The 54,843-nt window shown below is 69.8% G+C and carries 53 protein-coding genes and 2 pseudogenes (2 of these 55 cut by a window edge); 20 read left to right on the top strand and 35 right to left on the bottom strand.

What is annotated here, in order from left to right; translation table 11 throughout:
- Positions 1–476: the 3' portion of a class I SAM-dependent methyltransferase gene (locus tag ABKA19_RS03730; protein WP_353687714.1), read on the top strand. It extends 382 nt beyond the left edge of the window; 476 of the gene's 858 nt are visible here — the last part of the coding sequence; its start codon lies off the left edge, out of view; its stop codon occupies positions 474–476.
- Positions 477–555: 79 nt separating this feature from the next.
- On the opposite strand, the gene ABKA19_RS03725 is transcribed toward ABKA19_RS03730, so the two are convergent.
- From ABKA19_RS03725 to ABKA19_RS03700, 6 genes are all read right to left on the bottom strand, one after another.
- Positions 556–1,833 (bottom strand): aminopeptidase, encoded by a 1,278-nt coding sequence (locus tag ABKA19_RS03725; protein ID WP_353687713.1) that lies wholly within the window; start codon positions 1,831–1,833, stop codon positions 556–558.
- Positions 1,834–2,049: 216 nt separating this feature from the next.
- Positions 2,050–2,691, bottom strand: coding sequence for a glutathione S-transferase family protein (locus ABKA19_RS03720; RefSeq protein WP_353687712.1), 642 nt, complete (start codon positions 2,689–2,691; stop codon positions 2,050–2,052).
- Positions 2,688–2,906 (bottom strand): DUF4287 domain-containing protein, encoded by a 219-nt coding sequence (locus tag ABKA19_RS03715; protein ID WP_353687711.1) that lies wholly within the window; start codon positions 2,904–2,906, stop codon positions 2,688–2,690. Before ABKA19_RS03715 ends, ABKA19_RS03720 begins: the two co-directional genes overlap by 4 nt.
- A 136-nt stretch (positions 2,907–3,042) precedes the next feature.
- Positions 3,043–3,456 carry a CBS domain-containing protein gene (locus tag ABKA19_RS03710; RefSeq protein ID WP_353687710.1) on the bottom strand — a complete coding sequence of 138 codons (414 nt, stop codon included), beginning with the start codon at positions 3,454–3,456 and terminating at the stop codon, positions 3,043–3,045.
- A gap of 54 nt (positions 3,457–3,510) precedes the next feature.
- Positions 3,511–3,744: a putative cation transport regulator ChaB gene (chaB, locus tag ABKA19_RS03705; protein WP_353687709.1), complete on the bottom strand. Its 234-nt coding sequence runs from the start codon at positions 3,742–3,744 to the stop codon at positions 3,511–3,513.
- 215 nt (positions 3,745–3,959) lie between these two features.
- On the bottom strand, positions 3,960–4,244 hold the full coding sequence (locus tag ABKA19_RS03700) for a hypothetical protein (RefSeq protein WP_353687708.1): 285 nt from the start codon (positions 4,242–4,244) through the stop codon (positions 3,960–3,962).
- Positions 4,245–4,368: 124 nt separating this feature from the next.
- Here ABKA19_RS03700 and ABKA19_RS03695 point away from each other — a divergent pair, with 124 nt between their 5' ends.
- The gene (locus ABKA19_RS03695; protein ID WP_353687707.1) at positions 4,369–5,535 is read left to right on the top strand and encodes a threonine aldolase family protein; all 1,167 of its coding nucleotides are present in this window, start codon (positions 4,369–4,371) and stop codon (positions 5,533–5,535) included.
- A gap of 72 nt (positions 5,536–5,607) precedes the next feature.
- Here the strand turns inward: ABKA19_RS03695 and ABKA19_RS03690 are convergent, their stop codons facing one another.
- The 3 genes from ABKA19_RS03690 to ABKA19_RS03680 are packed head-to-tail and all read right to left on the bottom strand — an operon-like array spanning position 5,608 to position 8,336.
- Positions 5,608–5,826 carry a hypothetical protein gene (locus tag ABKA19_RS03690; protein WP_353687706.1) on the bottom strand — a complete coding sequence of 73 codons (219 nt, stop codon included), beginning with the start codon at positions 5,824–5,826 and terminating at the stop codon, positions 5,608–5,610.
- Positions 5,827–5,874: 48 nt separating this feature from the next.
- On the bottom strand, positions 5,875–6,093 hold the full coding sequence (locus tag ABKA19_RS03685; protein ID WP_353687705.1) for a hypothetical protein: 219 nt from the start codon (positions 6,091–6,093) through the stop codon (positions 5,875–5,877).
- On the bottom strand, positions 6,090–8,336 hold the full coding sequence (locus ABKA19_RS03680) for a tetratricopeptide repeat protein (RefSeq protein WP_353687704.1): 2,247 nt from the start codon (positions 8,334–8,336) through the stop codon (positions 6,090–6,092). Before ABKA19_RS03680 ends, ABKA19_RS03685 begins: the two co-directional genes overlap by 4 nt.
- 153 nt (positions 8,337–8,489) lie before the next feature.
- On the opposite strand from ABKA19_RS03680, the gene ABKA19_RS03675 reads away from it, so the two are divergent.
- Both ABKA19_RS03675 and ABKA19_RS03670 read left to right on the top strand, forming a co-directional pair.
- On the top strand, positions 8,490–9,134 hold the full coding sequence (locus ABKA19_RS03675; protein WP_353687703.1) for a DUF1232 domain-containing protein: 645 nt from the start codon (positions 8,490–8,492) through the stop codon (positions 9,132–9,134).
- A gap of 663 nt (positions 9,135–9,797) precedes the next feature.
- A complete protein-coding gene (locus ABKA19_RS03670) occupies positions 9,798–10,208 on the top strand; it encodes an ExbD/TolR family protein (RefSeq protein WP_353687702.1) in 411 nt (136 codons plus the stop codon).
- A gap of 115 nt (positions 10,209–10,323) precedes the next feature.
- Here ABKA19_RS03670 and ABKA19_RS03665 read toward each other — a convergent pair whose 3' ends face one another.
- Positions 10,324–11,256 (bottom strand): hypothetical protein, encoded by a 933-nt coding sequence (locus tag ABKA19_RS03665; protein WP_353687701.1) that lies wholly within the window; start codon positions 11,254–11,256, stop codon positions 10,324–10,326.
- Entirely contained in the window at positions 11,256–11,564 is a 309-nt protein-coding gene (locus ABKA19_RS03660; RefSeq protein WP_353687700.1) for a PadR family transcriptional regulator, read from the bottom strand. The genes ABKA19_RS03665 and ABKA19_RS03660 overlap by 1 nt, the downstream gene beginning before the upstream one ends.
- 231 nt (positions 11,565–11,795) lie before the next feature.
- On the opposite strand from ABKA19_RS03660, the gene ABKA19_RS03655 reads away from it, so the two are divergent.
- Positions 11,796–12,017 carry a hypothetical protein gene (locus ABKA19_RS03655; protein WP_353687699.1) on the top strand — a complete coding sequence of 74 codons (222 nt, stop codon included), beginning with the start codon at positions 11,796–11,798 and terminating at the stop codon, positions 12,015–12,017.
- A 257-nt stretch (positions 12,018–12,274) separates the two neighbouring features.
- Entirely contained in the window at positions 12,275–13,021 is a 747-nt protein-coding gene (locus tag ABKA19_RS03650) for a GAP family protein (RefSeq protein ID WP_353687698.1), read from the top strand.
- 28 nt (positions 13,022–13,049) lie between these two features.
- Here the strand turns inward: ABKA19_RS03650 and ABKA19_RS03645 are convergent, their stop codons facing one another.
- Together ABKA19_RS03645 and ABKA19_RS03640 are read right to left on the bottom strand one after the other, a co-directional pair.
- Entirely contained in the window at positions 13,050–13,535 is a 486-nt protein-coding gene (locus ABKA19_RS03645) for a pyridoxamine 5'-phosphate oxidase family protein (RefSeq protein ID WP_162378230.1), read from the bottom strand.
- Positions 13,536–13,798: 263 nt separating this feature from the next.
- Complete coding sequence (locus ABKA19_RS03640; protein WP_353687697.1) at positions 13,799–14,248, bottom strand: universal stress protein; 450 nt, start codon at positions 14,246–14,248, stop codon at positions 13,799–13,801.
- 198 nt (positions 14,249–14,446) lie between these two features.
- On the opposite strand from ABKA19_RS03640, the gene ABKA19_RS03635 reads away from it, so the two are divergent.
- Entirely contained in the window at positions 14,447–15,118 is a 672-nt protein-coding gene (locus ABKA19_RS03635; protein WP_353687696.1) for a Fe2+-dependent dioxygenase, read from the top strand.
- Between the two features lie 209 nt (positions 15,119–15,327).
- Entirely contained in the window at positions 15,328–16,134 is an 807-nt protein-coding gene (locus ABKA19_RS03630) for an alpha/beta fold hydrolase (RefSeq protein ID WP_353687695.1), read from the top strand.
- Positions 16,135–16,237: 103 nt separating this feature from the next.
- Here the strand turns inward: ABKA19_RS03630 and map are convergent, their stop codons facing one another.
- Positions 16,238–17,119, bottom strand: coding sequence for a type I methionyl aminopeptidase (gene map / locus ABKA19_RS03625; protein WP_502945697.1), 882 nt, complete (start codon positions 17,117–17,119; stop codon positions 16,238–16,240).
- A gap of 468 nt (positions 17,120–17,587) precedes the next feature.
- Here map and ABKA19_RS03620 point away from each other — a divergent pair, with 468 nt between their 5' ends.
- Positions 17,588–17,872 (top strand): hypothetical protein, encoded by a 285-nt coding sequence (locus tag ABKA19_RS03620; RefSeq protein ID WP_353687694.1) that lies wholly within the window; start codon positions 17,588–17,590, stop codon positions 17,870–17,872.
- A gap of 113 nt (positions 17,873–17,985) precedes the next feature.
- On the opposite strand, the gene ABKA19_RS03615 is transcribed toward ABKA19_RS03620, so the two are convergent.
- The 5 genes from ABKA19_RS03615 to ABKA19_RS03595 all read right to left on the bottom strand — a co-directional run bounded on the left by ABKA19_RS03615 (position 17,986) and on the right by ABKA19_RS03595 (position 24,691).
- The gene (locus ABKA19_RS03615) at positions 17,986–18,945 is read right to left on the bottom strand and encodes a hypothetical protein (protein ID WP_353687693.1); all 960 of its coding nucleotides are present in this window, start codon (positions 18,943–18,945) and stop codon (positions 17,986–17,988) included.
- A 264-nt stretch (positions 18,946–19,209) separates the two neighbouring features.
- Entirely contained in the window at positions 19,210–21,951 is a 2,742-nt protein-coding gene (locus tag ABKA19_RS03610) for a putative bifunctional diguanylate cyclase/phosphodiesterase (RefSeq protein WP_353687692.1), read from the bottom strand.
- 9 nt (positions 21,952–21,960) lie between these two features.
- A complete protein-coding gene (locus ABKA19_RS03605; RefSeq protein WP_353687691.1) occupies positions 21,961–22,407 on the bottom strand; it encodes a type IV pilin protein in 447 nt (148 codons plus the stop codon).
- 402 nt (positions 22,408–22,809) lie between these two features.
- A complete protein-coding gene (ahr, locus tag ABKA19_RS03600; protein WP_353687690.1) occupies positions 22,810–23,826 on the bottom strand; it encodes an NADPH-dependent aldehyde reductase Ahr in 1,017 nt (338 codons plus the stop codon).
- 109 nt (positions 23,827–23,935) lie between these two features.
- A complete protein-coding gene (locus ABKA19_RS03595) occupies positions 23,936–24,691 on the bottom strand; it encodes an SDR family NAD(P)-dependent oxidoreductase (protein ID WP_353687689.1) in 756 nt (251 codons plus the stop codon).
- A 229-nt stretch (positions 24,692–24,920) separates the two neighbouring features.
- Between ABKA19_RS03595 and ABKA19_RS03590 the strand changes: the two genes are divergently transcribed.
- From ABKA19_RS03590 to ABKA19_RS03580, 3 genes are all read left to right on the top strand, one after another.
- A complete protein-coding gene (locus tag ABKA19_RS03590; protein ID WP_353687688.1) occupies positions 24,921–25,484 on the top strand; it encodes a hypothetical protein in 564 nt (187 codons plus the stop codon).
- Between the two features lie 128 nt (positions 25,485–25,612).
- Positions 25,613–26,284, top strand: coding sequence for a hypothetical protein (locus tag ABKA19_RS03585; RefSeq protein WP_353687687.1), 672 nt, complete (start codon positions 25,613–25,615; stop codon positions 26,282–26,284).
- A gap of 213 nt (positions 26,285–26,497) precedes the next feature.
- Positions 26,498–26,671: a DUF1328 family protein gene (locus ABKA19_RS03580; protein ID WP_162378219.1), complete on the top strand. Its 174-nt coding sequence runs from the start codon at positions 26,498–26,500 to the stop codon at positions 26,669–26,671.
- 64 nt (positions 26,672–26,735) lie between these two features.
- Here ABKA19_RS03580 and ABKA19_RS03575 read toward each other — a convergent pair whose 3' ends face one another.
- From ABKA19_RS03575 to ABKA19_RS03545, 7 genes are all read right to left on the bottom strand, one after another.
- Positions 26,736–27,986, bottom strand: coding sequence for a S41 family peptidase (locus ABKA19_RS03575; protein WP_353687686.1), 1,251 nt, complete (start codon positions 27,984–27,986; stop codon positions 26,736–26,738).
- Positions 27,987–28,218: 232 nt separating this feature from the next.
- A complete protein-coding gene (gene arr / locus ABKA19_RS03570) occupies positions 28,219–28,620 on the bottom strand; it encodes an NAD(+)--rifampin ADP-ribosyltransferase (protein WP_353687685.1) in 402 nt (133 codons plus the stop codon).
- A gap of 210 nt (positions 28,621–28,830) precedes the next feature.
- Positions 28,831–29,946, bottom strand: coding sequence for an alpha/beta fold hydrolase (locus tag ABKA19_RS03565; RefSeq protein ID WP_353687684.1), 1,116 nt, complete (start codon positions 29,944–29,946; stop codon positions 28,831–28,833).
- A gap of 276 nt (positions 29,947–30,222) precedes the next feature.
- On the bottom strand, positions 30,223–31,122 hold the full coding sequence (locus ABKA19_RS03560; protein ID WP_353687683.1) for an alpha/beta hydrolase family protein: 900 nt from the start codon (positions 31,120–31,122) through the stop codon (positions 30,223–30,225).
- 168 nt (positions 31,123–31,290) lie between these two features.
- Entirely contained in the window at positions 31,291–32,052 is a 762-nt protein-coding gene (locus ABKA19_RS03555) for an EAL domain-containing protein (RefSeq protein ID WP_353687682.1), read from the bottom strand.
- Positions 32,053–32,223: 171 nt separating this feature from the next.
- Complete coding sequence (locus ABKA19_RS03550; protein WP_353687681.1) at positions 32,224–32,586, bottom strand: excalibur calcium-binding domain-containing protein; 363 nt, start codon at positions 32,584–32,586, stop codon at positions 32,224–32,226.
- A gap of 448 nt (positions 32,587–33,034) precedes the next feature.
- Positions 33,035–34,039, bottom strand: a complete 1,005-nt coding sequence (locus ABKA19_RS03545) for an alpha/beta hydrolase (RefSeq protein WP_353687680.1) — start codon at positions 34,037–34,039, stop codon at positions 33,035–33,037.
- Positions 34,040–34,491: 452 nt separating this feature from the next.
- Between ABKA19_RS03545 and ABKA19_RS03540 the strand changes: the two genes are divergently transcribed.
- The 5 genes and pseudogenes from ABKA19_RS03540 to ABKA19_RS03520 all read left to right on the top strand — a co-directional run bounded on the left by ABKA19_RS03540 (position 34,492) and on the right by ABKA19_RS03520 (position 37,579).
- On the top strand, positions 34,492–35,193 hold the full coding sequence (locus tag ABKA19_RS03540) for a transposase (RefSeq protein WP_353687679.1): 702 nt from the start codon (positions 34,492–34,494) through the stop codon (positions 35,191–35,193).
- Between the two features lie 80 nt (positions 35,194–35,273).
- Positions 35,274–35,633, top strand: a complete 360-nt coding sequence (locus tag ABKA19_RS03535; RefSeq protein ID WP_353687678.1) for a hypothetical protein — start codon at positions 35,274–35,276, stop codon at positions 35,631–35,633.
- Between the two features lie 209 nt (positions 35,634–35,842).
- Positions 35,843–36,061: pseudogene (locus ABKA19_RS03530) on the top strand (transposase); the annotation flags it as partial.
- A gap of 61 nt (positions 36,062–36,122) precedes the next feature.
- A pseudogene (locus ABKA19_RS03525) lies at positions 36,123–37,010 on the top strand (IS3 family transposase); the annotation flags it as partial.
- Between the two features lie 116 nt (positions 37,011–37,126).
- Complete coding sequence (locus ABKA19_RS03520; protein ID WP_353687677.1) at positions 37,127–37,579, top strand: HIRAN domain-containing protein; 453 nt, start codon at positions 37,127–37,129, stop codon at positions 37,577–37,579.
- Positions 37,580–37,781: 202 nt separating this feature from the next.
- On the opposite strand, the gene ABKA19_RS03515 is transcribed toward ABKA19_RS03520, so the two are convergent.
- The 3 genes from ABKA19_RS03515 to aceE all read right to left on the bottom strand — a co-directional run bounded on the left by ABKA19_RS03515 (position 37,782) and on the right by aceE (position 42,185).
- On the bottom strand, positions 37,782–38,285 hold the full coding sequence (locus ABKA19_RS03515; RefSeq protein ID WP_353687676.1) for a cysteine--tRNA ligase: 504 nt from the start codon (positions 38,283–38,285) through the stop codon (positions 37,782–37,784).
- The gene (locus ABKA19_RS03510) at positions 38,282–39,343 is read right to left on the bottom strand and encodes an AAA family ATPase (protein ID WP_353687675.1); all 1,062 of its coding nucleotides are present in this window, start codon (positions 39,341–39,343) and stop codon (positions 38,282–38,284) included. Before ABKA19_RS03510 ends, ABKA19_RS03515 begins: the two co-directional genes overlap by 4 nt.
- Before the next feature lie 148 nt (positions 39,344–39,491).
- The gene (aceE, locus tag ABKA19_RS03505; RefSeq protein WP_353687674.1) at positions 39,492–42,185 is read right to left on the bottom strand and encodes a pyruvate dehydrogenase (acetyl-transferring), homodimeric type; all 2,694 of its coding nucleotides are present in this window, start codon (positions 42,183–42,185) and stop codon (positions 39,492–39,494) included.
- 248 nt (positions 42,186–42,433) lie between these two features.
- On the opposite strand from aceE, the gene ABKA19_RS03500 reads away from it, so the two are divergent.
- The 3 genes from ABKA19_RS03500 to ABKA19_RS03490 all read left to right on the top strand — a co-directional run bounded on the left by ABKA19_RS03500 (position 42,434) and on the right by ABKA19_RS03490 (position 47,300).
- Positions 42,434–44,425, top strand: coding sequence for a SpoIIE family protein phosphatase (locus ABKA19_RS03500; RefSeq protein ID WP_353687673.1), 1,992 nt, complete (start codon positions 42,434–42,436; stop codon positions 44,423–44,425).
- Between the two features lie 74 nt (positions 44,426–44,499).
- On the top strand, positions 44,500–46,914 hold the full coding sequence (locus ABKA19_RS03495) for a SpoIIE family protein phosphatase (protein ID WP_353687672.1): 2,415 nt from the start codon (positions 44,500–44,502) through the stop codon (positions 46,912–46,914).
- Positions 46,911–47,300 (top strand): STAS domain-containing protein, encoded by a 390-nt coding sequence (locus ABKA19_RS03490; protein ID WP_353687671.1) that lies wholly within the window; start codon positions 46,911–46,913, stop codon positions 47,298–47,300. Before ABKA19_RS03495 ends, ABKA19_RS03490 begins: the two co-directional genes overlap by 4 nt.
- 246 nt (positions 47,301–47,546) lie before the next feature.
- On the opposite strand, the gene ABKA19_RS03485 is transcribed toward ABKA19_RS03490, so the two are convergent.
- The 6 genes from ABKA19_RS03485 to ABKA19_RS03460 all read right to left on the bottom strand — a co-directional run.
- Complete coding sequence (locus ABKA19_RS03485) at positions 47,547–47,780, bottom strand: hypothetical protein (protein ID WP_353687670.1); 234 nt, start codon at positions 47,778–47,780, stop codon at positions 47,547–47,549.
- Positions 47,781–48,093: 313 nt separating this feature from the next.
- On the bottom strand, positions 48,094–49,227 hold the full coding sequence (locus tag ABKA19_RS03480) for an OprO/OprP family phosphate-selective porin (RefSeq protein ID WP_353687669.1): 1,134 nt from the start codon (positions 49,225–49,227) through the stop codon (positions 48,094–48,096).
- Between the two features lie 375 nt (positions 49,228–49,602).
- Positions 49,603–50,862, bottom strand: a complete 1,260-nt coding sequence (locus ABKA19_RS03475; RefSeq protein ID WP_353687668.1) for an HlyD family secretion protein — start codon at positions 50,860–50,862, stop codon at positions 49,603–49,605.
- A complete protein-coding gene (locus ABKA19_RS03470; protein ID WP_353687667.1) occupies positions 50,859–53,009 on the bottom strand; it encodes a peptidase domain-containing ABC transporter in 2,151 nt (716 codons plus the stop codon). Before ABKA19_RS03470 ends, ABKA19_RS03475 begins: the two co-directional genes overlap by 4 nt.
- A 41-nt stretch (positions 53,010–53,050) precedes the next feature.
- A complete protein-coding gene (locus ABKA19_RS03465; RefSeq protein WP_353687666.1) occupies positions 53,051–53,665 on the bottom strand; it encodes a CPBP family glutamic-type intramembrane protease in 615 nt (204 codons plus the stop codon).
- Between the two features lie 391 nt (positions 53,666–54,056).
- Positions 54,057–54,843, bottom strand: partial view of an NADP-dependent malic enzyme gene (locus tag ABKA19_RS03460; protein WP_353687665.1) — the end only. It continues 1,508 nt past the right edge of the window; the window shows 787 of its 2,295 coding nt (coding positions 1,509–2,295); its start codon lies beyond the right edge, outside the window — the gene reads right to left on this strand; it ends in the stop codon at positions 54,057–54,059.

Genomic DNA, 54,843 nt, shown 5'->3' with positions numbered 1-54,843 from the left:
TGGAGCCGCGCGGCAAGGTCGTGCTCGATACCTGCGGCGGCCTGGGGTACTTTGCCGCCTGCTGCCTGGAAGCGGGCGCGACGCGGATCGTCTCGTTCGAGAAGAATCCCAGCGTCCTGTGGCTGCGCACGCTCAACCCGTGGTCGCCGGATCCGGAGGCGGCATCGTCGGGCGGACGCCTGGAATTGCGGCACGGCGACGTCGCCCGGGAGATCGCCGCGCTCGGTGACGGCACGGTCGATGCGCTGCTGCACGACCCGCCGCGCTTCGGCATCGCCGGCGAGCTGTACTCGCAGGCCTTCTACGACCAGCTGGCGCGGGTCCTGCGGCGTGGCGGCACGCTGTTCCACTACACCGGCAGCCCCAACCGCCTGACCAGCGGACGCGACGTGCCGCGCGAGGTCGCCCGGCGGCTGGAGAAAGCGGGGTTCCGGGTGCAGCTTGCGCTGGACGGCGTGCTGGGCGTGCGCCGCTGAGCGGCGGGCACCGCGGATCGCCGGGGCCATCCGCGCCTGCGCCCCCGCCGCGTCGCGACGGGGGCGGACGGCCAGCCCGCTACAGTTTCAGCTCGCCGTTCTCGACGATCGGCTTGTCGTCCAGGGTCACCGTACTGCCGGGCAGGAACACGGTCTGGCCCATGCCGGAGTGGTTGTCGCCACCGGCCCAGGCATTGGCGCCGGTGCCCACGGTCACCGCGCCGGCCGGCACCCAGCTGCCGGCACTGCCCTGCCCCAGCTTCACCGCCGGGTTGATGCCGAGGTTGAGGAACGAGAACTCGGCCTTGCGCGGATCGTCGGAGGCGTCGTACATCGCCTTCAGGTCCGCATAGCCCGGGCCGCTGCCTTCCATCGCGGTGACCTTGCCGTCGGCGATGGTGAGGGCGAGCCTGTCGATCTTCTTGCCGCGGAAGCTGCCGCCGGTGTCGACCAGGGTGCCCTGCGCGCTGCCGGGCACCGGCGTGGTGTACACGTCGCCGGCGGGCAGGTAGACCGACACGGCCGCCCCGCCCTCCCTGACGTCCTCCTCGGAGATGATGCCGTCGCTCACGCCGACCTTGCGCCCCTGGATGCGGAAGGTCAGGTCGGTGCCGTTGGGATTGGTCACGTGGACCACGTTGCCGGCGGCGAGCGCGGCGCGGATCTCGGCACCGCGCTTCTGCAGCTCGGTGTAGTCCATGCTCACGCCCTCCCAGAACATGCGCGCCAGCGCGTCCTGGTCCATGCCGAAGCGCTCGGCGCGCCAGGCCGTGGGATAGAGGTTGTTGCCCAGCTCGACCAGGCGCACGCCGCGCTTGAACATCGCCTCGGCCACCGCTTCGTTCGCCTTGGCGCGCGCGGCCACGCGCTTGGGGTCGGCGCCTTCGAACAGGTTCTCGCTGGTGCCGTTGCCGAGGCTGATGACGACGTCGACCGCGTCGACCAGCTTGGCGACGAGCGCGTCCTGGCGCGCGTCGTACTTCTCGGGGACATCGAAGAACAGCCGCTTGCTCAGCCGGTCGCTGCCGTACTCGATCATCGGGAAGCCGCCGACCCGGGCCACTTCCACCGCCAGGTCCTCCATCAGCTCGGCATCCTGCAGGCGACCGGTGATCAGCACCGCCTCGCCCTCCTTCACGCCCGCGCTCTGCGTGACGATGCGCTTGGCCAATGCCTCCAGGTCGACCGGCGGCGCGGGGGCCGCCGTGCTGGCCGCCGCACCGGCTGCTTCCGGCGTGGCGGCAGCGGCCGACTGCTCCGGTGCGGGCGTCGCCGCCTCCTGCTCCGCGGGGCGCTGGCACGCGGCCAGCGAACAGAACGTCGCCACCACCAGGGCGGCATGCAATGCGCGCTTCATCATGGCTTCTCCGTCACTGCCGCATTGGCAGGTGCCGATCCTACGGTCGCGTGGAACGCCCGGACCGACCGTTCATCGGCGCCCGTTGCGCAACGGAAGACCCGGAAATTCCGGCCAATCCGGCCTGCGTGCGCGGCGTGGCGGCATCCCATCGAGGCGTGCGCATGCGCGCACGCCGGCATTCGTGGTCGCCGGCCACAGCATGGCGCCGCGGTTTCAGCGCGGCACGTCGGGCAACTCCGGCGCCTCGAGACCGCGGAACGGATCGCGCCACGCTTCCAGCGCCTCGATGCCTTCGTACCAGCGCGCGATCGACGGCCAGTCGCCCAGCGGCAAACCCGCCAGCGCGTGATGCGGCAGGAAGCTGGCCATGCGGAAATCCGCGTACGAGAGGATGTCGCCGCACAGCCACGGCCGCATCGCCAGTTGGGCGTCGAGGATTTCCGCACTTTCGGCGAAACGCTGCAGGCCTTCGTCGACCCTGGTGGCGTCCACCGGCCCCAGCCGGTAGCGCTGCTTGGTCACGCGTTCGAACTGGACCATTTCGCAGGCGCGCACGAAGTTCTCCTTGCCCCAGCTCAGCCACTGGATCATCGACGGCTCAGCGGCGCCGGTACGCCAGAAGTCCGACTTCGCCGCCTGCGACAACCGGCAGGCGATCGCGTCGGCCTCCCACAGGCTGCCGCCCCCAGGCAGCACCAGGATCGGCAGGCGCAGGCACGGATTGAGCGGCCGGTAGCGCTCGGCCTGGCCCGGGGCGAGCGGCGCGGCGAACTCGAACTGCACCGGTGCCGAGACCTGGCGGGCGACGGCGACGGCCAGGCGCGGATTCGGGTTGCGGCTGTAGAGCAGCTTCATGCGACGCGATCGCGGGCGCGGTGGTAGGCCACCAGCGCGTTGGCATGGCCGTGGCCCAGGCCGTGCTCGCCCTTGAGCAGCGCGACCTGTTCGACGTGCTTCAGCCCGGCGGCCTTGTCCAGCACGGCGAACCAGTGCGACACCGGATGGCCGTAGGTCTTCTCGATGGAGGGGAAGTACGAGGCGGGGCCCTTCGGTCTGGCGCTGGCATCCATGTGCGGCGTTCCATTCGTGGATTCTTGACCACGACGTACCGCAGGCGCCCGTTTCGACACGCGTCGCTCCGCACTCCGCGCACCGGAGGAACCCCGGTCGGCCGGCCAACCGGGGTCCACTTGCGAAGCCGGGAGGTCAGTGCGGCCGGGCGACGCCGCGCAGCAGTTCCTGGGAGGCGGCCGGATCGCGGCTGTGGGCGAAGTTGGCCAGCGAAACGATGCCGACCAGGCGCTTGTCGCGATCGACCACCGGCAGCCGGCGCATCTCCAGCGCCGCCATGTTCGCGGCGACGTCGTCGATGTCGTCGTCCTCGAAACAGTACTTCACGTCCGGCGACATCACCTGGCGCACGGCCACCTCCGGCCCGTGGCCGCCGGCGACGGCGCGCAGGACGATGTCGCGGTCGGTCAGGAACCCGACCAGGCGATCGCCCTCGCCGACCGGCAGGCTGCCGACATCGTGCGAGGCCATCAGGCCGGCGGCCTCCCGCAGGGTGGTGTCGGGGGCGACCACGCAGACATCGGTACTCATCACTTCACTGATACGCATCGGACTTCTCCTGGTGTGCGGGGGTGGATGGCGCAGGTGGGCATACCGTCGAGGTCAGTGGCGCTTGGCGTGCCAGTCGCCGTCGGCGCCCTTCTCGTACTTCTCCTTCACGGCCGCCCAGGCCACGCGGTGGGATACCTCCTCGCGCGACGCGTCGCCGCGCCGGTCGTCAGGGTCCTTGTACTGGTCCCAGGCGCTGTTGAAGGCCTCCTTGTAGATTTCCTGGGCGTGCTCGGGCACGTGGTCGCGGACCGACCCCGGCAGTTCGGACACAGTGCGGTAAGGCATGGCGGCGCCTCTTCGATCGAGTGGAATGCCAGCCTGTCCGAGAACGGATTAAGCCGCCGGCAACGCGGTGCATGGCCGAGGTTAAGGCGGTGCCGTCGAGGGGCGGCACGGGCATGCGGGCCGGATTGCCGCGCGGCCAACCGGCGTGATCGCTGGCAGCGGCGGGCACGCCGGCGCCTGGACCAGGCGGCCCGCGCCGCAGTCGTCCGGCGCGGCTACTCCTCTTCGGAAGTTGCCTCGAGTCGGGCCTCGCGCTGGTAACGCCGCTCCAGGAACCACCACATCGCCGCGCCCCACAACACGCCGCCGATCGGGAAGATCACCATCGACGCCGGAAGCAGGAGCCGAAGGTTCGCACCCGTAGCGGCCCACATCACCAGCGAATAGACGAGCGCCGCCGATAGCCCCCAGCCCAGCACCCCGCGCAGCAGGATGTAGCGGAGTGCCCCGCCACGGCGGATCTTCGCCCAGCGGGCCAGCGGATCGGCTTCTGCAGTCATCGTCCACGTCCTGTGTCCGGTTCCCCGCCGGCATCTTGCCATCCGGGCGCCCCTCCTGCACGGCGGTTTGACAGCCAGGCGGCCCCGCCGCCAGCATCGACCGCTCATCTGCACGGGGGCTGGCGTGGATCGACGGAATTTCCTGGCCGCGGGCGGACTGGCGATGGCCGCGCCGATGTGGCCGGCCAACGGTGCTGCGGCGAGGCCGCCCGGATCGACCGACCCGCTGCACGATCCGCTCCTGCGCATCGACCTGGTATCCGACGGGCTGGGCCTGGATCCGGGCGAGTACGCCGCGCAGCTGCGGCAGGTCGTCGCTGCCGGGGCGGTCGATGCCGACAACTACTCGCGCGGCGGCGTCATCGGCCGGCTCGAGGCCCTGTTCGCCGAGCTGCTCGGCAAGCCGGCGGCGATGTACGTGCCCACCGGCACGCTCGCCAACCACCTGGCCGTGCGCCGCCTCGCCGGCGATGACCGGCGCGTGCTCGTCCAGGCCGAAAGCCACCTCTACAACGACAGCGGCGATGGCGCGCAGGCGCTCAGCGGACTGAACCTGGTGCCGCTGGCGCCGGGACAGGCCACGCTGCGGCTGGCCGACGTGCAGCCCTGGGTGGAGCGTTCGCGCGGCGGCCGCGTGCGCAACGAGGTGGGCGTGATCGCGATCGAAACCCCGGTCCGCCGCCGCGACCATGCCATGGCCGATTTCGGCGAACTCGAGCGGATCAGCGCCTACGCCCGCGAGCAGGGCATCCGCCTGCACCTGGACGGCGCCCGCCTGTTCACCCTGCCGCTGCACTCGGGACGACCGGTGACGGCGTACGCGGCGCTGTTCGACAGCGTCTACGTCTCGCTGTGGAAGAACTTCAACGGCGCCGGCGGCGCGATCCTCGCCGGCAGCGAGGCGTTCATCGATGGCCTGTTCCACCAGCGGCGGATGTTCGGTGGCGCCCTGCCCTCGGCCTGGCCCCAGGTGGCGCTGGTGGAGACGTACGCGACGCGCTTCGAGGACGACTACGCACGCGCCTGGCGCGCGGCGGACGAACTGGTCGCCCACCTCGAGGCCAGCGGCAGGTTCCGCGCGCGCCGGCTGCCCGATGGCAGCAGCCGCTTCTTCCTCTCGGTCACCGGCGTCGCTCCGGAGCTGGTGGCCGAACGCGCGGGCGGACGCGGCATCGTGCTGGGGTGGCCGCATCCGGATACCGGCGAGTTCCCGGTGCAGGTGAACCCGACGCTGCTGCGGCTGCCGCCGGCGGAACTGGCGCGGCGCCTGCTCGACTCGCTCGGCGGCTGACGGCCCGCCGCCGGCGCCGCACCGCTCCGCCGGCATTCCGCGCTGCCGGCGAAGCGGTCGGCGGGCCGGCGATCAGCCCTTCCGGTGCGCCACGGACACCTCGATGTCCAGCCCCAGCTGCATCGACTTCCAGTCGCCGTGGTCGCCCACGTTGACCACCACCCGCGCCACCTTCTTCGGCGGCGGCTTGGGCACGCTGGTGCCGCTCAGTACAGGCTTGACGTCGACATCGATGAAGACGCCGTCGCCCAGCTCGATCGACACGCGCTTCTTCTGCACCCGCGTTGCCATGATGGCTCTCCAGCTACTGTTGCCAGGGCGATCTCGCGCACGCGCCGGTCAGCTGCGATAGTTGAGATCGAACGTGAACTCGACTTCGAACGAGTTCCTCTCGTCGGTCAGATCGCCGATGTCCAGTTTCAGCACTCCGATCCGCCTGGGAACGGGGCGCGGCTTGGGCACCGACACGCCGGTGGCCTTGGGCTGGATCGACACGTCGATGACGACGCCCTCTCCAATCTGGAAGTGGTGTTTCTGCACCGAAGGTTCGCCTGTCATGTTCGTGCTCCTCGTTGTGGCGCCGGGGACGGATCGGACGCCGGCGGGGCGGGCGCGGGCCCCGACGGTGGTGCGACCAGGCCCGTCCGCCGGAACACGGCCTGGGTATCGATGCGCGAGGCAGGAATTCCCGCCTCGCGCGCGGCCTGCAAGGCCAACCGGGCCTCATCGAGGCGGCCGAGCACGGCCAGCGCCTGCGCGTTGTACAGGGCGACCTCGCCGGGTTCGTGGCCCAGGGCCAGCGCCTGTCGCGCCAGCCGCAGGGCGCCGTCGCCATCGCCCAGCTGCGCGCGGTACCAGCCCAGCGCGGCCAGCGCCTTGGCGTCGTCGGGCTTGGCGTCGATGAAGCGCTGCGCCTGGCGGGCGGCCCGCTCGTAGGCCGGTCGCGCCTGCGCCGCCGTGCGCGGGTCGGCATCCAGCGCGTCGCCGAGGAAGCCGGCGTAGAAGAAGTCACCCGGATTGAGTTCGGCGGCCCGGCGGTACATGTCCGCGGCGCCGGCGTAGTCGCCCTTCTGGTAGCGCAGGGTGCCGAGGTTGCTGAGCGAGCTTTCGTTCGGCTCGATCGCCAGCGAGCGTTGCATCGCCTGCTCGGCCGCGTCGTTGTCGCCGACCGACAGCAGCAGCGCGCCGTAGATCGTCCAGTAGTCGACGTTGTCCGGGCGCAGCGCGACGGCGGTGCGGTAGGAATCGATCGCTTCCCGGTATTGCCCGAGCCGGAACTGCTGGTAGCCGAGTTCGGCATGCACCTGCGCGTTGCCCGGGCTGGCCTGCAGGGCCTGGCGGAAGTCGGCCATCGCCTGGTCCTCGCGGCCGTGGTCGATGTGCACCTGGGCGCGGCCGACCAGCGCCTGCCAGCGCATCGCCGGGTCGTCGACGATGGCGTCGTAGTACTGCAGCGCCTGCGACTCGTCGCCCTGCACCCGGTACAGGTCGCCCAGCGCCAGCTTCACCTCGCCCAGCCCGCCATCCATGTTGAGCGCGCGCAGGCAGGCCAGGCGCGCATCGTCGAAGGCATCGGTGTTGCGGTGCGACTCGAAGCTCCACAGCCCCATCCGGCACAACGCGGCCTGCGCGCGCGCGAATCCGGCGTCGACGGCCAAGGCCTTGCGGAACTGGGCTTCCGCCTGCTCGCGGGCGTCGCCGCCGCGCGCAGCCGCCAACCGGTCGATGCCGAGCAGGTACGCATCGAACGCGGCCGCGCTTTGGGTGGGCGTCAGCCGCTTGCGCAGGCTCTCGCGCTCCTCGGGCAGGATCTCCAGCAAGGCGTCGACCACCGCGTTGGCGATCTCGGTCTGGGTGTCGAAGATCGCGTCGGCGTCGCCGTCGAAGTTGCGCGACCACAGGGTGTAGCCGGAACGGGTATCCGACAGCCGGGCGCTGATCCGCAGCCGCTGGCCGTCGCGACGGACGCTGGCGTCCAGCAGCGTGGCCACGCCCAGCAACCGGCCCAGCGCCTGGGCGTCCTGGCCACGGTCGATCGCCTCGGCCGGGCGCCACGCGGCGACCTTCAGGCCATGCACGCCGGCCAGCGCACCGAGCATTTCGACCGACAGCCCTTCGGCGAAGTAGCGGTCGTCGCGTGCATCGCTCAGCGTGGTGAAGGGCATGACGGCGATCGACGCCTCCGCCGGCGCCGCCACCGGGCCGGCATCGCGCCCGCGCCACCACCAGGCGCCGATCGACAGGACCAGCGCGGCCAGCAGCCAGAGCGCCCAGGAGCCGCGCGAGATGGGGGGCGCCAGGGCTTCGCCCGGGCCACCTTCCACTTCCCGGCGCGCATCGCCCGACGGCTCGACGGGCGTCGCCGGTGCCGGCGCGGACGGCACCGCCGCGGCCGCTTCCGGTGGCGGCGCGGCGGCCGGCGGCATCGCCACGGCCGCTTCCGGTGGCGCTTGCAGCGTGCCGATGAAGCTGTAGCCCAGCGCATGCCGGGTCTGGATGTAGCGCGGCTTCTGCGAATCGTCGTCCAGCGCCGCGCGCAGCTGGGCGATGGCGCGGGTCAGCACGCCCGGGGTGACGTGGCGATGCCCCCACACCTGGTCGAGCAGCTCGTCACGCCCCAACAGTTCGCCCGGCCGGCGCAGCAGCGCCAGCAGCACCGCGAACGCCTTGGGCTCCAGCGCCTGCGGTTCGCCGTCGCGCACCAGGGTATGGGCGGCCGCGTCGACCACGATGCGATCGAACCGGAAGCGTGTATTCAGGCCGTCGTCGCCGGGGGCGGGCGGTCCGGTCCCGGGCTTCATCGCCACTTCCTCATGATTGCCTCATGAATTCAGCGAACACGCATGGAACGATCGCAACGGCCTCATGACCCGCGTTGGCGTCCCCGGGATGCTGGCCCGGCGCCGGCAATGCCGCGCCCACCCACCTTCTGGAGACGCACCATGAACGCTGTGATGACAATCCGTTCCCTGGCCCAGCCGCTGCCTGCCGTCCTGGACACCCCCCTGGCCTTCAACCTGCTGCATCGCCGCCGGAACATCGGCGAGTACCGACCGACCTCGTTCGACCTGTCGCGCTTCAACCGGCTGCTGGCGCGGCTGGGCCGGACCCAGGGCCCGATGGACGTCGACCAGCTGGCGACGGCCGCCCGGCAGCTGTCCGCCACCGAGGATGGCGAGGCGCCCGGATGTATCGCCCAACGCATTGCGTGGATCGAATCGGTCGCCGCCATGGCCGCCGACCGCGCCTGGGCGGCCGCCAACGAGGTCGTCGAATGCGCGCGCCTGGTGGTCGATTACGCCAATGACAGCCAGGACCTGATCCCGGACTGGCTGCCGCGGATCGGCCGCCTGGACGATGCGATCGTGCTCGAGGCCGCCTGGCCGACCCTGGGCCGCGAGGCCGCCGGCTACCGCGACTTCGTCCGCCTGCGTGCGCTGGAGGCGGGGCTGCGCGGTTGCGAGCCGGAAGAACTGCCGTTCGACCGCGGCGCCTGGCAGGCCGCGCGCGTGCACGAGGCGGCCCTGTCGGCGCACCGCCGGCGGGTCCGCGAAAGCACCTACGTGCCCGCACCCTCGGCGATGTTCCGCGTGCATTGAAGGCACGCCGGCCGCCTCGGAGCCAGACGCGGATGCCGCCCGACCGGGCGGCATCCGCGTTTGCGGGGTCGCGCCGGACGCGGCGTTGGCGATCCGCCCGGCGGAAGCCGGCACCGGTGATTCGCGCCGGACGCGGGCATCCGCATCTGCACGCCGGAGGGCCGCCAGCGACACCCGCCGCGGGGTCGCCAGCAAGCTGTGCTCCTACCGAAGCCCGCCCGATCAGCGACACCCGAAGCGAGGCGCCAGCAAGCTGTGCCCACAAGCAGGCGATCAGCCCTGCACTTCGATATTGGCGTAGCGATCGTGCGAGTCCTTCACCTCCGGACGGCGGCGGGGGGCCGGCACGGGCTTCGGCGGCTTGCGCGATGTGACGGATGGCGGCTGCCTGGCGGTGTTGCGCGGCCCGGCCACGCCACTGGCGGTGCGTCTCCCCTTCGCACCCGTGGCCGGCTTCTTTCCCGGCCTGGATCCCACGCTGGTCATGGCGCCCGCTCCCGGTGTCCCTTCCATGGCAACGCGGCACGGCGTCGGAGCCGGCCAGACTTGCCGGTTCCGATGGGGAAACCATCGCTGAACGACGCGCCGTTGCGCGCGTTCGCCGGTCTGCGCGAGGCGTAGTGTCGATCCCGGGGCAACCGGCCCCGCGGCAGGGAGCGACGCATGGCGTTCAGTACCGCAGGAAGATCCGGACCGTTGGCCGACATCAACATCACCCCGCTGGTCGACGTGATGCTGGTGCTGCTGATCATCTTCATCGTGACCGCGCCGATCCTTGCCCGGCCGATCGACATCGCCTTGCCGCAGCGCGTCGACCGTCCGGTCGACCGGGTCGAGCCGCCACCGCCGATCGAACTGCGCCTCGACGCCGCCAGCGAACTCAGCTGGGACGGCGTGCCGATCGCGGCCGCGGTGCTGCCGGCACGCCTGCAGGCCGAAGCCGACGCGCATGCCGGCCAGGTGCCGGAGCTGCGCATCGCCAGCGATCCGGCCGCCGACTACCAGGCCCTGGTCACGGTGCTCGCGGCGGCCGACGCCGCCGGCATGCAGCGCATCCGGTTCGTGCAGCGGTAACCGCGAGCGGGGCTCCGCCCATCGCAAGGACGGAGCCCCGCCAAGGTGGTGGAACTGCGCGCCGGCCGGCGCTCGCAGTGCGCGGAATGCGCGTACCCCGCCTCCACCGCTGGCCTCAGGCCAGCGCGCCGCGGTGGCGGGCCGGCGGCGGGCGCAGGTACGACCACTCGCGCCAGGCGTAGTACAGCCCGACCAGCAGCATCATGCCGCCGAGGCCCAGGAAGATCGGCGCCGCCACCGCATTGGCGTGCGCCAAGGCGAACACCTGGAAGCGCGTGCCATCGAGCGTGGCCATCGGCGAGGCGTGGATGACGAACAGCAGGCCCAGGGCCAGGTTCACCGCGACTCCGCAGCGGCGAAGCCACGCCGGTTGCCGGCCCAGCACCAGTGCGATCGCATGGCCCAGGGCCAGGCCCACCAGCAACGCCATCGTCAGCAGGCGAATGCCGCTGTTGGCGAACACCGGATCCAGCGCCAGCCCCTCCACCGACAGCGTCGACGGCAGCAGCATCCGCGCGAACGGCTGCGGCGCGGCGTACATCCATACCGGGAACAGCAGCGTGGCGACCAGCGACAACGCGGACAGGCCGCGCGGCATCCACTCCGGCCCGTGGCTGGGCTTCCAGCGGAACACGCCGGGCCGGCGGCGGCGGATCCAGCCGGCCAGCGCGAACCACAGCAGCAGCAGGCCCAGCCACTGCAGGAACAACCCGTCCAGGTCGACGTGCTGCTGCGGGTTCAGCGCCGCATGCATCACCAGCACCACCGCGCCGCCGATCGCCCAGATCAGGAAATGGTGGTTGTCGGCGCCTTCCACCAGCGCCGGCCGCGCGTGGTAGCGCTGCGCGTACTCGGCCGGCCGGCCGAAGGCCTGCAGCATCGCCATCGCCATCGCCCGGTCGGGCGGGCGGCCGGACTCCTGGGCACGCCCGGCCAGCTCCTCGGCCAGCAGCGAGCGCAGCTCGGAGGCGACATCGTCGCGACGCGCGCGCGGCAGGCAATCGGCCACGTCGCGGACATAGGACTCCAGGATCTCGTTGGCATCCATCACTTCGTCTCCTCGCGCAGGAACCCGTCCATCACCCTGACCTGGTCGCGCCAGGCCGCGGACAAGGCAGCGAACGCGCGCTTTCCTTCGCGGCTCAGGCGGTAGTAGCGCCGCGGCGGCGCGTAGTCCTCGTCCCACTCGCTGGCCAACAGGCCCTGGGCCTCCAGCCGTCGCAGCAGCGGGTACAGCGTCCCTTCCTCGACCGGCATGCCGCCTTCGGCCAGCGCCTGCTTCAGCGAATAGCCGTACTGCGGCACCTGCAGCCGCGACAGCACCGCCAGCACCAGCACGCCGCGGCGCAGTTCCACCAGTCCGCTGCTGTCCCGCTCCACCATCGCCGGCACCCGTTACTGTTTCTCGCACAGTAGACCCGGCCATCTACTGTGTCAAGCACAGTAGATGGCTCGAAGCGATGGCCGCGGGCACCGTCCGCCATGCCCGGCGTGCGGCGAGACCCTTCACATCGACCTGATCAAAGGGTCACGGCCGTCTTACCCCCGCCACGGCACGCTTGGCACGACCCCACGAGGAGACCGGCCATGCACCTGATCCTGAAGACAGCCGCCGCCGCCGCGATCGGCGTCGCCGCCTGGCGAGCCTGGCAGCGGCGTCGCGCCCATGGCCCCCACAGCGGCATCCGCGACGAAGCCGACATCACGCCTCCGCGCGGCGACCCCCGAGTTCCGGCGGTCGAGCCCGGGCCGGAGACGGCACCACGCGCGGCGGCCCATTTCAGCCGCGGGTTCGGCGAAGAGGTCTGACCCCGCCCACGACTGGACGCGTTCGCATCGTTGCCGCCGCGGCTTGCAGCGGCGCGAACGGCCGCCGCCTTTGTCGGCTGCGGCGTCCGGGGGCGTCGCGCGCGCGGCGGCGCGCGTGGCCTGCATCCGGTATCCGGTGCACGCACGGATGGTGCCCCGCACATCCGGCCGCTCCACCCTTCCCCGAGCTATGCAGTCGGCCACATGGCAAGACGGTCGCGCTACCCTGTAGTCCGACGCCGGATTGCGTAATCCGCATGGACCTGGACCTGCTGCCGGCCCTGCTGGGCCTCGCCCTGCTCGACAGCCTCAATCCCTCCGCACTGGTCGTGGCGCTGTGGCTGCTGTCGCGTGCGCATGCCGCGCCGCGCCTGCTGGCCTACGTCGGCGGGATCCTGGTGGCCTATCTCGGGCTGGGCGTGGCGATGATGCTCGGCCTCGACGCGATGCGCGAGCCGCTGGCGGTGGTGTTCGCCCATCCTTTCGCATTGGCGGCCCAGGCCCTTCTGGGCGCGGGCCTGCTGGCCTATGCCCTGTTCGCTCCGTCCAAGGGCCAGGCACCGCCGCCGCCGCCGGTGCCTGGCCACGGACAGCTGGCCGCCTACGTCCTGCTCGGCATGTCGGTGACCGCCGTGGAGCTGGTGACGGCGCTGCCCTACTTCGCCGCCATCGCCCTGCTGGTGGCAGCCGACCTGCCAGCGACCCAGTGGCTGCCCTTGTTGCTGCTGTACAACGCCATCTTCGTGGCGCCGCCGCTGCTCCTGCTGGCCCTGCATGCCGTGCTCGGCCACCGCACGGACGCGCGCTTCGCGCGGTGGCGCGAGCGGCTGCAACGTGGCGCGCGTGAAACCGCGCTGTGGCTGTTCGGCATCGTCGGCGTCGCCCTGCTCGGCGATGCAGTCAGCCGCTGGATCGAGATGCGGCGGGAACACGCCGCAGTCGCCATGCAGCCACTGCCCGCTTGGCCCAAGGGCAAACCGCCCAATGACCGTCCGGCGGGTTGACGCGCGGCGCGACCGCCTCCTCGCACCCTCAGCCCAGGTCCACCTTGGCGACCTTGTCCTGGTAATCCTTCTTCGGGTCGATGCCCATCAGCATCTTCACCCCGGCGAGCAGGTTGTTCTCGTTGAGCCACACCTCGCCCTGGTCCGGATCCAGGCGCAGCAGGGCGAGCTTCGGGTCGTCCTTGCCTTCGTACCAGGCAGCGACGAACGGATTCCAGAGGCGCTCGACCACGGCGCGGTCGGTATCCACGACCAGCTGGCCGCCGATGCTGGCGAACAGCGAATGACCCTTGGCGGCGAAGGCCGCGACCGCGCGCCGCGGCGCGTCGAGCTGGCGCACCAGCCCGTTGTCGGTCGAGGTGAAGAACCAGATCGGCCCGCGCTCCTCGTGCTCCAGCTGCGCGGTCATCGGCCGGGTATGGCCATCCTCCAGCCCGTCCACGCCCAGCATCAGGGTCATGTCGGACTTCAGGGCTTTCCAGAATTTCTTTTCGAGATCGGCGGGTGAGGTCATGGCGCGCAGCTCCATCGGGAGCTGCCACCGTAGCGCCGCAGGTGGTCGCGCCTGCGTGAAGCGGACGCGCATCGACGCCGCGTCCGGCGCCAACGATGCCGGTCGTTCAGGCTAGCGCCACCGGACGATGGCCTCCGATCACGCCGATGCGCTGCGCAGGCGACGCGGCTTTCCGTGGGCCCTCTGTGCGCACCGCAGCACGCCGCGCTTGTTGCCCGGCAGGGGGCTCCCCTGCCGGAGGATCCGCTTTCGCGCCTGCCGGCTCACTGCGCCGGGCGGCGGTAGACCAGCACCGGGATTTCCGAATGGGTCAGCACCTTGGCGGTCACGCTGCCCAGCACCAAGGCCTTGAACCCGCGGCGCCCGTGCGAGGCCATCGCGACCAGGTCGCACCCGTGCGTGCGCGCTGCGGCGATGATCGCCTCGTGCGGATCCTCGCCCATGGCCACCTCCGTCCGGTGGGCCACGCCGGCGGCCGCTGCCCGGGCCGCAGCGTCCTGCAGGCGCCGGTCGGCGGCCGCGCGGGCGTGGGCTTCGTAGCTGCTGGCCGATTCCACGACCTGCTCGGGCGTGTAGGCGATGGCGTGGAACGGCTCGACCACGGTGAACAGGGTGACCCGGGCGCCTAGCGCCCTGGCGAGCGAGAGCGCCTGGTCCAGCGCATGGTCGGACAGCGGCGAACCGTCCATCGGAACCAGAAGATGCGTGTACATGGCATGGCCTCCTTCGGGGTACCGTCGCCAGTCTCCCTCCCGGTCCGTGCCGCTTCATTGATTCTGGTCAAGCCGGATGGGATACCCCGTGCGGGCATGGAATGCGCGCGAGCGGGCTCGCGGATTGATCCCGGACCGCCAATCCCTACACTGGTGCCTGGGCTGCCCGCTGGGCAGCTGCGCACGGGGGCGCGACGCATGATTCTCACACTCCAGGAACTGATTACGTCCGACGAGCTGGCGCTGATCAGGCAGAAGATCGCCACGGTGGCGTTCACCGACGGCAGGGCCACGGCCGGCGAGCTGCTGCACAAGGCCAAGAACAACCAGCAGATCCCCGGCAACCATCCGGTGATGAAGGACATCGCCCACGTCGTGATGCAGGCGCTCGGGCGCTGCGATCCGTTCATGAGCCTGGCCCAGCCGCGGCGGCTGGCGACGATGCTGGTGAGCCGCTACGAGCCGGGCATGGCCTACGGCTTGCACGTGGATGCGCCGATCATGGGCGAGCCCAACCACGTGCGCAGCGACGTCTCGTTCACCCTGTTCCTCAGCGACCCCGACAGCTACGACGGCGGCGAGCTGGCGTTCGACAGCGGCAGCGGCGAGACCGCGTTCAAGCTGCCGGCGCGTTCGGCGATCTGCTATCCCACCGGCCAGCTGCACCGCGTGCGCCCGGTCGAGCGCGGTGAACGCCTGGCCGTGGTCGGCTGGGTGCAGAGCCTGGTGCGCGAGCCGGCCATCCGCGAACTGCTGCACGACCTGTCCGAGGCGCGCGAACTGCTGGCAGGGCAGGAAGGTGCGGCGCGCGCGCTCGAGCTGATCAACAAGTCCTACAACAACCTGTTGCGGCGCAACGCCGAACCTTGAACGACGCCCCGACGACGGTCGGCGCGGGTATCGGAGGTCGCGTCCACCGGATCGCGCCAGGACCCGCGCGACACCGGGCACCCAACGACGGCACGCCGTGGCTGCCATACCGGAACGGTTATCCCCCGCGGCGCGATCGCCATCGGTCGCGGCGCGGGGCGATGGCACCCTGTGCGGCGTCCGACTTCCCGGCCAGGTGGAACCCGCCCATGACCTTCCGACCCTTCCGTCCGATCGCCCTGCTCGCCGGCCTGCTGTGGCTGCTGGCGACCGTCGCCCACGCCGCGCCGCCGGCGCAGAAGCAGACCTTCGTCCTCGTCCACGGCGCCACCGCCGGCGGCTGGGAGTGGAAGCGCACCGGGCAGTTCCTTGCCGACGACGGCCACACCGTGTATCGCGCCACCCTCACCGGGCTGGGCGAGCGCATGCACCTCAACGGTCCGGACATCGACCTGCAGACGCACATCGACGACGTGGTCAACCTGATCCTGTTCGAGGACCTGCACGAGGTGGTGCTCACCGGCCACAGCTACGGCGGCATGGTCGTCACCGGGGTGATGGACCGGATACCCGAGCGCATCCGCCACGTGGTGTTCCTCGATGCGGCCGTGCCACAGGATGGGCAGTCGCTGTGGGACCTGTTCGGCAGCCGCGGGCCGCTACCGGCCGACCGCTTCAAGGACGGTTTCATGCAGGTGCCCTGGGTCAAGCCCGGTGATGCGCCGCCCCACAGCGTCAAGCAGTCGATCCGGTGCTTCGAGCAGCCGGTGTCGTACCGCAACCCGGCGGCGCTCGCGCTGCCGGTGACCTACGTCGCCTTCGTGCCCAAGGACCAGAAGATCGAGGAGCGCGCGAAGACCGACCGCAGCTGGCAGAACGCACAGGCGCGCGGCTGGACGATGCGCACCTTCCCCGGCGGCCACGTCGCCCAGCAGGAAGACCCGCGCGGCGTGGCGACCCTGATCGAGGCAGCGGTCGAAGACCGCAACCGGGCGCCGCGCGACGCCATGCCCTGAGCGGGAGGAGTCGCGCTGGAAGTTTGCGGCAGCCGGGGCGCACGCGGCATCGCTCCGCCGCGAGACGGTGCCTGTGGGACGCGTCCGCCGTGTTGCCGCTGGTTCAATGTACCGTCAGCACGATCGGTTCGTCGCGGGTGATGACCATCGTGTGTTCGTACTGCGCCGAGCGGTTGCCGCGCGCGCCGACCAGGGTCCAGCCGTCGCCGGCTTCCTCGACCAGGCGGCTGCGGGTGGAGATGAAAGGCTCGATGGTGATCACCTGGCCTTCGTGCAGCACGCGGGTGTCTTCGGGATCGTAGTAGCCGGAGATCTGCTCCGGTTCCTCGTGCAGGGCGCGGCCGACGCCGTGGCTGGCCAGGTTCTCGATCACGCGGAACCCGAAGCGGCGCGCGGTCGCTTCGATCGTCGCGCCGATGCGGTTGAGCGGCTGGCCGGCACGGGCCACCTTCATCGCTTCGGCCAGCGCGGTACGCGCGGCGTGGCACAGGCGGGTGTCGCGGGCCGATGCCGCCGGTAGCACGCGGGTGCCGCCGGTATCGGCGAAGTAGCCGCCGAGTTCGGCGGACACGTCGACGTTGAGCACGTCGCCGGCGCGCAGCATGCGCGTGCCGGGTACGCCGTGCGCGGCCTCCTCGTTGACGCTGATGCAGGTGGCGCCGGGAAAGCCGTACACCAGCCGCGGCGCCGGTTGTGCGCCGGCCGCAGCCAGCAGCCGCTCGCCGACCGCGTCCAGTTCGGCGGTGGTCATGCCCGGCTGCGCCGCGGCGAGCATCGCCTCGCGCACGCGGGCGACGATGCCGCCGATGCGGCGCAGGGCTTCGAGGTCGGCGGGGGATTCGATGGTCAGGGTGGACTTTAGCGCGTTCGCCGCCGCGAGGGTCGGGCTTCCACAGGCGCAGCAGCGCGCCGGCCATGCCCAGCGCGGCCAACCCGGCCCACTGCAGCAGCGGCGCGAACACGAACACCAGCCCGCCCTGTGCATCCAGGTGCACGAACGCCGCGTCGACATAGGCGACCAACCCCGGAATCGCCAGGATGAGTGCGCCGCCGGCGAACACCCGTGCCGCCACCCGCGAACCGCGCAGCAGCCGTAGCCCGAGTGCGAGCCCGGGATACGGCGAGACCGCCCAGAGCAGCATCAGCGCCAGTACGCCGTAGCCCGACGCGTCCTGGTAGGCGTAGTTGTCGCCCCATGGCCGGGCCATGTGGATGCCGATCGCCACGGTGGCGACGGTGCACAGGAGCAGGAACAGGTAGAGGGTGGTTTCGAGGCGCGTCGGGGCCATTGGGCCGGCGGACCGGTACCGAGTCGGACGCCCTTCGTACCACAGGCGTGTCGCATAGCGGATTGGCACGCGGCCGGCGATCGTGGTGGCGGTCGCGCGTCCGTCCACGCCGCGACGACGCCGCCGGGCGCAGGCTGCGCACTCAGTCCCGCCCGGAGACCCGCATGTCCGTCCTGCTCGCCACCGCCACCACCGCCTCGACCGCCGCCACCGCGGGCATGAGCCTGTTCATGATCATCGGCGCGATCTTCGGCCTGATCCTGACCGTGCTGTGGATCCTGGTGCCGTTCGCCCTGTTCGGGATCAAGCCGCTGCTGCGCGAGCTCATCGCCGAGCAGCGCCGGGCCAACGAACTGTCCGCCCGCATCGCCGCCACCCCGGCGCAGGTGGTGGTCGCCGATCCGCGCGACGTGCGCACCGACCCGCGCACCGAGCCCTATATCCGCTGACGCCGCCGTAGCGCCGGGGCACCCTGGCTCGCACGCCCGGGTGCCCGGCAGGCGCAACCGTCGTGCCCATGCCGCGGCGTGGAGCCCGAGCCCCGTCCGACTCGACGCTCCCGCTACGCCGACAGCACCCAGCGATAGCCCACGCGGTAGGTCGCCCCTTCGCCGGTGATGTCGCCGGTGCGCATCTTCGGCCCGATCGGGCCGCCGAACGGGTCGCCATTCTCGAACGTGAGCCGGATGCCGTAGTGGCGCAGCGCATCCGGCCCGAAGAACGAATCGATCAGGCCGCTGATCGCCTCGGCCACCGCATAGGCCGCGCCCGCGGCCAGGCCGCCGCTGAAGTAGGCCGCCGCCACCACCGCGATGACGCTCATGGTGGTGGTGAGGGCGTTGGCCACCTCGCGGTCGTCGCTGTCGGACTCGACCAGCATGAAGATCGCATAGAGGTGGCCCGGATAGTTCTCGATGAGCTTGAGGTTGTAGCGGCCGATCGGCTTGGCGCCGAAATCGGCATAGGTGCCCGAATCGAAGTCGCCGGCATCGAACGCATCGATCGGATTGCTGTTGCCGGTCGCGCCGATCAGCATGCCGCCGAACACGATCTCGTCCGCGCCACCGCCGCCGGTCTCCTGCACGCAGTGGATCGCGCGCAGTTCCAGGATCGCCTTGGTGTAGCGCGGAGGCGCCGGTACCGGGGGTGGGTCGCTGTCGCGATCGACCACCTTGATCACCGGGCGGTCGATGCCGTCGCGCTCCACCGGCCGGAGCAGCGGACGCGCCTTGCGGAACCCCTGCACGTCCATGTTCTTGAGCAGCGCCGGCATCCGCGTGCCGTCGCCGATCGCCACGATCCGCGGCCGGATCCGCCGAAGCGCCTTCGGCGGCAGCGCGGCGATCGCGCGGGCGATCCGCATGTCCCCGCTGTCGGGCGCGGCCTCCATCGGATAGCGCGCCGGGTCGATCGCGTGCAACGCGCCTTTCACCGCCGCGGCCACCACGTCCCGGGCGACGGCCTTAGCGGCCTGACGCTGCGCGGGCGACAACCCGGCGGCGAAGTCGACAGGCGCAGCCACCTGTCCCATATCGGTCGCGCGATCGATGCGAGTCACTTTCCTGGCCAGGGTGTCCATGGGGCGTCCTTTGTTCGGCGGGCAGTTCCCCTGCCAACGGCGGACACGCGCGCCTGCGGCCAGCAGCCGGCGGCCGCCCTTGCCGAACCACGCCTCGCCACGGCGTCGCGTCCGCACGGCGCGGACAGCCCTGCGCAAGGGCGGCCCCTCGCGGCGCGAGGAGCCCAGTGCCCGGCTTCGGCCCACCAGCCGCCGGCCGCTCGCCCGCTAACGCGTGTTCGCGACCCGCGCGTCCTGCGTGGCCAGGCGCTGGAGCACTTCCGCGCATGCGCCCGGGTCGAGCGGCGGGTAGTACACGTAGCCCTGGACGATATGGCAGCCCAGTCCGCGCAGGAGCTGCACGCGCGCGGCCGACTCCACGCCTTCGGCGACGATGTTCTTGTCCAGCGCACTGGCCAGGGCGATGATCGAGCGCACCACGGCAAGCGAGGCCCCGTCGTCGGCCAGGTCGGCCATGAACGCACGGTCGATCTTCAACGTGTCGACCGGCAGCCGCGTCAGGTACGCGAGCGAGGAGTAGCCGGTGCCGAAGTCGTCGATGGCCACCGTGGCGCCCGCTTCGCGGAGGGCCTGGAGTTGCTGCAGGGCGGCGCCGCTGCCGCTCACCAGCAGCGATTCGGTGACCTCGATCTCCAGGTCGCGCCATTGAATCCCGCTGGCGGCCACCGCGCGTCCCACCGTGTCGGCCAGGTGTCCCGAGCGCAGCTGGTAGCTGGAGACGTTGATCGCCATGAGCCCGGGATCGAGGCCACGGGATTTCCAGGCCGCCATCTGATGGCAGGCCTTGCGCAGCACCAGCTCGCCCAGCTCCTCGATCAGGCCGCACTCCTCGGCCACGCCGATGAAGGTATCGGGAGCGATGCGGCCGCGGACCGGATGGGTCCACCGCGCCAGCGCCTCGGTCCCGACGATCCGGCCGCTGCGGCTGTCCACCCGCGGCTGGTAGTGCACCTCGAGCAGGCCGGCGCGGATTGCCGTGCGCAGGTCGTTCTCGAGCTGCACGCGGTTGAGCGCCGCCGCGTTCATCTCCTCGTCGAAGAACGCCATGCGCCCGCCGCCGGCCTTCTTGGCGCGGTACATGGCCACGTCCGAGTTGTGGATCAGTTCGTGCGCCTGCGAACCATGCTCGGGATACAGGGCCACGCCGGCACTGAACCCGACCACCAGCTCGGTGCCGTTGGACACCAGCGGCGTGGCGAACGAGGCCGCCAGCCCCGAAGTGATGCGCGCGGCGTCGGCCGGCGACTGCACGTTGCGCAGGATCACGAAGAACTCGTCGCCGCCGAAGCGCGCCAGGAAGCTGTCGGGTCCGATCCCCTGCCGGATCAGCTCGCCGGCGCGCACCAGGACCGTATCGCCCTGCGCGTGGCCGAGGCCATCGTTGATCGACTTGAAGCGGTCGAGGTCGATGAACACCGTCGCGAACGTCTCGCCGCTCGCCTTCGCGCCCTCGATGGCCAGGTCCAGCGCCTCCAGCGCGGCCAGCCGGTTGGCCAGGCCGGTCAGCGGATCGTGCCGTGCCTGGAACAGGAGCAGGTTCTCGTGCTCTTCCACCGCCAGCGCGACGGCGACGCGTTCGGCCAGGTCGCGCACCTCGAGCAGCACTTCCTCGCCCGGCGTGCCGCCGTCCCCGCAGGCCAGCGCGATCCAGGCGCGCGACTGCTCGCGATGGCCGACCGCCAGCACCAGCACCTCCTGCACCCCGCGCGCGGCGAAGCCTTCGCCGACCTCCCGCATCGGCGTCCACTGCCCCGGTTCCAGCGCATAGGCGGCCTCGTGCAGCGTGTCCGGCAGGGCGCTGCCCGCTTCCACCTGGCGCTGGCCGCGCATGCGCAGGAAGTGCCGCTTCGGCTGCTGCGGATCCACGCCGGCCAGGCTCACGCCGATGCCGTCCACGCGGCTGATCTCGTGGATGCGCGCGATGACCACGTCCACCACCGCCGCCGCGGGTACGCGCTCGAGGATCAGCCGGTCGATTTCCGACAGGATGCGCAGGGTGTCCATCTGCCGGCGGATGCGGCCTTCCATGTCGTCGAAGGTCCGCGCCAGGGTCTCGAACTCGTCGTCCATGCGGGTGTCGGCCTGCGTCGTGGCACCCTGCCCGACCGCGCGGATCCGGCCCACCAGCCGCTCCAGCGGCACCAGGATCCTGCGGATCTCCATGGAGCTGAGCATCAGCACCAGCAGCAGCAGGCCCAGTGCCAGCGGCGCCAGGAACCCGAGGTAGCTGGCCAGCACCGGCGCGCGCTCGGCGACGGCCGTCACCCGCCAGGATCCGGCGCCGAAGGCCGGCTCCAGGAACAGCTCCCATTCGTCGCGGATGGCCGTCGTCGACTGCGCCGCCTCCGGCAGGTCACCGTGGCATCGCAGCACGCGATCGCCGGCCAGCACGCAGAGCTGGCCATCGAACACCTGGTCGTCGCTTTCACCCCACAGGAAGCCGGGACGGACGACGCCCGCCAGCAGGCCGTCGCCGCGTTCGCCGCGATTGGGGACCAGGATCACCACCTGGGCTTCCTCTCCGTCCTGGCGCGCGGGCAGCACCACGAGCGCGGTGGACAGCGCCTGGTCGCCCGCATGCCGCGCCAGCCGTCCGCCCAACCCGGCATCGCCAGCCGTCCCGCCGAGCGGCAACGGCACCGTTTCAACCTTGGAGAAGAACGGCTTGAGCAAGGCCTCGTCGGCCACGGTGGTGCGGTCGTTGGCGCCCACCTGCCGCAGCAGCGCGTGTGCCGACTCCAGGCGCTCGAACAGGTTCAATGCGTAGTGCTTGATCTCGGTGCGCAGCGCGGCCTGGCTGGTCTCGAGCGCATCGGCCGACGCCGTGCGCCAGGCCAGCCAGGACACCGCCGCCGCAGGCACCACCACGGCCACGCAGAAGGTCAGGAAGATCCGGCGTCCCAGGCGGCTGCGCAGGAAAGTACCTTCGATCCAGGGAGGCAGCTGCATGCCGGCGGGTCAGAAATCTTCGGCCGGGCCGATGTAGGCGCCGTCGCGGGCACGGATCACGTCGTCGAGGCTGTCCTTCTGGCTGACCTGCGCCTTGAACACGCCGTCCTTGCCGGCGCTGAAGAGGTCGTAGTCGCTGTTGAGCGGATTGAGCCGCTTGTCCTTGCGCGCCGAGCCCTTGCTGCCCTTCACCCCGGCCAGCTTGGTGTAGTGGTACGGGCGCTGCCAGGGGTCGAGCAGCGCGCCCTTCCCGATCTGCGCCAGCGAGTCGGGCAACTGCCCGCCGTTGTCGGTGCGGTAGCGCAGGATCAGCATTTCCATCAGCGCGATGTCGGCCTGCGCGGCCGCGCTCTTGGAGCGATCGACCTGCTTGGTGAACTGCCCGATCGCCAGCACCGACAGCACCGCGGCCACGCCGACGGCGAACATCAGCTCCAGCAGGGTAAAACCCCACACCCGGCGCGCGCTGCTGGACCGGGCCCAAGGGAAATGGGTTCGGGATTTCGGTACTGGCATATCGGTCCCGCATTCGAGCGGGCCCGGGCAGTCCTGCGCCTGGCGATCCCGTAGTTCGTCGGAAGGCGCATCCCTGGCCCCCATAGCACGGCGTGAAGCCGCTGGGCGCAGCACACCCCCGCAGCTCTACGTGCAACCGTGACAAGGCTCCGTGATGTGCCGACCCTTGCCGTATGAAGATCGGCCCGGACGGCCAGAGCTTGATCGCCGGGCTGGCTGCCGGCTTAACGGGTCAGGTTCAGTGCCCGCCCGGCAGGGCGCGTGGCAGCCACCGCTGCCACGCCTCCGGTGCAGGTCACGCCACGAAGGCCACCCCGCCCGCAGACCGGGCCGCTCGCCGCCTCAACCGAAATCGGCGTCGAGCACGATCCGGTAGCGCGCCTTGCCCGCGCGCAGGTGGTCCAGCGCGTCGTTGACCCGGCGCATCGGGAAGTGCTCGCTCTTCGGCGCCACGCCGTGGCGGGCGGCGAAGCCGAGCATGCTGTCCAGCGCGCCGCGCGAACCGGTCGGCGAGCCCGACAGCGACTTCTGGCCCATGATCAGCGAGAACGCCGGCACCGCGATCGGTTCCAGCACCGCGCCGACCACGTGCAGCTTGCCCTTGGGCGCCAGCGCGGCGAGCAGGCCGTTCCAGTCCAGCGGCACGTTGACCGTGTCGATGATCAGGTCGAAGTGGCCGGCCAGCGCCTGCAGCGCGGCCGCATCGCCGGTGGTGACCACGTGGTGGGCGCCGAACGCGCGCGCCTCCTCTTCCTTCGAGGCGCTGGTGGTGAACGCGGTGACCTCGCAGCCCCAGGCGCGGCAGAACTTCAGCGCCATGTGGCCCAGCCCGCCGATGCCGACCACCGCCACGCGCGCGGTCGGCGGGATGCCCAGCTCGCGCAAAGGCGAGAACACGGTGATGCCGCCGCACAGCAGCGGCCCGCACTCGGCCGGATCCAGCCCGTCGGGCAGCGGCATCACCCAGACCCAGTGCGCGCGCACCTTGTCGGCGAATCCGCCATGGCGTCCGCCGATCGTCGGTTGCACCTCGCGGCACAGCTGCTGGTTGCCGGCCAGGCAGGCGTCGCAGTGCAGGCAGCTGGACGCGTTCCAGCCCAGGCCCACGCGCTGGCCCAGCACCACGCCTTTGGCGTGCGTGCCCAGCGCGGTGACCCGCCCGACCACCTCGTGGCCGGGCACGAACGGGTATGCGGTGAAACCCCATTCGTTGTCGAGCATCGACAGGTCCGAGTGGCAGATGCCGCAGTGCTCCACCGTGATCTCGACCTCCTCGGCGCCCAGCGGGCCGGGGTCGTATTCGAAGGGTTCCAGGGCGGCACCGGGGGCCGGAGCGGCCCATGCGCGGTAGGGGGTCATGGGAGTTCCTTGGTGGATAGGTGGATGGGATTCGACGATACGCCGACCGGGCGAGGCGTGCCCCGCCACACGCTCGATGGAGAAGTGAACCTGGCTCCGTTTACCGGCTTCACACCACCGTGTAACCGCCATCGATCAGGTAGTAGCCGCCGGTGATGAACGAGGCCTCCGGCGAGAGCAGGAACACCACCAGCGCGGCGACCTCCTCGGCCCGGCCCAGCCTTCCCAGAGGGTGCCTGGCGACCAGCGCCGCCTTCTGCTCCGGCGACAATCCGTCGAGCAGCGGCGTGTCGATGTAGCCCGGCCCGACGCAGTTGATGCGCAGGCCCTGTGGCCCGTACTCGGCCGCCGCGTTGCGGGTCACCCCGACCACGCCGTGCTTGGCCGCGGTGTAGGCGCCATTGCCGATCGCCGCGACCATGCCGTGGATCGAGGCCATGTTGACGATCGCGCATTCGCCCGGGCCGGCCTCCAGCATCTTCGGGATCTGGTAGCGCATGCCGTACAGCACGCCGTTGAGGTTGATGTCGATCACCCGCTGCCAGTCGGCGATGTCCAGCTCGCCCGCCGGTGCCTGCGCCCCGCCGATGCCGGCGTTGTTGACCGCGTAATGCAGCGCGCCGTACTCGGCGACCGCGCGCTCGACCACCGCGGCGTTGTCCTCCGGCCGCGCCGTGTCCTGGCGCACGGCGATGGCGGTGCCGTTGGCGGCGACGATCTGGCCGGCGACCCGGTCCACCGCGTCCTGGTGGATGTCGGTCGCCACCACCTTGGCCCCACGCGCCGCCAGCGCCTTGGCGATCGCCTCGCCCAGCCCGGAACCGGCGCCGGTGACCAGCGCGACCTTGCCTTCGAATCCTGCCATGGGCCTTCTCCTGGTGGGGCGCCGGGCGGCGCCGATGCGGTGGATGCGCGGCGGTCGTGCGCGACGGCTGCCCGCTCCGGAGGCACCGAGCGTAGGGGCCGTGCGATTACGGTTCCGTGTACGCGCCGTCCAGCCCGGGCGGGTGGACGCCGCGCCGCGATACGCCGGCGCCGGGCGTCGTATGCTTGCACCGACGCCGCGCACCCCGCGCGGCGACAGGGGGACAACGATGCGCAAGACGACATGGGCGGCCGTGGCCGCGCTGGCGATGGCCTGTGCCGGACCGGTGCTCGCGGTGGAAGGCACCTTCGTGCTGGAGGATGGCAGCTACTCGATCACCGTCGAGGAGGCGGACGGCAACCTGGTAGTGGTGGAGCCGAACAAGCGCTCGGTGTACACGCCCGATGGCAGCGGCCGCTACACCTTCCACAACGACAACACCGGCTCGGACTTCTACCTGAGCGTGCTGGACGACAACACGCTGGAAGCCGGCCGCATCCCGCAGAGCGGCTCGCCCTCGATCCTGAGGAAGGTGGACGTGGCCGGCGCGATGGCCGCCCTGGAAAGCAACGACGAGTACGGCGCCATCGCCGAACGCTACGCCGGCCTGGCCGAATCCGACCCGGCCAACGCCCAGGCCTGGAGCTTCTGCGCCGCGGTCGCGTTCAAGCGCGCCATGTCCAGCGATGCCGAGTTCGGCGCCTATGCCTCGCAGACCGCGCAGGTGATGCAGCAGATCCTGGTCGGTACGGCCAATCCCTGCCCCGACGCGATCCCGGCGCAGTACTGGTAAGGGGAGCGGGACGCAGGTCCCGGGGATGGCGGGCGTACGACGGGGACCCGGTCCACTGCGTGCGCCCCCATCCCGGAAGTGAACCTGGCTCCGTTCTCCCCGCTCCGTTTTCTGGTTACGGATGACCCATGGACCCCGGCTTCGCCAACCCGGCCACGCCCTCCTGCAGCGATGCAGGCTGGCGTGCGCCACGCCCCCGGGCTCCAGCGCGCGGCCGGACGACCGTCCTGGCCCTGCTCGCGCTGCTCCTGCTCGCCGGCTGCCGCAGCACGCCGCCGCTGCAGCTCGACCCGAGGCCGAGCGCAGGCCACTACAGCGGCTCGTCGCTGCGGGTGCTGCACGAGGCGATGCCGGCCGGCGTCGTAGCGCCGGACACCGACACGCTCGAGCTGCTGGGCGCGTTCGAACAGGCGCATGGCATCGAGCCCGACGCGATCGTGCGCAACGCCTTCCTCGCCCACTTCAGCGACATCGACCACCAGCTGCGCGGCCGCCACCGCTGGACGCTGTACCGCTACACCCACGGACTGGCCTCGCCCGATGTGTATTCCGAGGCGCTCAAGCCCGTGCTCGGCGTCACCGTGACCCTCACGACGCCCGACGGCACGGTGCTGTGGCACGGCGTGGAATCGGTGGGTCATGCCAGCCCGGACACGCCCGCGTTCACCCCCGGGCAGCTGCGCGACGATCCCGACCGGCTGCGCGCGGGATGGGTGGCGGCGGCGGACGTGGTGATGGCGCGGCTGGCGCAGAAGTACCGCGCGGGGATCCGCGATCGGCGCGAGGGCTACGCGTACTAGCTGGCGGGCCGGGGTACGCACGCGGAATGCCGCCATGGCACTCCCGGTTGCGCGTCCGCAGAATCGCCGGACATCCAAAGTCCCCGGCATGGCCTCGCCCGCGCACCGCTTCACGGGCGAAAGACGCCCGACTGCCTAGCGTCTCCTGCAGCATCGCATCGATGCCTTGCCAACCCGCGTGCCGCCCGGCGGCACTACCGCCAGGAGAACACCATGATCAAGTGGGCCATCATCTTCGCCGTCATCGGCCTGGTCGCCGGCGTGCTCGGCTTCGGCGGCATTGCCGGCGGCGCCATGGGCATCGCCAAGTTCCTGTTCATCGCCGCCCTGGTCATCGCCGCCGTGCTGTTCCTGCTCGGCGTGACCGTCTTCAAGAAGGTGACCTAGCGCCTTGGGCACCGGCGGGCGGGAAAGTGCGCTCGACCGCCGTTCTGGTTGACGCCCGTCCGGATCATTCGCGCACGTGGCGGGCGACGTTGCCGTCGGCCCAGCGCAGTTCGAGTGCGGCGACCTCGCCTGCCGGCGTGCGCTCGAACCGCACGCGGCGGGTCGGGTCGCCCTCGACGAAGTACAGGTCCGTCGCCAGCGGCTGCAGGCGCAGCGGGGGGCGGCGGCCCTGGCGCAACTGCAGGCCATCGCCGACCGCTTCGATCGCCACGACGCCGTACTGGCCGACCAGCGCGTCGCGGACGACTTGCGCCTGCGCCGGCGGTTCGGTGGTCAACGCTTCCAGCGACCAGCGCGCGGCGGTGTCGCCGCCTGCCTCGACCAGCCGCCCCAGCGCGAGCTGCTGCGCGCGCCGCAGCGCATCGGCGGACGCCACCGCCACGTCCGGCTGCACGCCTGCGCCTTCCCAGTTGCCCTTGGTGATCGGGCTGACCGGCGAGCCGGTGGACACGAACACGCTGAAGCCGTCGTCGAGCGGGAACGGCCGCCCCGGGTTGGCCGCGCCGCCGCTGGCCTCGCCCACCACGGTCGCGCGCCTGGCGTTCTTCAGCGTGTAGGCGAAGGCCTCCGCCGCCGAACCGGTGCGGCCGCTGGTCAGCACGTACAGCGGCAGCGTCGTGCGCGGTGCCGGGTGGGCGGTGGGCGGGGCTTCGGAGAGGGTGCCGCGGCGCGAGTGGAAGGTGTTGTAGATGTCGGCACCGGGCGCGACGAAGGCGCTGGCCAGGTAGCCGACCATCGCCGGCGAACCGCCGCCGTTGTCGCGCAGGTCGATGACCAGCGCATCGGCATGGCCGAGCACCTGCAGCGCCGCGTCGATCGCCTGCCGCGCCGGATCGCGCGGATCGTCGAAGTCGATGTCGGCGAAGTAGCGCAGGTCCAGGTAGCCGACGTTGCCCGGCAGCACCTCGGCGCGGCGGATGCCGAAGTTGGTGCGTGCCGGATCCGGGCCCGGGCCCGGCCCGGGGCGCTGCGCCGGCGGCGCATCGGACCAGCGCACGTTGAAGTGGCGGTCCTCGGCCTTGAGCCGGGTGGTCAGCGCGGTCGCCAGGTCCTGCGGGTTGGCGTAGCGGTCATAGCGCCCGCCGGCGGCATCGGCGCGCAGCGCCGCGGCGATGGCGGCGGCGCGCTGCGGATCGAAGTAGTCCTGCTCGATGGTGTCGGCCACCTGCGCGACCGTTTCGCGCGGCGTGGCGGCGTTGGCATGGGCGGACAGGAACAGCAGGCAGGCGGCGAACAGCGGGCGGATGCGGGACACGGCAACTCCAGGGGCCACGAGGGCGCAGGCACGGGTCGGGCGACGATGCGGCCCGGATACCGGGGGTCACAAGTGACCAAAGTCCCGGGAGTTCCGTCGCACGTTGCGCGCCGGAGGGCACGGGTTCCATCCTGTCCCGTCGCTGCTTCCTGCCGGCGCTCAGCCGCCCGCCCCAACGTGCACTTGGCCCATTGCGGCGAAGTGCACTATGACGCCGGTTTTCCGGTTTCCGTCAGTCCTCGATGGCTTCCACGCCCTGCCGGTCCAGTTCCGCCAGGCGCTCGCGCATGGCCGCCAGCTGCTCGGGCGTGTGGCCGATCCAGCCGTTCACTTCGGCGACCACGCGCAGCGGATCGCGCGTGCGGTACGAGCGGGTGGGATTGCCGGGGAAGCGCTGGTTGGTGAGGTTGGGGTCGTCCTCGAACGGGCCGGTCGGCTCGACAATGTAGATGTGACCGCGGCCTTCGCCGGCCGCCAGCTCCGCGCCCCACGTCGCCGCCTCGAGCATTGCGGTCAGGTAGACGTACCGCGCGTTGCGGCGCTTGCCGAAGTTGGAAGCGTAGCCGGCGACGATCAGGTCGCCGGGCGCCAGCGTCGCCTTGGTGCCGTGGTAGTAGATCGCGGTATCGCGCATGGGGTGGTGTTCCGTGGCCTGCCGGATCGACAGGCCGGCGATACTGGAGCCCGCCCTGGGCCTTGCCGCAAGCCCCCGCGCGTTATATAAATTCGTGGTGGGGAGGCGCAGCGCCTCCCCTTTCTTGTGCGCGGATTGCGCTTTCGCGTTCAGCGATCCGGGGTCAGGGTCGACTGTGACCGGCGATGGAAGCGCACGCTGACCCCCGTTTCAGTCCTCGTCGTCGTCCTCGGCCAGCGGCCGCACGTGCTGCAGCAGGCTGACCAGGGTCTTGCCGGGCTCTTCCCACGGGACCATGTGCGACGCGTGTTCGAACCACACGGCCTGCTTGGACGGTGCCTGCACCTGCGCCAGCCAGCGCGCGGTGGGTTCGGACGGGGTGGTGTAGTCGTGCCGGCCCATGAACATCACCACCGGGATCGGGAAGCGGCGCACGTCCTTGAAGCTGACCTGCAGGAACTCGTCCAGCACCCGGCCGAGGGTGAACACGTTGGCCGCGTCGATCGCGCAGCGCTCGGCATCGCCGTACTCGGGCGACAGCTTCGGCCCGCTGAAGTAGTAGTAGGACTGGTCGCGGTAGGCGCTGAGCCCGCCGTAATGCTGCGCCCACTTGCGCGCGGCGACGATCCGCTCGCGGGTGAGCGGCTGGTCGCCCGGGTACGGCGCGATCGCGGCCAGCTCGCGCTCGGCCTCGGCGTTGCCATGCGCCCGGGCCTGGGCCACGGCGTAGTCGTAGCTGACCTGCTCGTTCTCGCGCACGTCGATCACCTGGCCGATGCCGACGTAGGCATGGAACAGGTCCGGGCGCTTGAGCGCGGCGCGCATGCCCACGATCGTGCCCCAGCTGTGGCCCATCAGCACCAGCTTGCGCTTGTGGTAGCGCTGGCGCACCGCCTCGGCGATGGCGATCGCGTCGTCGACATAGCGCTCGACCTGCAGCGTGTCGGCGACCGCCGCCTGCGGGTTGAGCAGGAAGGTCTTGCCGGCGGCGCGCTGGTCGTAGGTGACGACGGTGAAGTATTCCTCCAGCGGCCGCGAGAACTGCCACAGCGTCGGCGTCAGCGGCGCGGCCGGCCCGCCATGCACGAACAGGATCACCGGATTGGCGCGGTCCTGCCCGCGGGCAGTGACCCACTGGCGGATGCCGCCTGCGTCCTGCGCCCAGGCTTCCTGCACGCCATTGGGCGCGACGATGCGACCGAGGTCGGCCACGATCCTGCGCGCCTCGCCAAAGCGTTCGGTCGTATCCGGGCAGCTGTCGGCCGCCCGCAGCGGCGTGATTGCCAACATCGCCAGCAACGCGATCCAGCCCTGCATCCTGCGCATGCATGCACTCCGTTTGTTTGAGTTCCGGCGCAGTCTAGGAGACGAGAAACCCTGGCCCATGTGCCGCAAGTCGTGTCCGCGGAAGCGGACACTTTGCGGACGATGCGGACAGTCGGAGACGGGTCAGGCGGTGAGCGTGGCGATGTTGATGCCGCGGTGGACCGTGGGCTCGTGATGGAGCAATCGTGATGGGGACAGGCGTACTTCCTGCACCCTCATCCGGAAGTGAACCTGACCCCGTTTCCCCCTTTTCCCCCGCCCCGTTTCCCCACCGGCCTACCGTTCGGCTACGCGCCCGACAATCCACTCGACGATCGCATCGAACCGCTCTTTATCGAGCGCATGCCCACCGTCGACGCGAAGTTCGGTGATGAAGTCGCCGCCAACCCTGGCCACGACCTGGTCGGCATCCCGCGAGTACTTGTCCATCGCACCCGACACCACCAGGGTCGGCCGCGGCCCGAGGGCGGCAAGCACATCGTGATGGTCCATCAGGCGGGCGAGCCCGGGCACGGCCTCGAAGAGGAGGATCCCGGTGCCTTCCCGACGGCGCGTCTCGAAGCTGCACACCGCGCCACTGACGCATGCGAACCGGCAGCGTGCATCGACGGCCGCGTGGTAGAGGGCCGTGGTGCCCCCGTACGAGTGCCCGGCCACGCCCACGCGGCGCTCGTCCATCCCCGTGGCCTGGAGCAGGACGCTCAGGGCGCGTTGCGCATCATCCAGGCACTTCCGCATGAGCAGGTCGCCATCCAGCAAGCGATAGCTCATGGCGTTGTAGTGCTGGAGCCAGTCGTAATGATCCGGCTCCACCCCACGAACCGCTGCGCGCCGGTCCTCGAAACTGATGGAGTCCGGGGCCAGGACCGCGAGCCCCCTGCGAGCGAGCGCCGGCCCGAATGCCTGGAAGCTGTCGCCCACCTCACCGGCCACCTCGCTCTTGCCGAAGTGGAACTCCCCGTTGTGCTGGTGGAAGACCACGACGCCGCCGAGCGTGTCGCGGTCCTTCGGCGTGAACAGGAACGCCGGGATGACGTCACCTTCCAGGCCGCGGTACTCGATCGCTGTTCGCTCGAATCCGTCGGCCTGCTCGACGTCGCCTCGCTGGAAGTCCACCGGGAACGGGTCCGCAAGGCCCAGGCGGGATCGCAGCAGGGTGGCGAGGTCGGTTGTCATTGCCGCGATGGTAGCGGGCAATGCCGGTAGGAGGGGCGGAACGGGGTCGGCGGAACGGGGGCAGGTTCACTTCCTGCCTCGGGGCGAACGAGGTCAGGTTCACTTCTTGCAGCGCTGGGCTCCGGTGAACGCGGCGATGTCCACGCCGCGGGGAAACCGCGCGGTCGATCAGAGCCAGGCGATGTCGCCGCCCGCCGATGCGCGCTCGAATTGCGGCCGGGCAAACCAGTAGCCCTGCATCAGGCGGATGCCCAGGTCGGCCAGGCACTGCGCTTCGTCACGGGTCTCGATGCCTTCGGCGATCACCTCGATGCCCAGCTGCCGGCAGATGGACACCACGCCCGACACGATGGTCCGTCGCGGCACGTCCTGGTCGATGCCGCGGACCAGGGCCATGTCCAGCTTGACGATGTCCGGCTGGAAGTCGGCCAGCAGGTTCAGCCCGGCAAAGCCGGCGCCGAAGTCGTCGATGGCGGTCTTGAAGCCGATCCGCTTGTACTCGCCCAGGATCTCGGCCAGCCACTTGCCGTCGTTGACCTGCTCGCCTTCCACGGTCTCGAAGATGATCCGCCCCACCGGAAACCCATGCTGCCGCGCCGCCTGCAGCGTGGAACGGATGCACACCTCGGGCCGGTAGATCGCATTGGGCAGGAAGTTGATCGACAGGTGCGACTGCAGGTCCAGCGCGCCGGCAATGCGGATCGCCTTCTCGCGGCAGGCCTGGTCGAACGCGTAGCGGTTGTCGGCGGTGACCTGCGACAGCACCGACGCGGCCGGCTCGCCGGTCGTGCCACGCACCAGGGCCTCGTGCGCGAACACGCTGCGGGCGTGCACGTCGACGATCGGCTGGAAGGCGTAGCTGAAATCGAACGCCAGCGGCCGTGCGTCGCGGCAGAGGGCGCATCCGGGACCCGTGGCGGCTCGATTCATGCGTTCTTGTTCCGTCTTCGGGTCAGGGCGACGAGTTGCAGCGGGCTCTGCGGACAGGGCCGCACGCGCGCCCGGCCGCATCCCGCGCAGGAGATCGCACGCTGAAGAGAGCGGCCGCGCGCCATGGAAACTTGAGCGGCCCGTTGCCTTCCGGCACGCCGGGCGGCGACCTCAGCGCCCGCGATACGGCTCGCAGCCGACGCCGTCGTTGTCCCGATCCAGGTGCGGGCCATAGCCCGGCTCGCCGCGCCGCACCGGTGCCGCGCCGGCGGCGCGTGCCTCGTCGCAATTGCGATAGGCGCGTCCGCGCGGCGGCGTAGCCGGGGTGTCCTCGTCGGGCGTGTACTGGTGCCGCGGCGCGGGGCTGGCCGGGACAGGCGCGCGATGGCAGTGGTAGCCGCCGTTCTTGCGGTCGTGATGGCAGCCCTCGCTGTTCAGGCCGCCCGGATGGGCCACGCTTTCAGGGATGCCTGCGAAGGCCCCGCCCAGCAGGGCCGAAAGCATCGTCACGCGTGCAATGTTGGACGACCCCATTCCCGCCTCCGCTCCGACGACCGGATTCTGATCGGCCGACCGCGCCGAAAGTGAACCTGGCCCCAGCCGCCCAGAGACAGAGCTTTTCTCTTCACACGCCAAAAAAAGCTCTGGCGATGGAGTTCCGGGCTCGGTGGTCCGAGCCTGGGGCTCCGCTGACGCAGTCCGGAACCCGGCGATCCGAGCCCGGAGCTCGGGTGATGGAGTCCGGAACTCGGCGTGTCGAGTCCGCAACTCGGTCGATGGAGCCCGGAACTCCACACGTCGAGTCCGGAACTCGGGTGATGTGGCCTACAACTCGGTGCGCCGAGCTCGGGACCCGGGTGATGGAGCTCCGAACTCGATGCCTCTGGAAGCCCCCCTCCGATCGCGGAAGTGAACCTGACCCCGTTTCCACCCCGTTTCCCGGCAATCGCGCGCAGGCCGGGCCGGGGCGCACGCCGCCACGTTACCTCGGCGGTGCGAGCATGCCGGCCACCGCAGCCACGACCGCTTCCGGTGCGTCCAGCTGGACGTCGTGCGAGCTGTCCGCCACCTCCACGCGCCGGCCGTTGCGGGAAGCCGCGACCAGGCGCGCGTGGGTCTGCTCGCGTGCGGCCTGCAGGGCCTTGCCAACCTCGGTCGGTACGCCCGGCATGCCGGCGACTGGCGCGGAGAGGACCACGAGCGGCAGGTCGCCGTAGGACTCGGCCTCCGGCACCGGCGCGGCAAAGATCACGGCGTTGGCATCGAGCTCCGAACGCAACGTGCGCCAGTAGCTGGGCTTGAGCTTGTACGCGCGGGTGGCGGCGGCGACCGCTGCGCTCTGCCACGGCGGCGCAGCGCGCAGGCACGACGCCAGCGGGCCCTCGCCCCGGTCCAGGGTGCCGGCTTCGGCCGCCTTGAGGCAGGCATCGAGGAACGCATTGCGCTGCACGCGACCGGCCTCGTCCTGCGCCTTCCAGGCTTGCGGCAGCAGTGCGTCGGCGCCCTGCTCCGGCGGATCGACCAGCACCAGCGCGCGCACATCCTGCGGGTGCTGTCGCGCGTAGCCGCGCACGATATTGCTGCCCAGCGAATGCCCGACCAGCACCAGCGGCGTCTTCAGCTTCGCGGCCGCGACCAGCGCGGCGAGGTCGGCGACGTCGGCATCAAGGTCGCGCGGCAACGGGCCTTCATCGCTGAAACCGTATCCGGCACGGTCGTAGGCGCATACACGCGCCTGCGACGACAGCAGCGACTGCACGCGGAACCAAGTGGCCGAATCGGCGTTTCCTCCGGCTTCCAGCAGCACGGTCTGCGGGCCATCGCCCACGCAGCGCAGGTTCAACGCGCGGCCGGGAGCGACGGTGATGCGCTCGCCGGCGACGGCGTAGCTGTCGGGGGTCTGCTGCGGCACGTCCGCTGCCGCCTGCGCCGCAGGCGCATGCAGCGAGACGGCGGCGAGAAACGCGAGGCTTGCGATAGACTTCATCCTGCTCTCCATGCGTGAAGGGGACGTGCGCCGATATGCCTGGCGCCACGCGAGCGACGAGCGTAGCGCAGGGCCCGAGCGGAAGGGCGATGCTGCTACGGTGCGGAAGCGCGGCCAGTTCATCCGCCGTTCCGGCGCGTCAGGTCACGGAGTCAGGTTCACTTCCTGACAGCGCGAGGTTGCATACCCGGCAACCTGGACCGCACTGCGTGGAACACCTGCGAGCTCGCAATGTTCCGTACACCACATAAAGGACGAGTTATCCACAGAAATCGGGTCCTGAACCTCACACGCCGAGCAAAGAGCTCGGACACGGAACGGCGGCGGAGCGGCGGAACGGGGTCGGCGGAACGGGGTCAGGTTCACTTCCCACCTTGCGTGGCGCCCGGTTCTGACGAGGGCGCCGGAAGGTGCGGGCCGACAGGTGGCAGGAGCGGCCGCATCCTGCGTGCATGGCCCGCCTGCCGCGCATCGACCTCCCCGGCATTCCCCAGCACGTCGTGCAGCGCGGCAACAACCGGCTGCCGTGCTTCCTGGATGACGGCGACCGCCTGCGCTACCTGCACCTGCTCGCCGATGCGCTGCTCGCTACCCGGTGCGAACTGCACGCCTACGTGCTGATGGACAACCATGTCCATCTGCTGGTCACGCCGTCGGAACGCGGGGCCGTCGGCAGGATGATGCAGCGGCTTGGACGGAATTACGTCGCGCTGTTCAACGGCCGCCATGGACGCACAGGCACGCTCTGGGAAGGACGCTACAAGGCCTGCCTGGTCGACAGCGAGCATTACGTACTGCGCTGCTACCGCTACATCGAGCTCAACCCGGTGCGTGCCCGGCTCACCGACAACCCGGCGACCTGGCGCTGGTCCAGCTGTGCCGCCAACACCGGCCAACGCCGGGGTTCCGGCCTGACGCCCCATGCCAGCTGGCTGGCGCTGGGCAGTACTGAGGCCGAGCGTGCATCGGCCTACCGGACCCTGCTGGACGAGACACTGGACGACGACACGCTCGCCGAAATCCGTACCTACCTGCAGCAACAACGCGCCTTCGGCCACGATGCCTTCCGCGCCATGGTCGAGGCCAAGACCCGACGCTTCGCCGGAACCCGCCCGGCCCACCGGCCATTGCGCCCAGCCTCATCCACGAAGTGACCCTGACCCCGTTTTGTGGCGGCCGATCCTGCCGTGTTCCTCCGTTAGCGATGGGACACCACACACACCAGGATCCAAACATGACCTGTTCCGCGCTTCGTCCTGCCGTCCTCGCGATGCTCTGCATCGTCGCCCCCAATGCCCTTGCCGATGAGCGGCCGGCCGCCAAGGCCCAGGAAGCCGCTACCGCGGAGGTGCCGGCCCGGGCCCCCGCGCCGGCGTCGCGCGACCTGGCCACGCCGCCGCCGCGTCCCACGCACGCGGTGGGACGGCTCGTGTGCACCGACAGGTCATTCAAGATATCCACCGGCACGGGCGGCGGCTCCTGCCTTTCCAGCGCCAGCGAAGGCGAATGCAAGGACGGGGGCAACTCGGCGAACGTCAGTTGCAAGGACGGGTGCGGCAAGACGACAGGAAAGGGCACGTGCACCGAAGAGTAGGCCCGCGGAACGGCATGACGTTGCAACGCCCCCTTGCTGGAGCGGGACGACGACGTTGTCGCGCACCAAAAGAACGGGGTAAAGAACCAGGTCAGGTTGGGTTCTCAGCAGATTCGTTCAACGCCGCCCTTGCCGGACCGAAGTGAACCTGGAGTGCCCCGGCTAATTCGGACACCCGATAAAGGGGACAATGGTCCCGGAGGTGTTCGATGGTCAAGCGTCAGCAGTTCACAGCCGAGTTCAAGCGGGAAGCGGTGCGGCAGATGCAGGTAGGCGACAAGCCCATTGCGCAGCTGTCGCGGGAGCTGGGTGTGCCGCGCAACCGCCTGTACAAGTGGAGCCAGGCGGTGCAGGCCCACGGCGAGCAGGAGGCATTTCCTGGGTCTGGCCGACGCTCGCCCGAGCAGGCCGAACTGATGCGATTGCGACGCGCCCTGGCGCGGGCCGAGCAGGAGCTTGAGATCCTAACAAAGCCGGGGCGTACTTCGCGAACGCACCGACGCGCGGTACGCCTGGATCCAGGCCCAGCAAGCGGCCTACCCGGTGAGCGCGTTATGCCGGGCGCTGGGCGTGTCGCGCAGTGGCTTCCATGCCTGGCAAGGCCGTATTCCCAGTGCCCGCTCGCAATCTGACGCGCGACTGGCGGCGGTCATCCGGGCCGCCCACGAAGAACACCGGCAGGCCTACGGCTCCCGCCGGCTGTGGCGGGTGCTGGTCAGTCGCGGCGAAGCCTGTGGGCGGCATCGCGTCGCGCGCCTGCGGCGCCAGCATGGGGTGATCACGCGACGACGCCGGCGCTTCCTGCGCGGGCGCGCCTCGTACCAGGGCACGCCCGCCGCGCCCAATCGACTGGCGTGGCCGTTTGCGAGCCCCGCTCCCAACCGGGTCTGGGTTGGCGACATCACCCACGTCCCGACGCGCGAAGGTTGGCTGTACCTGGCCACCGTGCTGGACGTCTGCAGCAGACGGGTCGTGGGCTGGGCAATGGCGTCGCGGCAGACCTTCGACCTGGCCGAACGCGCACTGCACATGGCGATCGTGCAGCGGCGCCCGCCACCGCACCTGGTCCTCCACCACGACCGCGGCAGCCAGTACACCAGCGCCAGCTATCGGGCAAAAGCAGAGGCAGCGAATATGTTACTGAGCATGAGCCGGCCCGGTATGCCTTACGACAATGCCATGGCGGAAAGCTTCTTTGGCACGCTGAAACTCGAGCTGATGCCGGACCGGGTGTTCGCCTCGCGCGAAGCCGCGCGGCTGGCGGTGTTCGACTACATCGAGGCCTTCTACAATCGCACGCGCATGCACTCGGCGTTGGGCTACCAATCACCCGCTCAATATGAAGAGCGGTTCAATCGCCTGGGGTATGTGCCCTAGGTCCACTGTCCGAAGAACCGGGGTCACTCCAACCTGACCCCTCTTCTGCGGCTCTGCCTCACCGCAGGTATAACGCTGATGGGAGGCGCTCAAGCCCGGGCGCTACGGGAGGCGATGTGGAAGTGATCGGCGCAATCGTCCTTGCATTGGCGATTCTGTGGATCCTCAAGAAGTGGAGTGAACTTCGAGAGGGCACGCACGCCAGCCAGCAGGCCACCAAAACCTATCTTTTGCGCATTGGAGGCGGAGGCGGCAACTACGACATGGAGATCGTGGGTGAGTCCCACTATCTGAACAACCTGCGATCCATCGCGGGTAGTGGCGAGGTCCGCCACTACTGCGATGCGATCTTGCGCATGGAGGACGAGAACCCGCATGACTCCAACGCAGTAGCGGTCTACATTGAAGGATTGAAGGTCGGCTACCTGCGCAGAGAAATCGCCAAAGGCTACAGGGAGCAAGTCGAGCCACACGGCAAGCTCGATGGAACTTGCGGTGCGGTGATCGTAGGCGGAGCCGAGGGACGTCCAAACCTGGGTGTCTGGTTAGACTTACCAGTCAATGAGTAGCGACTCTGCACCGTCGTCGCCCGCCCTCATCCCAGAAGTGAACCTGACCCCGTTCTTGCCGCTCGGCGTTGGGCTACCAATCACCCGCTCAATATGAAGAGCGGTTCAATCGCCTGGGGTATGTGCCCTAGGTCCACTGTCCGAAGAACCGGGGTCACTCCACTCTGACCCCGTTTTTCCGCTGAACTTTAAGCCACCCCGCTTATGCCACAGCCCAACCCAAGCCTCGCATGTTCAAACGCTCGACAACTAGCGGATGCGGATCAATAGCATGAAGCCTGACCCGTAGCTTGAGAAGAACGCTGGCGGGATCTATCGCCCTTGGGAAGAGTCGGGAGTGCTTAATCGGCTGCTCAAGATGTAGCACAACCCGAATCTTTCTCTTGCCTAAGATTTCGGCTGCAAATTCCCTCTCTTCCGACACATTGGCGTTGACCTTTGCTGGAAAGAGGCATGCCAGGGTATCTACTACTTTGGCAGCCACTTCTTCATCAATTGAGATTACTTTCGTGCGCACCGCCCTTCGGTAGTCCTTAACCTCAATGAGCCATGCTTCCGGCCCCTGGGCAGCCAGTAGATCCACGGCCTTTAACCCACTTTTTGCACGACCGAACTGATTCCTGTAGAAGGCCCACTCATCGTATTTGCTTACCCTCCACCCCGCGGGAAAGGTGAAATTTAGCCCATCCACCGACAGCACAGTCATGCGCCGACCCCGGCATCCAAAAATCTATCGGACTGAGCAAGGTCTTCGTCGAGGGCCGCTATATCGCCAATGTCTTCGATGCTCGGCCCCTGCTTAACGACCACTCCATTCTTTCCCGGGTGTAAGCCGAAGAACCGATTGTGCGCCCTGCCGTTCTTATCATTGCTCAGAAGAATTTCTAGTTCCCGCAAAAGAAACAAGCTGTGCGTTGCAAGGAAAACTTGCATTCCGGACTTACTCAATTCGACGATGCTGCTCGCGACTTGGCGAACCAGTTTTGGGTTTAAGTTGGCCTCTGGCTCATCCCAGAATAGATACCCCTTGTCCAGCAACGCGCCTGTTGCAGTCAAACGCGCAAGCATTCCGAGCTTTCGCAGACCTTCGGCAACTAGCGGAATTTCCATTCGCCCACTTACATTCCTCAAATAGAAGCGCCCATTAGCATCCAACTCGATGCTTCCTTCCATTGCCCGCTCGAGTGGCTCAAGAAGGCTCCGAATTCTTGCCTCCTTAGGGCCCTTCTGTAACGGCTTACCGAGCAACAAACAGGTATCGCGCCAAGTCTCCTCGAACTGAAGGTAGTGCCCCTCATATAAGGACACGAAACCTGGGTAAATACTCAAGAGCTCCCGCGTCGGCAAATATGCGGGTGCAATTTTGAGCCAGGCGGCAGGCACCTTATCTACTGACACTTCACTCTTGCTATTGGTGGCGAAGCTAAACTCGACATCCAGCTCAGCATTAGCGAAGGCGAGCTTCACGTCGCAGCGCTCGCGGCCTTGCCGCCGGCGCGCCAGACGACCCAGCTGTTCCGGCCTGAACACATTTACGAGCTTTTCTGCCAAGTGTGTTTGCAAAGCAGTTTTGGTGGGAGATTCACCACTATTACTCGGCTTTCGCCCCTCTTCCCAGCTGGTCTGCAAGACGGAATAGGCCAGCTTGAGCAGATGCGATTTGCCCGCGCCGTTCTCTCCGACAATAACGTTAAGCTGCTTGCCGAAGTCGAGTTGCGCCTCCGCAAACACGGTGAGGTTCTTAATGCCAAGTTGCTTGAGCATGGGCTGGCCTCAGGATGTCTGGTCCGAATTATGCACATGGCGCACATCAAGGTTGAATAGGCCTAGCGCTCTAAGCATTCGCCCCCCCTGCCCTAAAAGTAAGAAGGCGGCCAATTGGCCGCCCTCCTAAGACGCCTCTTCGGGAATCTCACACCCCAACCGGGTTCGCCTTCTCCGGATCGATCTTGTACTGCTTGATCGCCCTGGCCACGTCCTTGCCGGTCATCTTCCCGTCCTTCGCCAGCGCGGCGATGGCGGCATGCGCGATGTAGTACCTATCCACCTCGAAGAACCGCCGCAGGTTGGCACGGGTATCCGAACGACCGAAGCCGTCCGTACCCAGCACCGTATAGCTCATCGGCACGAACGCCCGGATCTGGTCGGCAAACCCACGCACGTAGTCGGTCGCGGCGATGGCCGGGCCCTGGCGGCCTTCCAGCTGCTCGGTCACGTAGGCCTTGCGGGGAGCCTTGGCTTCCGGATTCATGCGGTTCCAGCGCTCGACGTCGAAGCCGTCGCGGCGCAGCTCGTTGAAGCTGGGGCAGGACCAGATGTCGGCGGTGACGCCGAAGTCCTTGTCCAGCAGTTCGGCCGCGGCGATGGCCTCGCGCAGGATGGTGCCGCTGCCCAGCAGCTGCACGCGCAGCTCGCCCTTCTTCGGCTTGCCGGCGTCCTTGAGCAGGTACATGCCCTTGATGATGCCGGCCTCGGCGCCCGCCGGCATTTCCGGGTGGGCGTAGTTCTCGTTCATCAGGGTCAGGTACCAGTACTCGTCGACCTGGTCTTCCATCATCGCCTTCATGCCGTGCTGGAGCAGCACGGTGACCTCGTAGCCGAAGGTCGGGTCGTAGCTGCGCACGTTGGGGATGAAGCCAGCCTGGACCTGGCTGTGGCCGTCCTCGTGTTGCAGGCCCTCGCCGTTGAGCGTGGTGCGGCCGGCGGTGCCGCCGAGCAGGAAGCCGCGGGTGCGCATGTCGGCGGCCTGCCAGGCGATGTCGCCCACGCGCTGGAAGCCGAACATCGAGTAGTAGATGTAGAACGGCAGCATCGGCACGTTGGACACCGAGTAGCTGGTGCCGGCGGCCATCCACGACGCGATCGCGCCCGGCTCGCTGATGCCCTGCTGCAGCACCTGGCCGGCCTGGTCTTCGCGGTAGTACATCAGCTGGTCGGAGTCGACCGGCTTGTACTTCTGGCCGAACGGCGCGTAGATGCCGATCTGGCGGAACAGGCCTTCCATGCCGAAGGTGCGCGCTTCGTCAGCGACGATCGGCACCAGGTGCGGGCCCAGTTCCTTGTCGCGCAGGGCGATGTTGAGCGTCTGCACGAAGGCCATGGTGGTCGAGTAGGTGCGCTCGCCGCTGTCCTTGAGCAGGCGCTCGAACTTGTCCAGCGTCGGCACGGTGAAGGACTTGCTGGCCTTGCGGCGGCGCTGCGGCAGGTAGCCGCCGAGCGCGGCGCGGCGCTCCTTGAGGTACTGCACTTCCGGCGAGTCCTCGCCGGGGTGGTAGAACGGCACCTGCTCGGCGTCCTTGAGCTGCTGGTCGCTGAGCGGGATGTTGAAGCGGTCGCGGAACGCGCGCACGGCGTCGTCGTCCAGCTTCTTGGTCTGGTGGGTCGGGTTGAGCGACTCGCCGGCGCTGCCCATGCCGTAGCCCTTGACCGTCTTGGCCAGGATCACGGTCGGCATGCCCTTGGTGTTCACCGCCTGGTGGTAGGCGGCGTAGACCTTGTGCGGGTCGTGGCCGCCGCGGTTCAGGCGCCAGATGTCCTCGTCGGAGAGCGAGGCGACCATGGCCGCCGTCTCCGGGTACTTGCCGAAGAAATGCTCGCGCGTGTACGCGCCGCCGAAGGCCTTGCAGTTCTGGTACTCGCCGTCGACGGTCTCCATCATCAGCTTCTTGAGCACGCCGTTGGTGTCGCGCGCCAGCAGCGGATCCCAGTAGCTGCCCCACAGCAGCTTGATCACGTTCCAGCCGCCGCCGCGGAACACGCCTTCCAGCTCCTGGATGATCTTGCCGTTGCCGCGCACCGGGCCGTCCAGGCGCTGCAGGTTGCAGTTGACCACGAACACCAGGTTGTCCAGGCCTTCGCGGCCGGCCAGGGCGATCGCGCCCAGGGTTTCGGGCTCGTCGGACTCGCCGTCGCCGATGAAGCACCAGACCTTGCGGTCGGACGGCTCGATCAGGCCGCGGTGCTCCAGGTACTTCATGAACTGCGCCTGGTAGATCGCCGCCAGCGGGCCCAGGCCCATCGACACGGTCGGGGTCTGCCAGTAGTCCGGCATCAGCCACGGGTGCGGGTAGGAGGAGATGCCGCGGCCGTCCACTTCCATGCGGAAGTTGTCGAGCTGGCTCTCGCTGATGCGGCCTTCCAGGAACGAGCGGGCGTAGATGCCCGGCGCGCTGTGGCCCTGGATGAACAGCAGGTCGCCGGGGTGGTTGTCCGACGGGGCGCGCCAGAAGTGGTTGAAGCCCACGTCGTAGAGCGTGGCCGCCGAGGCGAACGAGGCGATGTGGCCGCCCAGGTCGCCCGGCTTGCGGTTGGCGCGCACGACCGTGGCCATGGCGTTCCAGCGGATGATCGAGCGGATCCGCCATTCCAGGTCCGCGTTGCCCGGGCTCTTGGCCTCCAGGTGCGGGGCGATGGTGTTGACGTACTCGGTGGTCGGGGAGAACGGCAGGAACGCGCCGGACCGGCGGGTCAGCTCGACCATGTCCTCCAGCAGCAGGTGCGCGCGCTCGGGGCCGTCACGGTCGATGACCGCCTTGAGCGACTCGATCCACTCCCGGGTCTCGACCGGATCCGGATCGTTCTGCAGCACCTCGTTCAGCCAGTTCATATCACTCCCTGTGCCGCGCGTGGGGGTCGCGGCGTATACGTTCTTGTGGACCCGGGAGTTTAGCGCAAGGCCCCTTGCGCCCGCCTCGCTACGGGGGCGTATGTCGAGGCGTAAGTCGAGGCGGACGAAGCAGTTTCTGTTGCAATCGATACCGTGTCCGGGACAGTCCCGGGGACAGCGCGCGTTGTGCACGGCACCATCGCCGCGCTTGTGGGTAGGATCGGCGCAACGCCGCCCCTGGCCACCGCATGTCCGTCCCGCCGACCGGCAGTCCCGACGTGGTCCCGGCGCACCCGCACGTGGTGGCCGCCGGCGGCGTGCGCTGGCGCGACAGCCTGCGCACGCGGATGGTGCTGTGGTCGAGCGTGATCAACGCCGGGCTGCTGCTGCTCACCGCGCTGGCGTTCTACCTGGGCGCGCGCGCGCTGATCGTGCAGAACGCCCGCGCCGAGGCCGACAGCCTGGCGCGGCAGACGGTGCGCAGCCTGGAGGCCACGCTGGAGTCGGTGCAGGTCAGCGGCCGCACCCTGGCCGCCAGCGCAACCGGCGTGGGCGCGCAGCCGGCCAACCTGCGCTCGCTGCTGGTGGCCAGCCTGGCCGGCGACCCGGACATCGCCGGGGCGATGATCATCGTCGAGCCGGGGCTGCTGCCGGGCGACGCGGACGGGTTCACCTGGTACATCCGCCGCGACGGGGCGCGCCTGGTCGAGCAGTCGGTGGCCGACCTGGGCTACGACTACAAGGTGATGCCCTGGTACCAGCGCACGGTCAGCGCGGCCGGACCGTGGTGGGGCGAGCCGTACGCCAACGCCGCCACCGCCGGCGAGTTCTTCGCCACCTACAACCTGCCGCTGCGCCCGCCCGGGGCGGCGTCCGGCGCGCCGGCGGTGGGCATGGTCAGCCTGGACGTGCCGCTGGAGCGGCTGGCCGCGCTGGTCGGCGGGCTCAACGGCGCCGGGCTGCGGCCGATGCTGTTCTCGCCCGAAGGCCTGGCGGTGGTGCACCCGGATCCGGAGGTGCAGATGCGGCGCAGCGCCGCCGAGCTGGTCGGCCAGCCCGGCGGCGAGGACCTGGCGCCGCTGGCCGCGGCGATCGCCACGCGCACGGCGGCCTCGTTCGAATCCCGCGACGCCGATGGCGAAGTGCTGGCCACGCTGGTAATGCCGGTGGCCGACAGCGGCTGGACCTTCGCCCTGGCCACCTCCGACCAGCACTTCCTGCACCGGCTGGACCGGGTCGCGCTGGTGGTGGCGCTGGCCAGCCTGGTCGCGCTGCTGGTGGCGCTGTGGCTGGCGCGGCGCTACAGCGGCGCGATCGCCTCGCCGATCGAGCAGCTGACCGACAGCGCGCACCACTTCAGCGAGGGCGACTTCGACTATCCCCTGCCCTACGTCGAGCGCGGCGACGAGGTCGGGGTGATGGCGCGCGCGTTCGACGCCGCGCGCGGCTCGATCAAGGAGCAGATGCACGAGATCGGGGTGATGGCCGGCGCGCGGCAGAAGCTGGAGAGCGAGCTGTCGATCGCGCGCGACATCCAGCAGTCGATGCTGCCGGCCGGGCGCGCGTTCGACACCGGGCACATGCACGTGGAGGCGCACGCGCTGCTGGAGCCGGCCAGCGAGGTCGGCGGCGACTTCTACCAGTTCTCCGAGCTGGAGCCGGGCGTGCTGTGGTTCGCCATCGGCGACGTCTCCGACAAGGGCATCCCGGCGGCGCTGTTCATGGCGCGCACGCTGACCGTGCTGGAGCAGCAGGCGCGCCGGCACGGCTCGCCGGAGAAGATCCTGGCCGCCGCCTCGGTGCGGCTGGCCGAGAACAACGAGACCTGCATGTTCGCCACCGTGCTGTGCGGGCGGCTGGACGTGGCCAGCGGCCGCCTGCGCCTGGCCAGCGCCGGCCACGAGCCGCCGCTGCTGCTGCAGGCCGACGGCAGCGCGGCGCTGCTGGCGGTGCCGGCCGGCTCGCCGCTGGGGTTCGAGCCCAGCGACGACTTCCCGCTGTACGAAGGAACCCTGGCCGCCGGCGCGACCCTGCTCGGCTACACCGACGGGGTGACCGAGGCCTTCGACCTGGAGCACCGCGCCTACGGCAGCGAGCGCCTGCTGCGGGTGCTGCGCGCCGGCGACAACGCCGAGGCCGCCTGCCAGCGGGTGCTGGACGACGTGCGCCGGCACGCCGGCCAGGCGCCGCAGTCCGACGACATCACCATCCTGGCCATCAGCCGGCGGCGCGACGACTGATTCCGTGACCGCCGCCCACTGGCGGCGGCGTTGCCAGCCTATGATCCACCCAACGTCGCTCCGCGGGGGGAGCCATGGCCGGCGCCGATAGCGAAGTCCCGATCGCGGACCTGTCCGGCGAGCGCGTGCGCTGGTACCACAGCCTGCGCACCCGGATCGCGCTGTGGTCGGGACTGCTGACCCTTCTGTTCCTGCTGGCGGTGACCCTGGCCACGGCCTGGTACCTGCGCCGGGAGATCCTCGACAGCGCCCAGCGCGATACCCGCGCCACCACCATCGAGGCGGCCGGGCGGCTGGACGACCGGCTGCGCACGCTCACCATCGCCACCGGCAACCTGGCCCGGCTGGTGGCGCAGGCCGGGCTGGCGCCGGCGCAGCTGCAGCAGGCGCAGGCGGCGGTGGCCGAGTCGGTGCCGGGCACCGCCGGCACCCTGGTCGTGCTCGAACCTTCCGCGCCCGGCGCCAGCGCCTACGCGCGCTACGTCGGCCGCGACGGCCGGGTCCGCGACTTCCTCGCCGACGGCTACGACTTCCGCGCCCAGGCCTGGTACCAGCGCACCATCGCCGCGCGCGACGGCTGGTGGTCCGAGCCCTACCTCAACCGGACCGCCGGCCAGGTGTGGATGGCCACCTACAACCTGCCGCTGCCGGGCGGCCAGGGCATGGCCAGCATCGACATGCTGCTGGAGGACGTGGTCGCGCCGGTGGAAAGCCTGGCCCACCTGCCCGGCATGCGCGTGACCCTGCTGGCGCCGGAGGGCACGGTCGCTTTCAGCACCATCGCCGGCATCGCCCTGCGCGACACGCTGCAGGCCTACATCGACCAGTCCGGGCGGCACGACCTGCAATGGGCCGCCGACGCCGCCCGCCAGCGCCAGCCGGCGCACCTGGCCCACCAGGACAACGAAACCGGGCAGATGCGCTTCACCGCGGTCGAACCGATCGGCGAAAGCGGCTGGATGCTGCTGGTCGGGCAGACCTACGACCCGATCATCGCCCGCTTCAACCAGGCACTGCTGGTGCTGGTCGGCGCCAGCCTGGTGCTGGGGCTGCTGGCCACGCTGCTGGTGCGCAAGGTCGGCAAGCAGGTCAGCCGGCCGGTCGAACACCTGACCCGCAGCGCGGTGCACGCGATCGCCGGCGGCGCGGACGTGCCGCTGGACCAGCAGCAGCGGCGCGACGAGGTCGGCGTGCTGGCGCGCACGCTGGAGCAGGCGCGGCAGTCGATCCGCCAGCAGATGGCCGAGATCGAGCAGATGGGCGCGGCGCGGCAGAAGCTCGAGAGCGAGCTGTCGATCGCGCGCGACATCCAGCGGGCGATGCTGCCGCAGGGCCGCACCATCGACCGCGGCGGCGAGCACGTGGAGGCGCAGGCGCTGCTGGAACCGGCCAAGGCGGTCGGCGGGGACTTCTACAACTTCATCGAGCGCGGCGGCGGCGAGCTGTGGTTCGTGATCGGCGACGTGTCCGACAAGGGCGTGCCGGCGGCGCTGTTCATGGCCCGCGCGGTGACCATGCTGGAAGTGGCAATCCAGACCGCGGCCACGCCGGCGCAGGCGCTGGCCGAAGGCTCGCGGCGGCTGGCGCAGGGCAACGAAACCTGCATGTTCGCCACGGTGCTGTGCGGGCGGCTGGACATCTTCAGCGGCGCGCTGGCGCTGGCCTGCGCCGGCCACGACCCGCCGCTGCTGCTGCATCGCGACGGCCGGATCGAGATGCTGGTGCTGGAGAACGGACCGCCGCTGGGGTTCGAGGTGAGCGAGGACTTCCCGCTGTGGCAGGGCACGCTGGCCCCGGGCGACTGCCTGCTGGCCTATACCGACGGCGTCACCGAGGCGTTCAACCTGGCCGAGGAGGCGTACGGCACCGAGCGCCTGCTGCTGGCCGCCGCGGCCGGCCTGGGCGCGGCCGAGGCCTGCGCACGGCTGCTGGCGGACGTGCAGCGCTTCGTCGGCGCCGCGCCGCCCTCGGACGACACCACCATCCTGGCGATCAGCCGCGCCCGCGACCTCGACAACCTTTCGGCGCAGGCGCATGCTGTCGGCGCGAAGGGGGAGACTTCGGTGCACATCAGCGTGGCGCATACGACGGAAGACGTCCTGCGCATGACCGACGCGATCGACGACCTGATGGCGCGCCATGGCGCCAGCCCGGCGGCTGCGCACGATGCGCGGCTGGTGGTGGAGGAGATCGCGTGCAACGCGGTCGAGCACGCGGTCGCACCCGAGGCCCCGCTGGAAATGCATGCACGCGTGGACGACGGCCGGCTGTGGCTGGAGTTCCGCGACCGCGGCCAGGCGTTCGACCCGACCGCACACGCCGCACCGGCGCTGGACGCGGACATCGGCGAGCGCGGGATCGGCGGGCTGGGGGTGTTCCTGGTGCAGGAGCTGGCCGAGGACATCGCCTACCAGCGCGTCGACGGCTGCAACGTATTGCGCGTCACCCTGCGGCTGGACGCCGCCCACGACATGGAGAGCCAGGCATGAGTCTGTTGAGGACCGAGATCGCCCCCGCCAACGGCGGCGTGCAGCGCGTGGCCATCGGCGGCCGCCTGGACACGCACACCTATGCCGAGCTCGACCAGGCGCTGGCGCCGCTGCTGGGCAACCCGGCGGTGACCTCGCTGGTGCTCGACCTGGAGGGCCTGGACTACATCAGCAGCGCCGGCATCCGCTCGGTGTTCAAGGCGCGCAAGGCGCTGGCCGCGCGCGCCGGCAAGGTGCTGGTGGTCAACCCGCAACCGCAGATCCAGAAGGTGTTCGACCTGGTCAAGGCGGTGCCGCTCAACGAGATATTCACCTCGGTCGCCGAAGCCGACGCCTACCTCGACGCGATGCAGCGCAAGGTGGTCGAGGGCGACGACGAGGATTGAGCCCGGCGCCGCGCTCTTCGTAGAGCGGGCCTTGGCCCGCTGCGCCTTCCCTCGCGACCCCGAAGCCGGGCAAGCCCGGCTCTACGAGAGTGCGGTGTATCGGAGCACCGGCAGGTTCGGTTGCATTGGATGGATCGACATGACCGTGCGCATCGGAGCAACGCGCCGTTCGTAGAGCGGGCCCTGGCCCGCTGCGCCTTCCCTCGCGACCGCGAAGCCGGGCAAGCCCGGCTCTACGGGGGCGCATCACATCAGGCGTTGCCAGCCCTTGTCGCTGCTGAGCTTGGCCAGGGTGTCGCGCTGGGCGAAGAAGCGGACCAGGCCGCAGTCCTTGCAGACGATGGCCTTCATCTTGGCGTTGGTGAACACGCCGCTGGTGCCGGGCAGCAGGTCCGGGCCGTAGCCGCCGCGGGCGCTGATGTCGCCGTGGACGTAGAGGTCGGTGCTCTCGCACTCGGGGCACTGCTTGCTGCTCGACATCGCGATCCCTTCGAAAGTGGTCGAGGGATGATCGGCGACGGCTTGGTGCGCGGCAAGGGACGTGCCGCGGTCGAAGCGATGCAACGCGGATTCCGGCGCTCCGCCGCGTGCAGGATCGGCCACGGCGCGGCACCTTAACCTGTAGGAGCCCATCCTCATGGGCGACACGCCACCCCGGCACAGGCGGCATGCGCTCGGAGCCTGTGCGGTGCGGTGCGATCCGGTTCGGATCGGGCGCGGGGGTCGCCCATGAGGATGAGCTCCTACAACCGGCCGACGGCGCTGGAGTGGCGCCTGCCGGCTGCGCGGGCAATCAGAACGCGAACTGCACGCGCGCTTCGAAGATTTCCGGGTCCAGCGACACGCCGGCGTGGTCGGTGCGCAGCCACACGTAGTTGGCCTGCAGCTTCAGGTGCTTGCCCCAGTACCAGTTGGTGCCCAGGGTCCAGTCGCGCTGGCGGCCACCGCGGATCGCGCCGTCGTCCAGGTCCAGGTCGGCGTAGCGCAGCTGCACGTCGAAGGCGCCGGTGTCGCGCGCGGGCTTGGGGTTGCCGAAGGCGCTGTTGGTGTACGGGCGGGTCTCGCCGGTGAGCACCCACGAGGCCAGCGCGTACCAGCCGCGGCCGGTGAAGTCCGGCTGCCCGGACGGGGCGTCGTTGTGGCCGTGCAGCAGCTCGGCCTGCAGCAGCAGCGGGCCGTCGCGCCAGGCCGCTTCCAGGCCGAGGCGGTCGATCGAATCGCTGGCCAGGCGGCCGGTGTCGACCAGGCGCACGGCGGTGAGCGCGGCGTTGGGCCGGGCGCGGAAACGGGCGATGCCGTCGTCGCGGCGCTCGCGCGAGGCGCTTGCGCCCAGGTGCAGCACGCGGGTGTCGTCGGCGATGGGGGTGTGCACCACGCGGCCGGCGACGGTGGTGCCGTCGTTCTCGTCCTCCAGGTCCGGGCCGTGGTAGCCGGCCAGGGCGAAGCGCCAGTTCTCCAGTTCGGTCCAGGTCCACTCCAGGCCGACGCGGCGGCCCTGGTAGAACGCGTTCTCCGCGGCCGAGCGCTCCAGGTAGAGGGTCGAGCTGGTGCCGGTACCGTAGTCCTCCCAGCCGACCAGGGTCTTCTGCTGGCCGCCGCGGAAATCGCCGGCGGCGGTCTCCAGCTTGAGGTAGGCGTCGGCCCAGGCTTCGGCCTGGAAGTCGTAGCCGGCGGTCAGCTCGAAGCTGCCTTTGCGGCGGGCGTACAGGTACAGCTCCTGCCGGCGCCAGTCGTCGGCGTCCTCGAAGGTGCCGGCATCGTCGGCGAAGCGGTTGACGTCGTACTGGACGGTGCCCTTGGCGCCGTACTCCACGCCGCCGGCGGTGAAGGAGGTGGGCAGGCCGGCGGCGGCCGCGACGGCCGGGGCGAGGAGCAGCAGCGGCAGGGCGAGCAGGCCGCCACGGGCGGCAGGAAGCGGGGAAGTCATGGGATCACGTAAGCCAGGGAAGGGATGACCGGGCCGGCGCCCGCCCGGTGTGCGCACGGCGGCGGGGGCCCGGGAGCCGGCGGCGGTGCTGCCGGCCCACATAGGTTAGCGGCAGCGCGGCCCCCGCCTGTAGGAGCCCATCTTCATGGGCGACCCGACGCCCCGAACGTAGGGCCCATCCTTATGGGCGACCCGATGCCACCGATCGTAGGAGCCCATCCTCATGGGCGACCCGTGCCTCGCACCGGCAGGAACGTCGCCCGGGCCGGCGTCGTCTATGCGATGGGCACATCGTTCTTGCCTGCGGTGTCGGGTCGCCCATGAAGATGGGCTCCTACAGGGGAACCGCATCGGAGCCGAGCCGGCGGCGCCACCTCAATGGCGAGCTGCGGCCACGCCATCGCCGCCGCGCAGCGAGTACAGCGGTTCCAGCAGCCATTCGTGGAGCTTGCGGCGCTCGCCGAGGATGTCGGCTTCCAGCAGCATCCCCGGGCGCAGCGGTTCGGGCCTGCCGTAGGCCAGCACATCCTGGCGGTCCAGCGCGACCAGGATCCGGTAGTGCGGCTCGGACGACGGCGCGCCGGCGACAGGGGGAACCGCGCTGCGCGAGATGCGGGCCACGCGCCCGCCCTGGTGGCCGAACTTCTGGAACGGATAGGCCTGGTAGCGCAGCCGTACGCGGTCACCCGGCCGGATGAACCCGATCGCACGACTGGGCACCTGCAGCTGGGCCTGCAATCGCGCGCCCTCGGGCAACAGGCTCAGCAACGGCTGGCCGGCCTGCACCGCCTGGCCGGGCTCGACGAAGCGATGGGCGACCAGGCCCGCCAGCGGTGCCTTCACCAGCACGCCACCGTCGGCCTCATGGCGGTAACGCTCCTGGGCGAGCAACGCGTGTTCGCGTCGCGCGGTCGCCTCGATGGCTTCGCGCTGGGCCGGCAGCCCGGCCAGCGCCTGCTCCAGCCCGGCGATCTCGCGCGCCAGCGCAGTGGCCTGGCGTTCGAGCACCTGCCGCGCATTGAGCATCTCCAGCATCGCCTGTTCCTGCTGGCGCACCTGCACCACGCTGACATAGCCGGAGGCGGCGACCTCGCGGTAGCGGTCGGCGGTCTCGCGTCCCAGCCGCACCTGCGCGTCGCGCGTGGCGATGCCCGCGCGCACCTGGCCCAGCTCCGTGCGCAGCATCGCCAGCTGGCGATGCTGGCCCTGCTCCTGGACCGCCAGCTGCGCGAGTTGGGCCTGCGCCAACTGCGCGCTCGACGAATCGCGATCGTCCAGCCCACGGCCGATGACGGTGTGGGCATCGGCACCGCTCGCGGCGACGCGCGGCAGGTCGATTTGCACCAGCGCCTGGTCGCGGGCGACGCTGGCGCCCTCCTCGACCGTCATCCGGCCCACCATGCCCGACGTCGGGGCGACCATCGTGGACACGCCCAGGTCCGGCACCAGTTGGCCACCCACGCGCGAGCGGTGCGCGTATTCCCCGAACAGGAGCAGGCATGCGACCGCTCCCGCGGCCAGCAGCGCGAACACGGCTCCCACCCACACCGGCATGGGCTGCGCGAGGGAGATCCTGCCGAGCCAGTCCTGTCGCCGCGCCTGTACGACCTCCGGACGGAAGAGCGGCGCATTCATGCCGGCAGGCCAACGATCGACGAGCCGATCCCGCCGACGGACTCCATGGCCGGCGCGGTGGCGGCAGCGAGGCCATCCCTGCGGGGCCTCTCGCAGATCCGGCCATCGCGAAGCTCGAGCACCCGATCGGCGCTGGCGATGGTCTCGGGGCGATGGGCGATGATGATGCGGGTCAGCTGCAGGCGCCGGACCGCCTCGTTGACTTCGCGTTCGCGCCCGACATCGAGGTGGCTGGTCGCTTCGTCGAGCACCAGCAACTGCGGCTTCCGGTACAGGGCACGGGCGAGGATCACGCGCTGCTTCTGGCCGCCGGACAGGGTCGTGCCCATGTCGCCGATCAGGCTGTGGTAGCCCATGGGCATGGCGGCGATCTCGTCGTGCACGGCGGCCTGCCGGGCCGCTTCCTCGATCCGGAGCGGGTCCGCGTCTTCGTCGCCGAAAGCGATGTTGTCGGCGATGCTGCCGGCGAACAGATGGTCGTCCTGCATCACCGCCGCCACCAGCTTCCGGTAGGACGCACTGCCCAGCTGCCGGATGCCGATGCCGCCCCAGCGGATTCCGCCCTCGGTCGCCGGCAGCAGCCCCAGCAGCAGCTTGGCCAGTGTGGTCTTGCCGCAGCCGGAGGCACCGACGATGGCCACCGACTCGCCCGCGCCGATCCGGAAGCTGCAGTCACGCAGCACCCATGGCTCGCCCTCGGCATAGCGGAAGCCGAGCCCGACCGCCTCGATCGCCGCATCCGCCGGCGTCCCGGATTCCGGCAGGCCACCGTCGGACTCCGGCTCGGCCAGCACGATGTCGGCCAGGCGCTCGCCGTGCAGGCGCAACATGCGGAACTCGACCCCGCGGTCGATCAATGCCGCCACCCGCTGGGCGAACTGGTCCTTGTAGGCCAGGTACGCCACCAGCATGCCGACCGAGAACGCGCCATCCAGCGTCAGCAGCGCCCCCATCCAGATCACCGCCACCCGTTCGATGCCGAACACCAGCTGGCTGGCGGCCTGGAAGCCGATGCCCATGCGCGCCAGCCGCACCTCCCGATTGACCGTCTCGCCCATCAGGTTCAGCCAGGCCGACTGGCGGACCGGCTCGCAGCGCGCGACCTTGACCGACTGCATCCCGCGCAGGGTCTCCAGCAGGTGGCCTTCCTGGCGCGCCGCCGCCACGATCTGCTGCTCGGTCCCCTCGCGCAGGGCACCGAACGCCAGCAGCCGGATGCACAGGTACAGCAACGCGGCCACGAGCGTGACCAGGGCCAGCCGGGGGCTGTACAGCAACAGCATCGACACGGTGGCGGCCGCCATCATGCCGTCGATCACCACCTCGACGAACCCGGTGGTGACCGTTCGCTGGATCGCCTGCACGCTGCCGAAGCGCGAGACCACGTCGCCGACGTGGCGCTTCTCGAAGTAGCCGAGGGGCAGCCGGAGCAGATGCGCGAACACGCTGGCCGTCCATTGCATGCCCAGCTGCATGGACAGCGCCAGCACCGCCCAGCCCCGCAGCGCACCCGTGCCGACCTGGAGCAACGCCGACAGGCCGAAGCCGATTCCGAGCACCACCAGCAGGTCGCGGTCGCCCGCGACGAGCACCTGGTCGACCACCCATTGCATGAAGAAAGGCGCGAGCAGGACGAATATCTGCAGCACCAGCGAAAGCGCGAATACGACGGCCAGCGCGCGCCAGAAGCCCGATACCGGACCGGCAAGATGCCGCAGCGGGATCGACAGGGGCTGCCGCTCCGGCTTGAACCCGGCCGCCGGCGACAGCTCCAGCGCCACCCCGGTGAAATGGCGCGAAAGCTCCTCGGCGGAGACGCGCCGGCTGCCGCTCGCCGGATCGATGATCGAGGCGCCGCGGCCGTTCGCCTTTTCGAGGACCACGAAGTGGTTGAGGTCCCAGTGCAACAGGCATGGCGTGCGCAACTGCGCCAGCTCGCCCAGCTCAAGCCGCAACGCACGGCCCGACAACCCCAGCCGCCCGGCGACATCCAGCAGCCGCGACAGGCTGGCGCCTTTGAGCGAAAGCGGAAAACGGCGACGCAACTCGCGCAGCGGCAGCACCATCCCGTGGTGCGAGGCCACCATGGCCAGGCAGGCCAGTCCGCATTCGGCGGGCTCGGCCTGGAGGATGACAGTCCTTGTCATCATTCATCCTCTTTCTTAGATCACGTTTCTACGGCTCAACTTCAAGTGAAGAATCCGAAACCACCGCTGAAGTACCAAGTCATTACCAAGGCATTAATTACGCTGTGCACAAGGGCGCGCTGCAACGTACCAATCCCTTTCTCCAGCGCTAACCAGCAGAGCACCAACGAGACCAAGAACGACCATAGGATTGCATCCTTGTGAACCAAGGCAAAAACCAATGAAACAAGAAATGCGGAGATCCAATGGTTCGACAGTGCCGCTCCGCCACGCAGCAGAAGATGCCTAACGACCTTCTCCTCAAATATGGGTGCCGTGACTATTGAGCTGATAAGGCCAACAGCAATAGCCAGCTCGCTACCTTCCGGAAGATCAGGAAACTTCGTCCTACCCCATGCAAATGCGAATACCCAAAACAATGCCAAACACAAACCTATAGAAAATAGCGCCGCAACGCGCTTTACCGTCCACGACGCGACGTTCTTTTCCGGAAAGAACATGAAGAGGAGTATCGCGATCGAAGTTTCGGCTAGAGGCTTTGCACCGGCAACCTGAAAAGCTTCGCCTAAAGCAATCAACCCTCCAGCCACGATGGTCGCCACAACGCCAGCCAGCACATAGCACCAGGCAAGGCTTCGCGAGCCGGCCTCTGGCATCGAGGGCCATCGAAACTGAAATGAGGAAGAGCGCGAACGCTCTTCCTCGGGTTGGTTACTTGATGCGTTCAATGATGCCGGGCACCGTAAAGGGACTGGCAGCCAGGAAGTAGTACACCTTCGCACCGGCAGCGATCCAGTCCGATTCAGAGCCAGTGCATGACGCGGAAGGATTCGCCGACACCGTAACGGTACAGGTGAGTTCACCGCCCGAAACTTCCGAGAGCTCGACTGCAGAAAGACTACGCATGACATCCACTCCTTGGTTGTATGCATGACGGGCCACCCTGGTCCGCATGGCCGGCTTGGCCGGCCGCCTACCTATCGCACAAGCGCCTCGCCGGCGGGATAGTCCGACTCCGGATCCGGGGTCGGAAATCCCTGATCCGCATCACCCCTTCCGCTCCCCCTCCATCTGCGCCCGGATCTGCGCATCGACCGCGGCGATCGCGGTCATGTTCAGCACCCGGCGCGGGGTGGCGCTGGAGGTGAGGATGTGGACCGGCTTGCTGATGCCCATCAGGATCGGGCCGATGGCCACGCCCTCGGTGACCACGCGGACCATGTTGTAGGCGATGTTGGCCGAGTCCAGGTTGGGCAGCACGAACAGGTTGGCGCGGCCCTTGAGGGTGCTGTTGGGCATGATCTTCTGCCGCAGCAGCTCGTCCCAGGCGGTGTCGCCCTGCATCTCGCCATCGACATTGAGCTTGGGCACGCGCTTGAGCAGCAGCTCGCGCACGCGGCGCATCTTCAGCGCGCCGGGGGTCTCGTGGCTGCCGAAGTTGGAGTGCGACAGCAGGGCCACGCGCGGCTCGATGCCGAACAGCTTGAGCCGGTAGGCGGCCTGCAGGGTGGCCTCGGTGATCTGCTCGGCGGTGGGGTCGTCCTGGACGTGGGTATCGAGGAAGAACCACACGCCCTGGTTGTTGATCACCCCGGTCATGGCGGCGGTGGACTGCACGCCCGGGTCCAGGCCGATGACGCTGCGCACGTAGCCGAGCTTCTTGTGGAAGCGGCCGACCACGCCGGTGAGCAGGGCGTCGGCCTCGCCGCGGGCGACCATGACCGAGCCGATCAGGGTGGGCCGCGAGCGCATGAGGTTCTTGGCCGCCTGCACGGTCACGCCGCGGCGCTCGGTGATGGCGTGGTAGTGCTGCCAGTACTCGGTGAAGCGCGGG

The sequence above is a fragment of the Pseudoxanthomonas sp. Soil82 genome (genome assembly GCF_040446535.1).
In the GTDB taxonomy this organism is placed as follows: domain Bacteria; phylum Pseudomonadota; class Gammaproteobacteria; order Xanthomonadales; family Xanthomonadaceae; genus Pseudoxanthomonas; species Pseudoxanthomonas kaohsiungensis.
This window is presented reverse-complemented; position numbering and strand designations above follow the sequence as displayed.

What these genes read in the sequence shown, in the direction of transcription:
- ABKA19_RS03725 (WP_353687713.1), bottom strand. Translation starts at nt 1,833, where the DNA reads ATGAAGCGCGCATTGCATGCCGCCCTGGTGGTGGCGACGTTCTGTTCG.
- ABKA19_RS03720 (WP_353687712.1), bottom strand. Translation starts at nt 2,691, where the DNA reads ATGAAGCTGCTCTACAGCCGCAACCCGAATCCGCGCCTGGCCGTCGCC.
- ABKA19_RS03715 (WP_353687711.1), bottom strand. Translation starts at nt 2,906, where the DNA reads ATGGATGCCAGCGCCAGACCGAAGGGCCCCGCCTCGTACTTCCCCTCC.
- ABKA19_RS03710 (WP_353687710.1), bottom strand. Translation starts at nt 3,456, where the DNA reads ATGCGTATCAGTGAAGTGATGAGTACCGATGTCTGCGTGGTCGCCCCC.
- chaB (WP_353687709.1), bottom strand. Translation starts at nt 3,744, where the DNA reads ATGCCTTACCGCACTGTGTCCGAACTGCCGGGGTCGGTCCGCGACCAC.
- ABKA19_RS03700 (WP_353687708.1), bottom strand. Translation starts at nt 4,244, where the DNA reads ATGACTGCAGAAGCCGATCCGCTGGCCCGCTGGGCGAAGATCCGCCGT.
- ABKA19_RS03690 (WP_353687706.1), bottom strand. Translation starts at nt 5,826, where the DNA reads ATGGCAACGCGGGTGCAGAAGAAGCGCGTGTCGATCGAGCTGGGCGAC.
- ABKA19_RS03685 (WP_353687705.1), bottom strand. Translation starts at nt 6,093, where the DNA reads ATGACAGGCGAACCTTCGGTGCAGAAACACCACTTCCAGATTGGAGAG.
- ABKA19_RS03680 (WP_353687704.1), bottom strand. Translation starts at nt 8,336, where the DNA reads ATGAAGCCCGGGACCGGACCGCCCGCCCCCGGCGACGACGGCCTGAAT.
- ABKA19_RS03675 (WP_353687703.1), top strand. Translation starts at nt 8,490, where the DNA reads ATGACAATCCGTTCCCTGGCCCAGCCGCTGCCTGCCGTCCTGGACACC.
- ABKA19_RS03670 (WP_353687702.1), top strand. Translation starts at nt 9,798, where the DNA reads ATGGCGTTCAGTACCGCAGGAAGATCCGGACCGTTGGCCGACATCAAC.
- ABKA19_RS03665 (WP_353687701.1), bottom strand. Translation starts at nt 11,256, where the DNA reads ATGGATGCCAACGAGATCCTGGAGTCCTATGTCCGCGACGTGGCCGAT.
- ABKA19_RS03655 (WP_353687699.1), top strand. Translation starts at nt 11,796, where the DNA reads ATGCACCTGATCCTGAAGACAGCCGCCGCCGCCGCGATCGGCGTCGCC.
- ABKA19_RS03650 (WP_353687698.1), top strand. Translation starts at nt 12,275, where the DNA reads ATGGACCTGGACCTGCTGCCGGCCCTGCTGGGCCTCGCCCTGCTCGAC.
- ABKA19_RS03645 (WP_162378230.1), bottom strand. Translation starts at nt 13,535, where the DNA reads ATGACCTCACCCGCCGATCTCGAAAAGAAATTCTGGAAAGCCCTGAAG.
- ABKA19_RS03640 (WP_353687697.1), bottom strand. Translation starts at nt 14,248, where the DNA reads ATGTACACGCATCTTCTGGTTCCGATGGACGGTTCGCCGCTGTCCGAC.
- ABKA19_RS03635 (WP_353687696.1), top strand. Translation starts at nt 14,447, where the DNA reads ATGATTCTCACACTCCAGGAACTGATTACGTCCGACGAGCTGGCGCTG.
- ABKA19_RS03630 (WP_353687695.1), top strand. Translation starts at nt 15,328, where the DNA reads ATGACCTTCCGACCCTTCCGTCCGATCGCCCTGCTCGCCGGCCTGCTG.
- map (WP_502945697.1), bottom strand. Translation starts at nt 17,119, where the DNA reads ATGCACAGGGCGGGCTGGTGTTCGTGTTCGCGCCGCTGCTGCAGTGGG.
- ABKA19_RS03620 (WP_353687694.1), top strand. Translation starts at nt 17,588, where the DNA reads ATGTCCGTCCTGCTCGCCACCGCCACCACCGCCTCGACCGCCGCCACC.
- ABKA19_RS03610 (WP_353687692.1), bottom strand. Translation starts at nt 21,951, where the DNA reads ATGCAGCTGCCTCCCTGGATCGAAGGTACTTTCCTGCGCAGCCGCCTG.
- ahr (WP_353687690.1), bottom strand. Translation starts at nt 23,826, where the DNA reads ATGACCCCCTACCGCGCATGGGCCGCTCCGGCCCCCGGTGCCGCCCTG.
- ABKA19_RS03595 (WP_353687689.1), bottom strand. Translation starts at nt 24,691, where the DNA reads ATGGCAGGATTCGAAGGCAAGGTCGCGCTGGTCACCGGCGCCGGTTCC.
- ABKA19_RS03590 (WP_353687688.1), top strand. Translation starts at nt 24,921, where the DNA reads ATGCGCAAGACGACATGGGCGGCCGTGGCCGCGCTGGCGATGGCCTGT.
- ABKA19_RS03585 (WP_353687687.1), top strand. Translation starts at nt 25,613, where the DNA reads ATGGACCCCGGCTTCGCCAACCCGGCCACGCCCTCCTGCAGCGATGCA.
- ABKA19_RS03580 (WP_162378219.1), top strand. Translation starts at nt 26,498, where the DNA reads ATGATCAAGTGGGCCATCATCTTCGCCGTCATCGGCCTGGTCGCCGGC.
- arr (WP_353687685.1), bottom strand. Translation starts at nt 28,620, where the DNA reads ATGCGCGATACCGCGATCTACTACCACGGCACCAAGGCGACGCTGGCG.
- ABKA19_RS03565 (WP_353687684.1), bottom strand. Translation starts at nt 29,946, where the DNA reads ATGCGCAGGATGCAGGGCTGGATCGCGTTGCTGGCGATGTTGGCAATC.
- ABKA19_RS03560 (WP_353687683.1), bottom strand. Translation starts at nt 31,122, where the DNA reads ATGACAACCGACCTCGCCACCCTGCTGCGATCCCGCCTGGGCCTTGCG.
- ABKA19_RS03555 (WP_353687682.1), bottom strand. Translation starts at nt 32,052, where the DNA reads ATGAATCGAGCCGCCACGGGTCCCGGATGCGCCCTCTGCCGCGACGCA.
- ABKA19_RS03550 (WP_353687681.1), bottom strand. Translation starts at nt 32,586, where the DNA reads ATGGGGTCGTCCAACATTGCACGCGTGACGATGCTTTCGGCCCTGCTG.
- ABKA19_RS03545 (WP_353687680.1), bottom strand. Translation starts at nt 34,039, where the DNA reads ATGAAGTCTATCGCAAGCCTCGCGTTTCTCGCCGCCGTCTCGCTGCAT.
- ABKA19_RS03540 (WP_353687679.1), top strand. Translation starts at nt 34,492, where the DNA reads ATGGCCCGCCTGCCGCGCATCGACCTCCCCGGCATTCCCCAGCACGTC.
- ABKA19_RS03535 (WP_353687678.1), top strand. Translation starts at nt 35,274, where the DNA reads ATGACCTGTTCCGCGCTTCGTCCTGCCGTCCTCGCGATGCTCTGCATC.
- ABKA19_RS03515 (WP_353687676.1), bottom strand. Translation starts at nt 38,285, where the DNA reads ATGACTGTGCTGTCGGTGGATGGGCTAAATTTCACCTTTCCCGCGGGG.
- ABKA19_RS03510 (WP_353687675.1), bottom strand. Translation starts at nt 39,343, where the DNA reads ATGCTCAAGCAACTTGGCATTAAGAACCTCACCGTGTTTGCGGAGGCG.
- aceE (WP_353687674.1), bottom strand. Translation starts at nt 42,185, where the DNA reads ATGAACTGGCTGAACGAGGTGCTGCAGAACGATCCGGATCCGGTCGAG.
- ABKA19_RS03500 (WP_353687673.1), top strand. Translation starts at nt 42,434, where the DNA reads ATGTCCGTCCCGCCGACCGGCAGTCCCGACGTGGTCCCGGCGCACCCG.
- ABKA19_RS03495 (WP_353687672.1), top strand. Translation starts at nt 44,500, where the DNA reads ATGGCCGGCGCCGATAGCGAAGTCCCGATCGCGGACCTGTCCGGCGAG.
- ABKA19_RS03490 (WP_353687671.1), top strand. Translation starts at nt 46,911, where the DNA reads ATGAGTCTGTTGAGGACCGAGATCGCCCCCGCCAACGGCGGCGTGCAG.
- ABKA19_RS03485 (WP_353687670.1), bottom strand. Translation starts at nt 47,780, where the DNA reads ATGTCGAGCAGCAAGCAGTGCCCCGAGTGCGAGAGCACCGACCTCTAC.
- ABKA19_RS03480 (WP_353687669.1), bottom strand. Translation starts at nt 49,227, where the DNA reads ATGACTTCCCCGCTTCCTGCCGCCCGTGGCGGCCTGCTCGCCCTGCCG.
- ABKA19_RS03475 (WP_353687668.1), bottom strand. Translation starts at nt 50,862, where the DNA reads ATGAATGCGCCGCTCTTCCGTCCGGAGGTCGTACAGGCGCGGCGACAG.
- ABKA19_RS03470 (WP_353687667.1), bottom strand. Translation starts at nt 53,009, where the DNA reads ATGACAAGGACTGTCATCCTCCAGGCCGAGCCCGCCGAATGCGGACTG.
- ABKA19_RS03465 (WP_353687666.1), bottom strand. Translation starts at nt 53,665, where the DNA reads ATGCCAGAGGCCGGCTCGCGAAGCCTTGCCTGGTGCTATGTGCTGGCT.